The organism is Pseudomonas sediminis, assembly GCF_002741105.1.
In the GTDB taxonomy this organism is placed as follows: domain Bacteria; phylum Pseudomonadota; class Gammaproteobacteria; order Pseudomonadales; family Pseudomonadaceae; genus Aquipseudomonas; species Aquipseudomonas sediminis.
The window spans coordinates 394,098-451,192 of sequence record NZ_NIQU01000004.1 but is presented as its reverse complement, the minus strand read 5'-3'; the positions used below and the strand labels follow the sequence as shown (position 1 = coordinate 451,192).

At 61.2% G+C, this 57,095-nt stretch carries 54 protein-coding genes, 1 pseudogene and 1 riboswitch (2 of these 56 cut by a window edge); of the genes and pseudogenes, 17 read left to right on the top strand and 38 right to left on the bottom strand.

Annotated elements, in window-relative coordinates; translation table 11 throughout:
- Nucleotides 1-170 carry the 5' portion of an SDR family oxidoreductase gene (locus CDO35_RS12720; protein ID WP_099525087.1) on the bottom strand. 574 nt of this gene lie to the left of the window's left edge, so only the first 170 of its 744 coding nucleotides appear in the window; its start codon is at nt 168-170; the stop codon falls past the left edge of the window.
- A 140-nt stretch (nt 171-310) separates the two neighbouring features.
- Between CDO35_RS12720 and CDO35_RS12715 the strand changes: the two genes are divergently transcribed.
- Nucleotides 311-1,222 (top strand): LysR family transcriptional regulator, encoded by a 912-nt coding sequence (locus tag CDO35_RS12715; protein ID WP_099525086.1) that lies wholly within the window; start codon nt 311-313, stop codon nt 1,220-1,222.
- Nucleotides 1,223-1,323: 101 nt separating this feature from the next.
- Nucleotides 1,324-2,628, top strand: a complete 1,305-nt coding sequence (locus tag CDO35_RS12710; protein WP_099525085.1) for an MFS transporter — start codon at nt 1,324-1,326, stop codon at nt 2,626-2,628.
- Nucleotides 2,629-2,632: 4 nt separating this feature from the next.
- Here CDO35_RS12710 and CDO35_RS12705 read toward each other — a convergent pair whose 3' ends face one another.
- The 3 genes from CDO35_RS12705 to CDO35_RS12695 are packed head-to-tail and all read right to left on the bottom strand — an operon-like array spanning nt 2,633 to nt 6,519.
- Nucleotides 2,633-4,894, bottom strand: a complete 2,262-nt coding sequence (locus CDO35_RS12705; RefSeq protein WP_166432403.1) for a TonB-dependent receptor — start codon at nt 4,892-4,894, stop codon at nt 2,633-2,635.
- A 22-nt stretch (nt 4,895-4,916) separates the two neighbouring features.
- Entirely contained in the window at nt 4,917-6,146 is a 1,230-nt protein-coding gene (locus CDO35_RS12700) for an MFS transporter (protein ID WP_099525083.1), read from the bottom strand.
- On the bottom strand, nt 6,130-6,519 hold the full coding sequence (locus CDO35_RS12695) for a hypothetical protein (RefSeq protein WP_099525082.1): 390 nt from the start codon (nt 6,517-6,519) through the stop codon (nt 6,130-6,132). The genes CDO35_RS12700 and CDO35_RS12695 overlap by 17 nt, the downstream gene beginning before the upstream one ends.
- Before the next feature lie 146 nt (nt 6,520-6,665).
- On the opposite strand from CDO35_RS12695, the gene CDO35_RS12690 reads away from it, so the two are divergent.
- The 4 genes from CDO35_RS12690 (at nt 6,666) to CDO35_RS12675 (ending at nt 11,058) form a co-directional block, all read left to right on the top strand.
- Complete coding sequence (locus CDO35_RS12690; protein ID WP_099525081.1) at nt 6,666-7,619, top strand: helix-turn-helix transcriptional regulator; 954 nt, start codon at nt 6,666-6,668, stop codon at nt 7,617-7,619.
- Between the two features lie 118 nt (nt 7,620-7,737).
- Nucleotides 7,738-8,226: a carboxymuconolactone decarboxylase family protein gene (locus CDO35_RS12685; protein ID WP_099525080.1), complete on the top strand. Its 489-nt coding sequence runs from the start codon at nt 7,738-7,740 to the stop codon at nt 8,224-8,226.
- 178 nt (nt 8,227-8,404) lie between these two features.
- Nucleotides 8,405-10,546 (top strand): TonB-dependent receptor family protein, encoded by a 2,142-nt coding sequence (locus tag CDO35_RS12680; RefSeq protein ID WP_099525079.1) that lies wholly within the window; start codon nt 8,405-8,407, stop codon nt 10,544-10,546.
- Nucleotides 10,546-11,058, top strand: coding sequence for a GNAT family N-acetyltransferase (locus tag CDO35_RS12675; protein ID WP_099525078.1), 513 nt, complete (start codon nt 10,546-10,548; stop codon nt 11,056-11,058). The genes CDO35_RS12680 and CDO35_RS12675 overlap by 1 nt, the downstream gene beginning before the upstream one ends.
- 92 nt (nt 11,059-11,150) lie before the next feature.
- Here the strand turns inward: CDO35_RS12675 and cobF are convergent, their stop codons facing one another.
- The 5 genes from cobF to cobW all read right to left on the bottom strand — a co-directional run bounded on the left by cobF (nt 11,151) and on the right by cobW (nt 18,817).
- Complete coding sequence (gene cobF, locus CDO35_RS12670; RefSeq protein WP_099525077.1) at nt 11,151-11,918, bottom strand: precorrin-6A synthase (deacetylating); 768 nt, start codon at nt 11,916-11,918, stop codon at nt 11,151-11,153.
- Complete coding sequence (locus CDO35_RS12665; protein WP_243699084.1) at nt 11,915-12,625, bottom strand: vWA domain-containing protein; 711 nt, start codon at nt 12,623-12,625, stop codon at nt 11,915-11,917. The genes cobF and CDO35_RS12665 overlap by 4 nt, the downstream gene beginning before the upstream one ends.
- Nucleotides 12,607-13,608: a magnesium chelatase ATPase subunit I gene (locus CDO35_RS12660; protein ID WP_099525075.1), complete on the bottom strand. Its 1,002-nt coding sequence runs from the start codon at nt 13,606-13,608 to the stop codon at nt 12,607-12,609. Before CDO35_RS12660 ends, CDO35_RS12665 begins: the two co-directional genes overlap by 19 nt.
- A gap of 286 nt (nt 13,609-13,894) precedes the next feature.
- Nucleotides 13,895-17,641, bottom strand: coding sequence for a cobaltochelatase subunit CobN (cobN, locus tag CDO35_RS12655; protein WP_099525074.1), 3,747 nt, complete (start codon nt 17,639-17,641; stop codon nt 13,895-13,897).
- Nucleotides 17,642-17,767: 126 nt separating this feature from the next.
- Nucleotides 17,768-18,817 carry a cobalamin biosynthesis protein CobW gene (cobW, locus tag CDO35_RS12650; protein WP_099525073.1) on the bottom strand — a complete coding sequence of 350 codons (1,050 nt, stop codon included), beginning with the start codon at nt 18,815-18,817 and terminating at the stop codon, nt 17,768-17,770.
- Nucleotides 18,818-18,911: 94 nt separating this feature from the next.
- Nucleotides 18,912-19,108, bottom strand: a riboswitch (cobalamin riboswitch).
- An 86-nt stretch (nt 19,109-19,194) separates the two neighbouring features.
- Here cobW and CDO35_RS12645 point away from each other — a divergent pair.
- Nucleotides 19,195-19,626, top strand: coding sequence for a cobalamin biosynthesis protein (locus CDO35_RS12645; protein ID WP_099525072.1), 432 nt, complete (start codon nt 19,195-19,197; stop codon nt 19,624-19,626).
- On the top strand, nt 19,623-20,369 hold the full coding sequence (gene cobM / locus CDO35_RS12640) for a precorrin-4 C(11)-methyltransferase (protein WP_099525071.1): 747 nt from the start codon (nt 19,623-19,625) through the stop codon (nt 20,367-20,369). Before CDO35_RS12645 ends, cobM begins: the two co-directional genes overlap by 4 nt.
- Nucleotides 20,370-20,420: 51 nt before the next feature.
- On the opposite strand, the gene CDO35_RS22810 is transcribed toward cobM, so the two are convergent.
- From CDO35_RS22810 to rpmH, 25 genes are all read right to left on the bottom strand, one after another.
- Nucleotides 20,421-20,996, bottom strand: a complete 576-nt coding sequence (locus CDO35_RS22810; RefSeq protein ID WP_143507332.1) for a hypothetical protein — start codon at nt 20,994-20,996, stop codon at nt 20,421-20,423.
- Nucleotides 20,989-22,284, bottom strand: coding sequence for a hypothetical protein (locus tag CDO35_RS12635; RefSeq protein ID WP_143507330.1), 1,296 nt, complete (start codon nt 22,282-22,284; stop codon nt 20,989-20,991). Before CDO35_RS12635 ends, CDO35_RS22810 begins: the two co-directional genes overlap by 8 nt.
- A gap of 480 nt (nt 22,285-22,764) precedes the next feature.
- Nucleotides 22,765-22,995, bottom strand: a complete 231-nt coding sequence (locus CDO35_RS12630) for a hypothetical protein (protein ID WP_099525069.1) — start codon at nt 22,993-22,995, stop codon at nt 22,765-22,767.
- A complete protein-coding gene (glmS, locus tag CDO35_RS12625; protein WP_099525068.1) occupies nt 22,992-24,842 on the bottom strand; it encodes a glutamine--fructose-6-phosphate transaminase (isomerizing) in 1,851 nt (616 codons plus the stop codon). Before glmS ends, CDO35_RS12630 begins: the two co-directional genes overlap by 4 nt.
- A gap of 10 nt (nt 24,843-24,852) precedes the next feature.
- Complete coding sequence (locus CDO35_RS12620; protein ID WP_099525067.1) at nt 24,853-25,623, bottom strand: DeoR/GlpR family DNA-binding transcription regulator; 771 nt, start codon at nt 25,621-25,623, stop codon at nt 24,853-24,855.
- Nucleotides 25,624-25,696: 73 nt separating this feature from the next.
- Nucleotides 25,697-26,308: a LysE family transporter gene (locus tag CDO35_RS12615; protein WP_099525066.1), complete on the bottom strand. Its 612-nt coding sequence runs from the start codon at nt 26,306-26,308 to the stop codon at nt 25,697-25,699.
- A 51-nt stretch (nt 26,309-26,359) separates the two neighbouring features.
- Nucleotides 26,360-27,718: a bifunctional UDP-N-acetylglucosamine diphosphorylase/glucosamine-1-phosphate N-acetyltransferase GlmU gene (gene glmU, locus CDO35_RS12610; RefSeq protein WP_099525065.1), complete on the bottom strand. Its 1,359-nt coding sequence runs from the start codon at nt 27,716-27,718 to the stop codon at nt 26,360-26,362.
- A gap of 124 nt (nt 27,719-27,842) precedes the next feature.
- Complete coding sequence (locus CDO35_RS12605; RefSeq protein ID WP_099525064.1) at nt 27,843-28,277, bottom strand: F0F1 ATP synthase subunit epsilon; 435 nt, start codon at nt 28,275-28,277, stop codon at nt 27,843-27,845.
- Between the two features lie 79 nt (nt 28,278-28,356).
- Nucleotides 28,357-29,733 (bottom strand): F0F1 ATP synthase subunit beta, encoded by a 1,377-nt coding sequence (gene atpD / locus CDO35_RS12600; protein WP_099525063.1) that lies wholly within the window; start codon nt 29,731-29,733, stop codon nt 28,357-28,359.
- A gap of 30 nt (nt 29,734-29,763) precedes the next feature.
- Nucleotides 29,764-30,627, bottom strand: a complete 864-nt coding sequence (gene atpG, locus CDO35_RS12595) for a F0F1 ATP synthase subunit gamma (RefSeq protein WP_099525062.1) — start codon at nt 30,625-30,627, stop codon at nt 29,764-29,766.
- A 48-nt stretch (nt 30,628-30,675) separates the two neighbouring features.
- Nucleotides 30,676-32,220, bottom strand: coding sequence for a F0F1 ATP synthase subunit alpha (atpA, locus tag CDO35_RS12590; protein WP_072425163.1), 1,545 nt, complete (start codon nt 32,218-32,220; stop codon nt 30,676-30,678).
- A 15-nt stretch (nt 32,221-32,235) separates the two neighbouring features.
- Entirely contained in the window at nt 32,236-32,772 is a 537-nt protein-coding gene (locus CDO35_RS12585; RefSeq protein WP_099525061.1) for a F0F1 ATP synthase subunit delta, read from the bottom strand.
- A gap of 12 nt (nt 32,773-32,784) precedes the next feature.
- Nucleotides 32,785-33,255 carry a F0F1 ATP synthase subunit B gene (locus tag CDO35_RS12580; RefSeq protein ID WP_099525060.1) on the bottom strand — a complete coding sequence of 157 codons (471 nt, stop codon included), beginning with the start codon at nt 33,253-33,255 and terminating at the stop codon, nt 32,785-32,787.
- An 85-nt stretch (nt 33,256-33,340) separates the two neighbouring features.
- A complete protein-coding gene (atpE, locus tag CDO35_RS12575) occupies nt 33,341-33,568 on the bottom strand; it encodes a F0F1 ATP synthase subunit C (protein WP_003241387.1) in 228 nt (75 codons plus the stop codon).
- A gap of 66 nt (nt 33,569-33,634) precedes the next feature.
- Entirely contained in the window at nt 33,635-34,453 is an 819-nt protein-coding gene (gene atpB, locus CDO35_RS12570) for a F0F1 ATP synthase subunit A (protein WP_099525059.1), read from the bottom strand.
- 24 nt (nt 34,454-34,477) lie between these two features.
- Nucleotides 34,478-34,867, bottom strand: a complete 390-nt coding sequence (locus CDO35_RS12565) for a F0F1 ATP synthase subunit I (RefSeq protein ID WP_099525058.1) — start codon at nt 34,865-34,867, stop codon at nt 34,478-34,480.
- Between the two features lie 130 nt (nt 34,868-34,997).
- Nucleotides 34,998-35,867 carry a ParB/RepB/Spo0J family partition protein gene (locus tag CDO35_RS12560; protein WP_099525057.1) on the bottom strand — a complete coding sequence of 290 codons (870 nt, stop codon included), beginning with the start codon at nt 35,865-35,867 and terminating at the stop codon, nt 34,998-35,000.
- Nucleotides 35,868-35,878: 11 nt separating this feature from the next.
- Nucleotides 35,879-36,667, bottom strand: a complete 789-nt coding sequence (locus tag CDO35_RS12555; RefSeq protein ID WP_017676269.1) for a ParA family protein — start codon at nt 36,665-36,667, stop codon at nt 35,879-35,881.
- A gap of 11 nt (nt 36,668-36,678) precedes the next feature.
- Nucleotides 36,679-37,326, bottom strand: a complete 648-nt coding sequence (rsmG, locus tag CDO35_RS12550; RefSeq protein WP_166432406.1) for a 16S rRNA (guanine(527)-N(7))-methyltransferase RsmG — start codon at nt 37,324-37,326, stop codon at nt 36,679-36,681.
- On the bottom strand, nt 37,323-39,215 hold the full coding sequence (gene mnmG, locus CDO35_RS12545) for a tRNA uridine-5-carboxymethylaminomethyl(34) synthesis enzyme MnmG (RefSeq protein ID WP_099525055.1): 1,893 nt from the start codon (nt 39,213-39,215) through the stop codon (nt 37,323-37,325). Before mnmG ends, rsmG begins: the two co-directional genes overlap by 4 nt.
- A 787-nt stretch (nt 39,216-40,002) precedes the next feature.
- Complete coding sequence (gene mnmE / locus CDO35_RS12540) at nt 40,003-41,370, bottom strand: tRNA uridine-5-carboxymethylaminomethyl(34) synthesis GTPase MnmE (RefSeq protein ID WP_099525054.1); 1,368 nt, start codon at nt 41,368-41,370, stop codon at nt 40,003-40,005.
- 157 nt (nt 41,371-41,527) lie between these two features.
- Nucleotides 41,528-43,273: a membrane protein insertase YidC gene (yidC, locus tag CDO35_RS12535; RefSeq protein WP_099525053.1), complete on the bottom strand. Its 1,746-nt coding sequence runs from the start codon at nt 43,271-43,273 to the stop codon at nt 41,528-41,530.
- 2 nt (nt 43,274-43,275) lie between these two features.
- Nucleotides 43,276-43,521, bottom strand: coding sequence for a membrane protein insertion efficiency factor YidD (gene yidD / locus CDO35_RS12530; RefSeq protein WP_061238809.1), 246 nt, complete (start codon nt 43,519-43,521; stop codon nt 43,276-43,278).
- A complete protein-coding gene (rnpA, locus tag CDO35_RS12525; RefSeq protein WP_166432402.1) occupies nt 43,514-43,918 on the bottom strand; it encodes a ribonuclease P protein component in 405 nt (134 codons plus the stop codon). Before rnpA ends, yidD begins: the two co-directional genes overlap by 8 nt.
- 13 nt (nt 43,919-43,931) lie before the next feature.
- Entirely contained in the window at nt 43,932-44,066 is a 135-nt protein-coding gene (rpmH, locus tag CDO35_RS12520) for a 50S ribosomal protein L34 (RefSeq protein ID WP_002551315.1), read from the bottom strand.
- A 519-nt stretch (nt 44,067-44,585) separates the two neighbouring features.
- Between rpmH and dnaA the strand changes: the two genes are divergently transcribed.
- The 4 genes from dnaA to gyrB are packed head-to-tail and all read left to right on the top strand — an operon-like array spanning nt 44,586 to nt 50,746.
- Nucleotides 44,586-46,076: a chromosomal replication initiator protein DnaA gene (dnaA, locus tag CDO35_RS12515; protein ID WP_099525051.1), complete on the top strand. Its 1,491-nt coding sequence runs from the start codon at nt 44,586-44,588 to the stop codon at nt 46,074-46,076.
- 38 nt (nt 46,077-46,114) lie between these two features.
- A complete protein-coding gene (gene dnaN, locus CDO35_RS12510) occupies nt 46,115-47,218 on the top strand; it encodes a DNA polymerase III subunit beta (RefSeq protein WP_099525050.1) in 1,104 nt (367 codons plus the stop codon).
- The gene (gene recF, locus CDO35_RS12505; RefSeq protein ID WP_099525049.1) at nt 47,218-48,321 is read left to right on the top strand and encodes a DNA replication/repair protein RecF; all 1,104 of its coding nucleotides are present in this window, start codon (nt 47,218-47,220) and stop codon (nt 48,319-48,321) included. Before dnaN ends, recF begins: the two co-directional genes overlap by 1 nt.
- A 4-nt stretch (nt 48,322-48,325) precedes the next feature.
- Nucleotides 48,326-50,746 (top strand): DNA topoisomerase (ATP-hydrolyzing) subunit B, encoded by a 2,421-nt coding sequence (gene gyrB / locus CDO35_RS12500; RefSeq protein ID WP_099525048.1) that lies wholly within the window; start codon nt 48,326-48,328, stop codon nt 50,744-50,746.
- Between the two features lie 95 nt (nt 50,747-50,841).
- On the opposite strand, the gene CDO35_RS12495 is transcribed toward gyrB, so the two are convergent.
- A complete protein-coding gene (locus CDO35_RS12495) occupies nt 50,842-51,279 on the bottom strand; it encodes a hypothetical protein (protein ID WP_099525047.1) in 438 nt (145 codons plus the stop codon).
- A gap of 482 nt (nt 51,280-51,761) precedes the next feature.
- Between CDO35_RS12495 and CDO35_RS12490 the strand changes: the two genes are divergently transcribed.
- The 5 genes and pseudogenes from CDO35_RS12490 to CDO35_RS12470 all read left to right on the top strand — a co-directional run bounded on the left by CDO35_RS12490 (nt 51,762) and on the right by CDO35_RS12470 (nt 54,358).
- Nucleotides 51,762-52,214 (top strand): hypothetical protein, encoded by a 453-nt coding sequence (locus CDO35_RS12490; RefSeq protein ID WP_099525046.1) that lies wholly within the window; start codon nt 51,762-51,764, stop codon nt 52,212-52,214.
- 97 nt (nt 52,215-52,311) lie between these two features.
- Nucleotides 52,312-53,001: pseudogene (locus CDO35_RS22965) on the top strand (RHS repeat domain-containing protein); the annotation flags it as partial.
- A 9-nt stretch (nt 53,002-53,010) separates the two neighbouring features.
- Entirely contained in the window at nt 53,011-53,460 is a 450-nt protein-coding gene (locus tag CDO35_RS12480; RefSeq protein ID WP_099525045.1) for a hypothetical protein, read from the top strand.
- A 167-nt stretch (nt 53,461-53,627) separates the two neighbouring features.
- Nucleotides 53,628-53,909, top strand: a complete 282-nt coding sequence (locus tag CDO35_RS12475; RefSeq protein WP_099525044.1) for a hypothetical protein — start codon at nt 53,628-53,630, stop codon at nt 53,907-53,909.
- An 89-nt stretch (nt 53,910-53,998) separates the two neighbouring features.
- Nucleotides 53,999-54,358 (top strand): hypothetical protein, encoded by a 360-nt coding sequence (locus CDO35_RS12470; RefSeq protein ID WP_099525043.1) that lies wholly within the window; start codon nt 53,999-54,001, stop codon nt 54,356-54,358.
- 302 nt (nt 54,359-54,660) lie between these two features.
- Here CDO35_RS12470 and CDO35_RS12465 read toward each other — a convergent pair whose 3' ends face one another.
- The 3 genes from CDO35_RS12465 to CDO35_RS12455 all read right to left on the bottom strand — a co-directional run.
- A complete protein-coding gene (locus CDO35_RS12465) occupies nt 54,661-55,812 on the bottom strand; it encodes a GGDEF domain-containing protein (protein ID WP_099525042.1) in 1,152 nt (383 codons plus the stop codon).
- A 68-nt stretch (nt 55,813-55,880) separates the two neighbouring features.
- Entirely contained in the window at nt 55,881-56,813 is a 933-nt protein-coding gene (locus CDO35_RS12460; RefSeq protein ID WP_099525041.1) for a phosphatidate cytidylyltransferase, read from the bottom strand.
- Between the two features lies 1 nt (nt 56,814).
- Nucleotides 56,815-57,095: the 3' portion of a lysophospholipid acyltransferase family protein gene (locus CDO35_RS12455; RefSeq protein ID WP_074938679.1), read on the bottom strand. Its footprint extends 343 nt past the window's final position; 281 of the gene's 624 nt are visible here — the last part of the coding sequence; the start codon falls outside the window, past its right edge — the gene reads right to left on this strand; its stop codon occupies nt 56,815-56,817.

Here is a 57,095-nt window from a genome sequence, read left to right as displayed (position 1 = left end):
TCGCCACCTGCGGCGACCAGTTCGCTGACCAGTTGCTCGAGACGCTCCTTGCGCCGTGCGGCCAGCACTACCTTGGCGCCCAGTTGGCTCAGATGACGGGCGGTCGCTTCGCCCAGGCCGCTGCTGGCGCCGGTAATGACCACGACCTTGCCGGAAATGTTGTTGCTCATGAGTAAGCCCTCTCTGGATTCATGGGAGTGTCCGCGCCATACGCCGGACATAGGCTCACCTTAGAGACGATTTAAGTTTCAATGAATGGAAGAGTTTGGATTAGGCTATTCCAGTTTTTGGAATACAAAGGCGCCCCGACATGCTCAATCGCATGGAGATGATCCGCATCTTCTGCAGCGCAACCGACTGCAGCAATTTCCGCGAGGCGGCGACTCGCCTGGGGGTTTCCCCACAGGCGGTGACCCGTGCGATCAAGGCGCTGGAGGAGGAACTGGGCGAGATCCTGTTCCACCGCAACACCCGCCAGGTGCATATCACCGCCTTCGGCGAGGCCTATGCACTGCGCGCCCGGCAGATGCTGGAGGACTTCGATGCGCTGTTTCGCGGCCATCGCGCCGAAACCGAATCGGCCATCGCCGGGCGTATCGGCATCACCGCGCCGCAGGCCATCGGCAAGCGCTTTCTGGTGGGCTTCCTGCAGCCCTTGCTCAAGCAGCACCCGCAACTGGTGCTGAACCTGCGCCTGGAGGACGAGATCACCGACGCGGTGGAAGCGCAGATCGACATCGGCATCCGCGTCGGCTTTCTGCGTGACAGCCGCTACGTCGCGCGCGCCCTGGCGCCGGTGCCGTTGCAGGTGGTGGCCACGCCGCAACTGATCGCTGCCAGCGGCGTGCCGCGCAGCCTCGATGAGCTGCAGCAGCGGCCGCTGTCGGTGCTGATCGACCGCAAGAACGGCCGCCCCTGGCCGTGGACCTTCGCTCACGGCCCCAGCCTGCATCCGCCCGCGCCAGCGCTGGTGTGTGACGACCCCGAAGCCGAGCTGGAGGCCGTGCTCGCCGGCCTGGCCTACGGCCAGCTACCCGCCTACCTGGCGCAGCCCTACCTGGAGAGCGGCCGCCTACAGGCGGTGCTGACCGAGCAGGCACCCGATCCCTGGCAGCTGTTCATCTACCGCCCGCAGCAAGGCCCGGTGCCGCCAAGGGTGCGCCTGGTGTTCGATCACCTGCGCACCTGCTTCTCCGACCCGGCGCAATTTCCCCAAGGCTGAGGTCGCTCACGGCAACGCCGCTGTCGCCTGCGAAGCGCCCGCCCCGCCCATCGCTCCGTAACCTGCCTGAAGCCGTCTAAATCAGGGATCAGGAGCGTCGCATGAATGCTATACACACGGGCCAACAGGTCAGCCCGGCCACCTTGCACAAGGTGATCGCCGCCTCGGCCATCGGTAACTTCGTCGAGTGGTTCGACTTCGCCGTCTACGGTTTTCTCGCCGTGACCATCGCCTCGCTGTTCTTCCCACCGGGCAACCCGACCCTGGCGCTGCTGCAGACCTTCGCCGTGTTTGCCGTGTCGTTCGCCCTGCGCCCACTGGGCGGCATCGTCTTCGGCATTCTCGGCGACCGCATCGGACGTAAACGCGTACTGTCGATCACCGTACTGCTGATGGCCGGCGCCACCACACTGATCGGCCTGCTGCCGACCTACGCCAGCATCGGCCTGTTCGCCCCGCTGCTGCTGGCCGTGGCGCGTTGCCTGCAAGGTTTCTCCGCCGGTGGCGAGTATGCCGGCGCCTGCGCCTTCGTCATGGAGCATGCACCCACCGAGCAGAAAGCCCGTTATGGCAGCTTCGTGCCGGTCTCGACCTTCATGGCATTCGCCTGCGCCGCCGGCCTGGTATTCGGCATGGGCTTCTGGCTGGACGAAGCGCAGATGCAGGCCTGGGGCTGGCGCGTGCCCTTCCTGATCGCTGCGCCGCTGGGTCTGGTCGGCTTGTACATGCGCCTGCGTCTGGACGAATCACCGGCCTTCCAGGCCCTGGCTGCGCAACCTCATCCCGAACACTCACCACTGCGCGAAACCCTGCGCGAGCATGGCGGCACCGTGCTGTGCCTGTCGGCGTTCATCTCGGCGACGGCACTGTCGTTCTATATGTTCACCACTTACCTCACCACTTACATGCAAGTGGTCGGTGGCGCAGCACGGCCGACTGCCCTGCTCGCCAGCCTGATCGCGCTGTTCTTCGCCGCCCTGCTGTGTCCCTTCGTCGGGCGCTATTCGGATCGCGTCGGGCGCCGCCGCACCATCCTCACCGCCGGAGTGGCGCTGATCGTCGCGGTGTATCCGGCCTTCACCCTGGCAGCCTCGGGCACCCTGTTGGCTTCAGCCCTGGGCGCCATGCTGCTGGCCGTCGGTGCGGTGATCTGTGGCGTGGTGACGGCGGTGCTGCTCTCCGAGCAGTTCCCCACCCGGGTGCGTTACACCGCCTCGGCCTTCACCTACAACCTGGCCTACACCATCTTCGGCGGCACCGCGCCGCTGATCGCCACTTGGTTGATCGAGGCGACCGGCAACCGCATGTCGCCGGCCTACTACCTGATCGCCATCGCCCTGCTGGCCCTCGCCGGCGGCCTGGCGCTGCCGGAGTCCTCGAAGCGGCCGCTGAGCTACCAGCGCTGAGCGATCAGTACTGCACCGAGTAGCTGAGGCCAAAGGTGCGCCCGGCTGCCGGCAGGCTGGAGATGGCGCCGTAGGTGGCCTCGGCCTGCTGGCCGTAGACGGTCTTGTAGTCGCGGTTAGCCAGGTTGTAGACGCCGAAACCAACCTCGCCGCCCAGCCAGGGCGCGTGAGCGATCAGGTCGACCACGGTATAGCCCTGGATCTTGGTCGCCGGGGTGGCGCGGATGGTCGGGCTGATCGCGGCGGACTGAGCGTCGTCATAAGCGCGGTCACTGCCGCCCACGGTGAGTGCCTGCAGGCGCACGCCATAGCCATCGAGGAAGCGCCAGTCGCTGTAGACGGTGGCCTTCAGCGGCGAGACGCGGAAGGCATTCAGCTCGCGCCAGTTACCGGCAGCGTCCTTATACTGGCCACGGGTGTAGGCCAGGGTACCGCCTAGCGTCCAGCCCTCGACCACCGGCACCTGCAGGTTGCCTTCGGCGCCCCATACGCGCTCGTCGGTGTCGGCCACCGAGACACTGAAATCGCGGTTGAACTGCACCACCTTGTCGGAGGTGTTGTAGAAGGCGGTCACCCCGGCGTTCAGGCCGCTGGCATCGCCCAGGCGCCAGCCCAGTTCGTAGTTGTTGACCTTGATCGAATCGATGCTGCTGCTATCGATGACGAAGCTGGCCGGCACATCACGCAGCATGCGCTGGGTGTCGGGCAGGCTGAAGCCCTGAGAAAAGTTGGCAAACAGTTGCTGAGTGTCGGTCAGCGCATACACCGCCCCGAGGTTGAACAGGGTTTCGCTGTGGCGTACGTTGCCGCCTTCCAGGGTACGCGCCTGGTAACCGGCCACGGTGGCGGCGGTGACCGCCTCGCCATAGGGGATGGAGTCGTCCACTTCGTTGCGGATGGTTTCGCGGCGAACGCCGGCCTGCAGGCTGAGGCGCTCGGTAAGCTGGTAGTCGCCCTGCAGGAACGCGCCGGTCTTGCTCACCTTCACGTCCGGACCCATCGAGGAACTGTAGGTCTCGCGGTAGTTCAGGCCATTGCTGGTGAAGAAGCTGTTGAAGTCGTAGAACTGGCCGTCCTGACGATCCTGCTCGCGCTCGTAATCGAGGCCATAGCTCAGTTGCAGATCGCGGCCGGCCAGCTCGAAGCCCTTCTGCAAGGCGGTGCGCACGCCCCACACGTCAATATCGGTGCTCGACTGCAGCACCACGTTGGCCACCCCACCAGGCAACGCGGCATTGGCCGCACGACTGGCGAACGGGTACCAGCGCGATTTTTCCTTGCGGTAGTAGGCTTCGGCGGTCAATTGCTGACCACCCAGCAAATCGCGGTTGAGGTATTGCACATTGGCGCCGTAATGACGGGTGCGCGGCTGATCGTCGAGCTGCAAACCGTCCACCGCGTTGTGGCTGGGCTGGTAGTTCGAGACCAGCAACGCCGATAGGTTGGGGCCGTAGTCCGGGCCGTAGTCGCTGTCCTGCTCGTCGTTGTAATAGCGCACGCCGGCGCTCAGTTGCTGGTCATCGTCTAGGTGCCAGGTCAGGCGGCCGTTGAAGTCGAAGCTGGTGGTGTCCTGGCGGTCGGTCTGGGAGATTTCCGGGCCGATGCGATCACCGTCGGCATCGCGAATCTCGCCTTGCTTGGTGAAGCTCAGGCCGGCGAAACCGCTGACCGCGCCCTGGTGGAAAGCGGCGGTCTGCGAGGCCTCGTAGGCCATGGCGTCACGCGCCGCCTTGCCGGGGGTACGCAGGCCGATACGGCTGCTGAAGTCGCTGGTTTCGTCGTCGGCATTGCGCGTGATGATATTGATCAGACCGCCAGTGGCGCCGGCGCCGTAGATGCTGGTGGCACCGGAGATCACCTCGATGCGCTCGATCATCGCCGGGCTGATGCTGTTGAGCTGGCGCGAACCGTCACGCGAGCCGGTCAGCGGCACGCCGTCGATCATCACCTGCACGGTACGCCCGCGCATGGTCATGCCGTAGTTGCTGGTGGTGCCGCTGCTCGGCGCCAGCGAGGGCACCAGCTGGCCGAGGATATCGGCGGTGGAGCGGCCGGCAGCGGCCTGCTCGGAAACCTGCTCGCGATCGATGCTGTACACCGTGCCGGCGATCTCGGCGATGCTCTTGGCCGAACGGGAAGCGGTGACCACCATCGGGCCGAGTTCCTTGACCTGGCTGCTCGTGGTGTCGTCGGCCTGCGCGTGGAGCGCGCCGCTCACCGCCAGGCTGAGCAAGGTGACCTGCATGGATGCCGAAAGATGCCTCATGGTTTCCCCCAGAGAAAGCGCGTCAATGATTGCCGGAGCCGGCCTGGATCGACCGGACGATAGGTTTGCAGAGCAGGACGCTGAGCACTGAAAGCGCGCCCAGCAGCAGGTAATAGGTTTCGTAGCCCAGGCCCTTGGCGAGGAAGCCCGACAGCGAACCGCCGACGAAGAACACCAGCAGCTCGAAGCACACCAGCACGGTGAAATCGGTGCCGGCCTGCTGCCGCGAGCACAGCTGCATGAACAGGGCGTAGAGGCTGGTCATCGCCAGGTAGCGGATAGCCAGGAGCACCAGCACCATGGCGCCGAGCCACACGGGCGAGCCATCGGCCAGGCCGCTGAGCAGCAGCCCGGCGACCGCCAGGTAGGCCAGGCTGCGCAGCCAGCCGGCGCGTAGCAGCAGGGTCGCCGCGCGCTGGCGCTGCAACAGGCGTGCAGCCGCCACGGCGGCGAGCAGCCCGACGCTGGCGCCGGCCACCGACATCAGCAGGCCGATCTGCGTCAGCGACCACTGCCGATCCACCAGCATCGGCGTGAGCATGGCCATGGCCGGCGCCTCGACCAGGCGATAGACCAGGATCAGCAGCAGCGCCCAGCGGATCTCCGGGCGCCTGAAGGTGGCGATGAAGCCCGGCTTGGCCGCCTCGGCCTGCGCCGGCAGGCGATCATCGACCCGCGCCACTGCCAGCATGGTCAAGGCGCTGAGGCCGGCCAGGGTCAGCAACGCGCTCTGCCAGCCGACCACCTGATACAGCCACAGCACGCCGGCACCGCCGAACATACTGCCCAGGGCCACGCCGATGCTCTGCGCCATGCTGCCCAGGCGATGATCGTCGCTGGCCAGCGACTCCACGGTGTAACCGTCGATGGCGATGTCCTGGGTGGCGGCGAAGGTGGATATCCACAGGCTCACCAGCACGAACAGCAACAGGCCGTGCTCCAGGCCGGTCAGCGCCAGCACCAGGATTCCGGCCACCAGCGCCGCCTGAGTCAGCCACAGCCAGGTGCGGCGACGGCCGAGGCTGTGCAGGTAATGCCGGTCGACCAGCGGCGCCCAGAGAAACTTGAACGCCCAGGGGACGTACAGCAGCGAGAGCATGCCGATCCAGCGCAGGTCGACACCCTGGCTACGCAGGATGGCCGGCATCGCCACGTTGAAGAAGTACAGCGGCAGCGCGTGGGCCAGGTACAGCACCACGATCACCGCCAACGCCAGCCGGGTCACCGGCACCTGCTCAGACGGACGCTGCATGATCCACCATGCGCTCGGCGATCCAGCGATAGCCGTGCGTCCTGTCCAGGGTGACGAAGTAGGGCACGCCCCAGGCGGCATGCAGCGCCGGGGTGTCGAGCCGGGCCTGCTCCTCGGCGTCACAGGCAATGCGCACCAGCCCCTGGCACACCTCGCGGAACGCCGCCTTGTGCTGCTTGTACCAGACGCCCTGGATGGCCCGGTAACCCTCGGCGAAGGTGCTGCCCTCGCGGGTACTGGAAATGAAGAAGAACGGCTGACGGCCTTCGATCAGACGCTCGATGCCGTCCAGCCACTGGCTTATCTGCGCCGCGTCGACCTGGTCGTGAAAGACCGCCTCGACCACTGCCGTTTGCGTGAGGAGCAAACCCATCGCTGTGTGATTCCCATGATCGTTGGTGACGCAACCAAGACGATTGCGACCTCATTGCACATGAGAATAATTCTGAACAATGTTGCGCGCTTAGGGGAAAAGAAGGAAAAATTAGCCGCAACGAAACTTCCATCGGTCAAGCCAGCATGACGGTCTTCACCTGCGGTCAGCTCAGCGATGTCGTCCACACCCTGGGCGGCAACCTGCATTTCCAGCGCGAGCTACCGGGCGAACAGCCAGTGCTCGACGGCGAACAACAAGTGCAAGTGCTGAGCGAAGGCCTGGTGCTGTACTTCAGCCACAGCCGCGATCTGGTCGACGCCAGCAGCGACAACCGCCTGGCGCCGGGCATCACTGCCGCCTTCCTGCTACAAGGCGAAGCCGAAGTCAGCCTGCCGCGCCAGCGCCTGCACTTCGATGCCCGCCCTGGCGGTCAGCGCGCCATGCTGGTCAACCTGACCGATAGCGACCAGTTCCAGCGCCACTGGCGCAGCGGCCGCGAAGAAACCAAGGTATGCCTGAGCATCACCCCGGACTGGCTGCAGCAGTTCGCCCTCGACAGCCAGCTGCGCAGCGACGCCCTGATGCGCTTCAGCCGCAGCCACTGGCACAACCTGCCCTGGCAACCCTCGGTGGACATCCTCCAACGTGCCCACCAGTTGCTCGAACGTGACGCGAGCCTGCCGCCGTTGATGCAACGCCTGCAACGCGAGAGCTTCGCCCTGGATCTGGCCTGCGACATCCTGCGCGGCATCGACACGCCCCAGGAGAAACGCCTCGGCAGCCATCTCGAACGCTGCCTGGCGCGCCTCAAGGAATGGCTCGACAGCGGCGAGGCAGATGCCCTGAGCATCACCGACATGGCGCGCCAGCTCGGCACCAACCCGGTCGACCTGCAGAATGCCTTTCGCAGCCGCAACGGCACCACCATCGCCGCCTACCTGCGCCGCCAGCGCCTGGCCCGCGCTTATCAGGCCATGCGCCAGCAGGGACTGTCGGTGGAAGAAGCCGCCAGCCTGGCCGGCTACGAGCACCTCAGCAGCTTCAGCGCCGCCTTCAAGCGCGAGTACGGTTTTCCACCGTCGCAGGCTCGTCGCTGAGGGAAGTGGATCAATCCGAATCTGCACAATTGGATCTATGTGGCTGGGCCACTGCTGCGTAGATTCATCGCTACCGGGGCAGGCCGTCACGCCATCGCGCCCCTCAACGCGGATACGGATGATCACCATGAGCCAGCGCCTCGACTACTTCGCACTCTCCCCCAGGGCTTCCGGCAAATACGCCGAGTTCTCCATGCTGCTGACCCGCAGCCCGTTCCTCGCGCCGCTGGCCCACCTGGTCATGCTGCGTGCATCGCAGATCAACGGCTGCGCCTTCTGCGTCGACATGCACGTGAAGGAAGCGAAGATCCATGGCGACCGCGAACTGCGCATGCACCATATCGCCGTGTGGCGCGAATCGCCGCTGTTCTCCGCGCAGGAGCGCGCCGCGCTGGAGTGGACGGAAGCCCTGACCCAGCTGTCACCGCACGGCGTGTCCGACGCCATCTACGCCAGCGTGCGCGAGCAGTTCTCCGAGCAGGAACTGTCGGAGCTGACTTTCCTGGTGGTCGCCATCAACGGCTGGAACCGCCTCAACGTGGCCTTCCGCACCGTGCCCGGCTCCGCCGACAAGCAGTTCGGCCTGGACAAGGCCGGTCTGGCCTGAGGGTTATCCACAGGGGCGGTCGCCAGTCGCGCAGCCGCCCTGCGTCTCCCTGAGCGGCCCACTGCACAGCACGGGCAAAACCGGCATGATGTGCCCCCGCGCCAGCACCGCGCTGGCGTGACGAATCCTCGTCGGCCTCCATCAGACACACTCGCCGCCCGCTCAACGGAGCCCTTGCATGCTGCCCCTGCCGTTTTCCCGCCAACCTGCCCACCTCACCCTGCTCGCCCTCGCCTGCCTGAGCGGCCACAGCGCCTTCGCCGAAGAGCCCGTGCAACTCGATTCACTGCAGGTAACCGGCGAACAGGTAAGTGAAGTTGAGGCCGCGCGCGAGGAGCTCAAGCGCGTCCCTGGGGCCACCAATGTGGTGGATATGGCCAAGGTCGAACAAGGCCGCGTGGCTGGCGTCGCCGATGTGCTGGCCTACCAGCCAGGCGTCTACGCGCAGTCCCCCGGCAACGAAGGGGTGAAGATCAGCGTGCGCGGCTCGGGCATCAACCGCGGCACCGGCTCGCACGCCTCCGGCACCCATATCATGCTCGACGGCCTGCCACTGACCGGCCCTGGCGGCACGCCTTACGAACTGCTGGAACCGCTGTGGATAAGTCGCGCCGAAGTGCTGCGCGGCGCCAACGGCTTCGACCGTGGTTCGCTGGCCCTGGGCGGCGCCATCGACTACATCACCCACACCGGCTATACCGCGCCCAAGCTGCAACTGCGCTACGAAGCGGGCAGCCGTGGCTACCAGAAGCGCAGCATCGCCTCCGGCCAGGTGCTGGGCGATTTCGACTATTACCTCGCCCTCACCGACAGCGAAACCGACGGCTATCAGGATCACTCCTCGGGCAAAGGCAAAGGCATCGCCGGCAACTTCGGCTACCGGATCAACGAGAATCTGGAGACGCGCTTCTACCTGCGCTACCGCGAGACCGAGCATGATATTCCCGGCCGCCTGACCAAAGCGCAGATCGAGCATGACCCGCGCGCCGCAGCCGCCAACAACCTGCGCATCGACGCCTACCGCGACCAACCCGGCAGCACCTGGATCGCCAACAAGACCACCTGGCGCATCGACGACGACTCCACCCTGGTGGCCGGCCTGGCCTACCACCATTACCCGATGGACTTCGCCGAAACCGCCTACCGCGACAGCGCCTATCGCATCCGCGTGGACTACAGCGATGTCAGCGCGACACTGAACTACACGCGCCGGCACACCCTGTTCGGCCTGGATAGCACGACCACCATCGGCTTTCGCAATACCACCAGCCTGCCAAGCAGCAAGTCCAGGGAAAACGCTACCCTGCCGATGACCGTGGATGGCACCGTCTACCCCGCAGGCACCCTGATGCGGGCCTACGAGCACCTGGGCTCGGACAGCGTGCTGCATTTAAGCAACGAGCTGCAGCTGGCCCCCGATCTGTGGCTGACCAGTGGCCTGGCGTTGATCCATACCCGCCGTGAAGTACAGGTGACCTGGCCAGCCAATGACGACAAGCTAGACGAAAGCACCTGGGACTACGCGCCGCGCATCGGCCTGCGTTACCAGCTCAACCCCGAGGTGCAGCTGTACGGCAATATCAGCCGCTCGGTGGAACCGCCACATGCCTGGTCGATGATCTGGGGCTCACCACGACGCTTCAACGCACCGGGCCAGCCGTACAACGCGCGGCAACGGGCACCGGTCTCACTGGATAACCAGACCGCAACCACCTTCGAGGTCGGCGCCCGCGGTGACTCGGTCATTGGTGAATGGGATCTGGCCTACTACTACTCGCAGGTGCGCCACGAACTGCTGACCGTCGAGATCGAGAACAACGTCTTCGCCGAATCCAACGCCAGCCCCACAGTGCATCAGGGCATCGAAGCCGGCCTGACCAGCCCGCTGTGGCAAGGCGGCGCGGCCGGCGCCCTGAGCCTGCGCCAGGCTTACTCCTTCAGTGATTTCCACTACCGCGACGACGACGAATTCGGCGGCAACCGCCTGCCCGGCCTGCCGCGCCACTACTACCAGGCCGAGGTTCGCTACGACCACCCGAGCGGCTTCTACGCCGGCCTCAACACCCAGTACGCCTCCAAGGTCGCGGTGGACTACGCCAACTCTTATTACGCCGATGCCTACGCCACCTTCGGCGCCACCCTCGGCTACGCCTCCCCCAAAGACGATTGGCAGGCCTGGCTCGACCTGCGCAACCTGACCGACAAACGCTACGCCGCCACCGTGACGCCGGGCTATAACGACAACCGTGCGGATGTGGCGCGCTCCACGCCTGGTGAAGGGTTTGGGGTGTATACGGGAATTTCTTGGAGTTGGCTCTGATGGCGCAGACGTACACCACGTACTATCTGGAGATGACCTCGCCTGACCAGCTGAAGGCCAAGCCTCAGCGTAGCGACCTGCAAATCGTCGAGTGCGAAGAGCCACAACCGGCACTCAACCGTTTCCTCTATCAACTGGTCGGCTCGACTTGGGAATGGGGTGATCTGGATAGCTGGGACGATGCACAGTGGCAAGCCATGGTCGAAAATCCAGCGCACCGAACCTGGGTCGCCTATCACCGGGGCGCCATCGCTGGTTACTACGAGCTATTTCGTCCTGACGGTCACAATGCGGAGATCCGTTACTTCGGCCTGGCTCCACAGTTTCTCGACCGCGGCTTCGGCGGCCCATTGCTCAGCCATGCCGTTCAATCGGCCTGGCAGTGGCCAGGTACAGAGCGTGTTTGGGTGCACACCTGCACCTTCGATCACCCGGCTGCGCTAGCTAATTACCGGGCACGTGGGATGCGGGTTTATCAGGAAGAAATCTGCGAATTACCCAGCGGAAACTGATTTTTAACGATCTTCCGATACTGCTGCATCATCGGGGTGTGAACGATTGCAGGTAGGGTGGACAACGCTCTTCTTGTCCACCGCTTCTAACGTCACGCCCCCACTGCAGCCTCCTTTCTCAACAAATAACTATCCATGATCCACCCATTGCGCTCGCGCGCTTCCGCGCGGGTCGTGGCGATACGTTCGGCCACCTCGTCCAGCGGGCCGGCAATCAGGATTTCATCGGCGGTGCCAACGTACGCGCCCCAGTAGATATGCAGGCTCTGGCCGACGAAGCGGCGGTAGGTGTCCTTGGCATCGAGCATCACCGCCACGCTGTCCACGCCTTGCGGCCAGCCTTCGGCGAGCAGGCGGCCGGTGGTGATTTCCACGGCGCGACCGATGCTGTTGAGCGGGATACGGTGGCGCGCGGTCAGCGCCTGCAGGCTGGTGATGCCGGGAATCACGTCATAGACGAAGTCGCTGCGCCGAGCGGCGATGGCCTCGATGATGCGGATGCTGCTGTCGTACAGCGACGGGTCGCCCCAGACCATAAAGGCCGCCGTCTCGCCATCGGCCATCTGCTCGTCGATCAGTTGCTCGAACACCGCCTGCTTGTCGCGGTTGAGTTCGTCGACGCTGGCACGATAGTCCGCCGCCTCGCGTTCGCGCTCCGGCTGCTGGCCTTCGGCGAAGCGCGGCGTGTGGCCTTCGAGAAAGCGTGTGCAGATCTCGCGGCGCAAGGCGTTGAGCTTGTGCTTGGCCGCCCCCTTGTCCATCAGGAAGATCACGTCGCTGCGGCGCAGCGCCTTGATCGCCTGGTAGGTGATGTAGTCCGGGTCGCCGGCGCCGATGCCGACCAGCAGCAGGGTTTTCATGGGGTTCTCCAGGTGCGCCCCGGCACGCCGGGCGCCAGGTCGTCGATATGTTGATAATCGGCCTGCAGCGCCTGCGCCAGTTGGCGGGCGCGGCCCAGGCGGATGGGCGCGCGTTCGGTATCGAGCAGCAGGGTTGGGCACGGCAGCGGCGGCAGGTTTGGCAGGTCACGCAGGCGACCATCGGTGAGGATCAGCAGTCGCTGGCGTTCGCTCGGTTTCGCTCGTTGCCGACGCAACAGCCAGTCGCCCGCCTGATTCAGTGCATCGAGCAGCGGCGTACCGCCACCAGCACCCAGCTCGTGCAACCAGCGGTGCAGCTCGGCGCTGGCCTTGCGTCCCTGCCACAGCCATTGCGCCTCGCGGCCACCGGCCTGCAGAACGGCCAGGCGCGCGCGCTGACGATAGGCGCTGTCGAACAGCTCGGCGAGCACACCCTTGGCCAGGCTCAGCGCGCCGTGGCGACGGGTCGAGGCGGAGGCATCCACCAGCACCAGCCACAGCTCGCCGGCCTGCTGGCTGCGCGGGCGCAATACGAGCTGTTCGCGGCGTTGCGGTCGGCCCTGACGCAGGGTCGCCGGCCAGTCGATACGCCCGCCCGCGCCGCTGCGGACAGCGCCACGCAGGCCGCCGCCAAGTCGTCCCGGCCGGTTACGGGCATCCACGCCTGTGGCTGTGTGCGGGCGGATGCTCAGGGCTTTTTTGGCCAGCGCGGCGGTACGCGCCGCTCGCCCATAGCCTGCGGCTGCGCCGGCAGCTCGCCCCACTGGCCTTCACCCTGGCTCTGTTCCTGCGCCTGCTGCGGCGCCTGGCTCTGCTCGGGCGGCGTGGCGGCCGGTGGTTGCTGCTGACGACGGCGATGGCGCAGGACGAAGTCCGCCACCGCATCAATATCTGCAGGCCCGATGCCCGCCGCACCACGCCAGGCGGCATGAGCACGGGCGGCACGCAGCCAGACCAGATCGGCGCGCAGACCATCGACACCCGCAGCGAAGCAGCGCTGGCTGATCTCGCTCAGGGCGGCATCATCCAACGGGATATCGGCCAAGAGCTGGCGAGCATTGCGGCAGCGTTCAGCCAGGGCGGCCTGCTCGCCCTGCCAGCGTTGCAGGAAAGTTTCGGGGCCAGCATCGAAGGCTAAACGGCGGCGGACGATCTCGGCACGCTCGGCCGGTTGCGGCTGACCGTCCAGGGCCAGGTTGAGGCCGAAGCGGTCGAGCAGTTGCGGGCGCAGTTCACCTTCCTCGGCGTTCATGGTGCCGATCAGCACGAAGCGTGCGGCATGCCGATGGGAGATGCCGTCACGCTCGACATGGTTGACGCCGCTGGCGGCGGCATCGAGCAGCAGATCGACCAGATGATCCGGCAGCAGGTTGACCTCATCAACATAGAGCACGCCGCCATCGGCGCGGGCCAGCAGGCCGGGGGAAAACTGCGCGCGGCCTTCGCCCAGCGCCGCGTCCAGATCCAGCGTGCCAACGATGCGCTCCTCGCTGGCGCCCAGCGGCAGCGTGACGAAGCGCCCTCCATCCAGCAGGTCGGCCAGGCCACGGGCCAGGGTCGACTTGGCCATGCCGCGTGGGCCTTCGATCAGTACCCCGCCGATAGCCGGATCGATAGCCGCCAGGCACAGCGCCAGCTTCAGCGAGTCGGCACCGACCACGGCGGAGAGGGGGAAGTGATGTTCGGTCATGGCTGTGATCCGTGGAGGTAAAGGGTCGCACCAGGCTGTTGTGGGAGGGGCTTTAGCCGCGAGCTTGTCGCCGCTGAAGCGCCTCCCACGATGGGCATGCTGCACCCGTAGGGTGGGTTAGCGGCGCATAGCGCTGATAGTGCATCCGCACAGGGAATTAGCGCGCCGCGTAACCCGCCAGGCGACATATCGTGTGGCGCCAATGGTGGGTTACGCCGCACCCGCTTCTGCGAGTTGGCTGGCAACCGCGCCAGGCGGCTAGCCCACCCTACGGGAACGAGTCGCTTCATGATTCTTCGCTATCGAGCAACAGGTTTTCCAGCGCTTCGCGGTACTCGCCGGGATTCTCCCACAGGCCGCGCTGCTGGGCTTCCAGCAGGCGTTCGAGAATATCGTTGAGCGCCCCCGGGTTGTGCTGCTGGATAAAGTCGCGGGTGTCCTTGTCGAGCAGGTATGCATCGGTCAGCAGCGCGTACTGGTGGTCATCGACCAGCTCGCTGGTGGCATCGAAGGCGAATAGGTAGTCGATGGTCGCGGCCAGTTCGAAGGCGCCCTTGTAGCCGTGGCGCTTCATGCCCTCGATCCATTTGGGGTTGGCGGCGCGGGCACGCACCACGCGATTGAGTTCTTCCTTGAGGCTACGAATGCGCGGCGTGTCCGGCTGGCTGTTATCGCCGAAGTAGCTGGCCACCTTGAGCCCACGCAGGGTTTCCACCGCCGCCAGCATGCCGCCCTGGAACTGGTAGTAGTCGTTGGAATCGAGGATGTCGTGCTCACGGTTATCCTGGTTGTGCAGCACCGCCTGCATCTGTTCCAGACGCTCGACGAAGCGCTGCCGCGCAGGCAGCCCCTCGGCGCCGCTGCCGTAGGCGTACCCGCCCCAGTTGAGGTAGACCTCGGCGAGATCCGCGCGACTCTGCCACAGGCGCTCCTCGATGGCGTTTTGCACCCCGGCGCCATAGGCCCCCGGCTTGGCGCCGAACACCCGCCAGCCGGCCTGCCGACGTGCTTCGGCTTCATCCAGGCCGCCGTCCTTGAGCGCCAGCGATTCGCGCCAGACCCGCGCTGACAGCGGGTTCATGTCTTCCGGCTCGTCCAGCTCGATCACCGCCTGCACGGCCTCGTCGAACAGGCGGATCAGGTTGCTGAAGGCATCGCGAAAGAAGCCCGACACGCGCAGGGTCACGTCCACCCGGGGCCGACCGAGCTGTTCCAGCGGCAATACCTCGAAGCGCTCGACGCGCTGGCTGCCGGGCTGCCATACCGGGCGCACGCCCATCAACGCCAGGGCCTGGGCGATATCGTCACCGCCGGTGCGCATGGTCGCCGTGCCCCACATCGACAGGCCAAGATGGCGCAGGTGGTCGCCTTCGTCTTGCAGATGGCGCTCCAACAGGCGATCCGCCGCCTGCACGCCGAGGCGCCAGGCGGTCGGCGTGGGCAGGTGGCGCACATCGACGGTGAAGAAGTTGCGTCCGGTGGGCAGTACGTCAAGGCGGCCGCGACTGGGCGCGCCACTCGGCCCGGCGGGCACGAAACGCCCTTCCAGCGACGCCAGCAGGCCGCTCATCTCGGCGTCGCCACAGGCATCCAACAGCGGCGCGATATGCTCGGCCAAGCCGTCGAGAATCAGCGCCACCTCGGCACCAAAGGCTTCGCTGCGCTCTCCTGCCAAACGCTGTTCGATCAAGCTTAGCGCCAGCAGCTCAAGGCGCTCGCGGGTATCGCCGACGGTACGCCACAGGCTGTTATCCACAGCCTGCAACGCCCGTGGACGCAGCCCTTGCCAGAGCTGGCCCATATCGCAGTCCAGTGGATCGAGGCCCAGTTCCAGGCCTCGGGCCAGCGCGCGCAGCAGGCTGGCATTGGCGCCCTGGCCGTCGCCCCGGGGGATGCGCAGCAGCGCCAGCAGGGTGTCACGACGCAGTTGCCCGACGGGCGATTCGCCGAACACATGCAGGCCATCGCGGATCTGCGATTCCTTGAGGTCGCACAGGTAGGCGTCGAGCTGCGGTAGCCAGCTATCGCCGTCGTCGTTGAGTTGCAGGCCCAGCTCGCGGTCGAGGCTGGCCTCGCGCACCTTGGCCAGAATCTCACCACGCAGCTCCACGGCGCGGCGCTGGTCGAGCTGGCTGGCGTCGTAATACTCGTCGGCCAGACGCTCCAGATCGCGCAGCGGGCCGTAACTCTCGGCACGGGTCAGCGGCGGCATCAGGTGATCGATGATCACTGCCTGGGTGCGGCGCTTGGCCTGCGCGCCCTCGCCCGGATCGTTGACGATAAAGGGATAGACGTTGGGGAGCGGGCCGATCAGCGCCTGCGGCCAGCAGCCTTCGGAGAGGCCAACGCTCTTGCCCGGCAACCATTCCAGATTGCCGTGCTTACCGACGTGGATCAGCGCATCGGCGGCAAACGCCGTGCGCAGCCAGGCATAGAAGGCGATATAGCCGTGCGGCGGCACCAGGTCGGGGTCGTGGTAGACCGCCGCCGGGTCGAGCTGATAGCCACGTGCCGGCTGGATGCCGACGAAGGTCAAGCCGAAACGCAGACCGGCGACCATCATGCGCCCACTGCGGAACATCGGGTCGGCCTGCGGCTCGCCCCAGCGCTCGCGCACCGCCTGTTGGTTGGCCGCCGGCAGACTGTGGAAAAACGCCAGGTAGTCGTCCAGCGCCAGGCTCTGTGCGCAGGGCCGCGTATCCAAACCATCCAGATCGTTGGTAACGCCACCCAGCAGGTTGTGGACAAGTGCAGTCCCGCTATCGGGCAGGTTATCCACCGGATAACCCTGGGCCTGCAGGGCGCGGAGGATATTCAGCGCAGCAGCCGGTGTATCCAGGCCGACGCCGTTGCCGATGCGGCCATCGCGGGTCGGGTAGTTGGCCAGGATCAGACCGATTCGCTTCTGATCGTTGCTTTTAATCGCCAACTGACACCAGTTACGTGCTATTTCGGAGACGTAGGCCATACCTGACTCGTGCGCCTGGTAGCACACCACATCGCTCTGGCTACGCTCGCTGCGCCAGGCCAGGCCCTTGAAGCTGATGGCGGTGCCGATCAGCCGGCCATCCAGCTCGGGCAGCACCACATGCATGGCCAGGTCACGCGAGCCCAAGCCTTGGGCGCTGGCCTGCCACTGCGTGTGGTTATCCAGCGAACAGATGGCCTGCAGCACCGGGATATCCCGGCGAAACACCCGCGCCTGCGGCGCCTCGGGATTGGACAGGGCAAAGCCGGTGGTATTGATGATCAGCGCGGTGCTCGTCTCGTCCAACCAGGCCTGTACCTGATTCAGGCAGGCCGGCTCCTTGAGGCTGGCCACGGCAATCGGCAGCGGGTTGAGCCCCTGAGCGATAAGGTGCTGGCAGAAGGTATCGACGAAGGCGGTGTTCGCCGATTGCACATGGTTGCGGTAGAACAGCAGCGCCACTACGGGCGCATCCGGCTGCCACTGCGCCTGCCAGTCAGCCAGGGCTGCCGGGCTACGCTGCGGATGATAGAGGCCAACGCGAGGCAGCGGTTGCGGCTCCTGCCAGGCATCGTCGCGCCCCAGCCAGCGGCTACCGATGCAGTGGAACAACTGGCGGGCGTTGTCCAGCCCGCCCTGGCGCAGGTACTGCCAGAGGCGCTGGCTGTCTTCCTCGGCGACGTTGCCGAGGGCATTCAGCTCCGGGTCGGATTTGTCGTCGCCCGGCACCATGATCACCATGGCACCACGCGCGCCCAGTTCCACCAGGCGCTCCACGCCATAGCGCCAGTAGCTCACCCCGCCATGCACGGAGATCAGGATGACCTTGGCATGCTGCAGCACCTGCTCGACGTAATAATCCACCGAGGCGTTGTTGCTCAGTTGCGCCGGACTGGCCAGGCGCAGGCTGGGGTAGTCCTCCGGCAGTTGCCGGGCGGCCTCGGCCAGCAACGACAGGTGCGAATCCCCCGTGCACAGGATCACCAGCTCGGCAGGCGTCTGGCCAAGGTCGGCGATGCTGTCGGCCGGCAGTTGGGCGCCGGGCTGGGTGCGCAGAAGATGCATATTCGCTCTGTGGGAGGGGCTTTAGCCGCGATTGGTCTTAGCGCCGTAGGGTGGACTCAGTTATCCGGCGGACTGTTCGCTTCGCTCCTGAGTCCGCCCACGATCAAGTACGCCCTACGCTCTGTATCAAGCCAGCGCCGCTTTCAGCTCGGCCTCGATAGCCGCGCGGTCGAGCTGCTGGCCGATCACCACCAGGCGGCTCAGGCGCGGCTCGTCGGCCTGCCAGGCGCGGTCGAAGTGGCGGTCGAAGCGCTGGCCAACGCCCTGCACCAGCAAGCGCATGGGTTTGCCAGGAATCGCTGCGAAGCCCTTCACCCGCAGAATGCCGTACTTGGCCACAGCGTCCTTCAGCGCGGCCAGCAGGCGCGCCTCCTCTGTTTCCGGTAGTTCCACGTGGAACGAGTCGAACTCCTCGTGATCGTGATCCTCGTCTTCATCGTCATGATGGGTGCGACGACTGTCGATATGCAGCTCGGTTTCGCTGTTCAGACCCAGCAGCACGCCCAGCGGCAGTTCGCCGCCGTGCGCCTCAATCACCTTGACCGCTGGCGGCAATTCCTCGGCCACCTCGGCACGCACTGCAGCCAGCGCCTCGGCATCGAGCAGATCGGCCTTGTTGAGGATCACCAGGTCGGCACTGGCCAGTTGGTCGGCGAACAGCTCGTGCAGCGGCGATTCGTGGTCGAGGTTGGGGTCGAGCTTGCGCTGTTCGTCCACCTGATCAGGGAAGGCGGCGAAGGTGCCAGCGATCACTGCCGGGCTGTCGACCACAGTGATCACCGCGTCGACCGTACAGGCATTGCGGATTTCCGGCCAGTTGAAGGCCTGCACCAACGGCTTGGGCAGGGCCAGGCCGCTGGTTTCGATAAGGATATGGTCAAGATCGCCACGGCGCGCCACCAGCTCGCGCATCACCGGGAAGAACTCTTCCTGCACGGTGCAGCACAGGCAGCCGTTGGCCAGCTCGAAGACACGGCCATTGGCCTCCTCCTCGCTGCAGCCGATGGAGCACTGCTTGAGGATTTCACCGTCGATACCCAGCTCGCCGAACTCGTTGACGATCACCGCAATACGGCGGCCGCCGGCATTGGCCAGCAGGTGACGCAGCAAAGTGGTTTTGCCGGCACCGAGAAAACCGGTGACGATGGTGACAGGCAGTTTGGCGAGGGTTTTCATGGAGGGCCCCGTGGCGTCGTTAAGTTCGGCGGACGGGTACGCGCAGGCGGGCACGCAAGAGCGTGCTGGCCGCGTCGGATCACCCCGTCCGAGCATGTGGCTGTGTATCGAGGCAGGTCTCCTGGCTCACGGTTTGCGCTACGCGCATCCCTTCACCTTCCCGCTATAGAGCAGTGGTGCATTGAAGGGTTTAAGACCGTTTACAGTTGCGGGGGCAGCCAGGGCATCGACCCTGTTCCCTCTTAGCTCCCCGGCGGCTTGCCGGGAAGAACCTCGAAAGCGAGAAGGCTACGCAGGCCGCGGCGGCCGGTCAATCGCGGTTGACCGCTGGCAGGTGCCATGATGAGCTACGTCACCCCCCGACACGAATGCCGCTCATGACCGCCAGCCACCTCGATCTCCTCGCAGCCCCCTGGGTGGTTGCCGGCCTGGGCTGTCGACGTGGTTGTGCACAGGACGAACTACTCGACCTGCTGGCTCACAGCCTGGCGCAACATGGGCTGACTGTGGATAACCTCACCGGGTTGGCCAGCATTGCACATAAGCAACACGAGCCGGGGCTGCATGAGCTGGCCAAGCACCTGAATCTGGAACTGAGCTTCTTCACCCCCGACGACCTCATACCCTACCAGTCGACACACCCTGCCAACCGGCTCACGCAATCCACCACCGGCAGCCCCGCCGTGGCAGAACCCTGTGCCCTGGCACTGGCCACCCGCCTGGGCAGCAGCGCGCAGTTGCTCGGCGTGAAGAACCGCAGCGCAAGCGCCACCTGTGCGCTGGCCACATTCGACAGAGAATCCGCATGACCGTCTACTTTATCGGTGCCGGCCCCGGCGATCCCGAGCTGATCACCGTCAAGGGCCAACGCCTGATCCGCTCGTGCCCGGTCATTCTGTATGCCGGCTCGCTGGTGCCCGAGGCAGTGCTGCAGGGTCACAGCGCAAAGCAGGTGGTGAATACCGCCGAGCTGAATCTTGGTGAAATCATCAACCTGCTGCATCAGGCCCATGAGCGCGGTCAGGACGTCGCCCGTGTGCATTCCGGCGACCCTTCACTGTATGGCGCCATCGGCGAGCAGATTCGCGAGCTGCGGTCGCTCGGCATCCCCTTCGAGATAATCCCCGGAGTCACTGCCACCGCTGCCTGCGCGGCGTTATTGGAATCCGAGCTGACCTTGCCCGGCATCGCCCAGACGCTGATCCTCACTCGCTACGGCACCACCTCGCCGATGCCCGAGGGTGAGCAGTTGCATGACCTGGCCAGACACCGCGCGACTATGGCCATCCACCTCGGCGTACGCCAGCTACCGGCGATCGTGGCCGAATTGCTACCGCACTACAGCGCCGACTGCCCCATCGCGGTTATCCACAGAGCGAGCTGGCCGGACCAGGACTGGGTACTGGGCACCCTGGCCGATATCGAAGAAAAGGTCGCCGCCAAGGACTTTCGCCGCACGGCGTTGATCCTCGTCGGACGCGTGCTTGACCCCGGCGCGTTTGCCGAGTCGGCGCTGTACGACGCCCGGCACAAGCACCTGTACAGGCCGTAGCCATTAAGTTTTTACGAAACCGGACTCTCGGAGAACCGGGAACCTCGGCGCTCAACGCCAGAAATGAGAGCACCTATTGGGATCATTCTGCGAAGGCGAACACGGCAGCAGGCAGCCTGAGCCTGCCTTTTTGAGATTCACTTTAACCTGAAGCGCTTCCCTGCCCGGTGTATCGAGTGAGTACTCACTCAAGCAACTCTGCCCCTCAAGAAAGCGAAATAGGAATAGATCCCTATTGGCAAAATACAGGTTCAAATCCTGTGGGCCATTCCAACCCGATTTAGAGGGAATAAGAAATCGCCAATGCCCGTCACCCAACGCTTCCCCTGTCAATTTAACCGATGAATAGTCTTCATCGACCTTCAGCGTGGGATAGACCATACCAATAACATAAGTACCTACAAACCCCATATCCGTATCTATTACATTACGGCGAAAGGCGCTATCTAACGTAGGCGGATTATCTTTGGCATGTGCGTATCGCACTTCGATGCTGCCCAGGCTTTTACTTTCTTCAAACTCTGCGCTGGGTACGGTTGGTGTGTATTCATATGAACGACATCCCGCCATAACAAGTAACGACAGAACAACGAGCATCCAACAAGAAAGACCTTTTGATTCAGTCACCGTAGCACTCCACACAATCAGACGCTCCGTGATTGGCCAGATCTACAGCCAGGGTAGCGGGATCAGCAGTCCGATAGACCCTTACGAATAGCTTCACTGCCCCGCCTCTGATGACATGATGATCCTCATTGAGACGCTCCATACGCAGCCCATGCGAAGCGAAATGCTGAGTCATGGTCGACAATATCGTGTCCAGCTTCATGCGCGTGTAAAGACGTGGCCTGAGCCTCTCGCCTGACAGGCCGAAAGCGTCTACCTCAATACCAAATAAACCAAGAGGACGTTCCAGAGAAAAAGCCAATGGCAATTCATTGCCGTCGTAATAATTCACGCCACAATTGCAGGGCGGCATTAATCGAGCGTCATCGACAGGTAGTACTTTGATACCGGGGTGGCCTGCACGGAAGTTACGCCATGGTAATGGCTTTCCGGTTTTAACCAGACTTTGATAATAGCTTTGCAAGAATTTATAGAAATCCGTCGAAACTGGCTCTGGCTCCGTGGTTTTACCAAGGCCGCGAAGATGCCATTGCCCGCCGACGCGGTACCAGTCGAAGTTCCTATGCGTCCATTGATATTTTGCATAGGGCTCGAACAGACCAAACTGCGAACCATGGTCATATCTATCTGTAGCACTCAGGCGCCGTCCCTCGAGGCGGACTTCCTCACGGGCTTCTTCCAACGTCTTCTCGTCGGGCCAGATCATGCCGATCAGCCCGTTACCCGGCTCAATCAGAACAACGGGCCCATAAGGATTGCGCGAGACTGCACGACTGAGGTCTGGCGCAACCAACAGCAGGCCATCACCGCCATAGGGCGCAACCGAGTATTTACGCAGCTCACCTGTCGATGCGGACAGTGCCAAACCGAATTGGGGAAACACCCGCAAATCGGGATTGCTCTGCGGCCACCCAAGCATGGTGAACGTGCTGAGCGGAACTGCGACCGGGACGCCGGTCTCATGGATACGAATCAGTTGGGCGCCCGTCTTGAAGTGCTCAAATGACAGAACCTCCTTGCCCGTGCCTACTGCCAACAGTGTCCTGCCATCACCTAGCAGGTAATAGCGGCTGTTGCTCTGGTACCAGTCACCGACCGGCTGCAGTTGCTTCCCCTTGTAGGAAAAACGCTTGCCCTGGTCGAGAAATGCGTTGACCTCATTCATCGATATGGCGCGGCCAAAACCCGGAATCTCCAGACCATGTGCAGGTGTTGCCTGCAACGCAGGGCTTGAGAGCACAACGATAATGGTGCCAAGCCAGCGCAATGCCAGCGGTAGAAGTCTCATCCTTGATACACCTGTCCTTTAGCTCACTGACTCCAAGAGAGGCAAGCCTGTCTCGGATAGGGCTGAAAAGCTATCTGCCACCACTGCTCTGAAGGCGTGATAGCTATTCCCATATACGCGGTTCAAAGCATTCCCTGACATGCTACCCGCTCTTTCCCCTGCAAAATGCCCGCAAATTCACACAAGTGGTTAGAGAATAGCGTTGCGCATCAGCACCCGAACGGATGCTTATAACGGCCAGCGGGCTATTTCAATCTATCGAATAAAAATTGTACCGTGCTCTGGATATCAATAATTACGGGGCTTACGCAACCTTATCAACAGGATTGGAAAATACTTATCCAGATATCCTGTGGATATACATTACAGCGGGCTCATTTTTTGTACAAAACGCTGTATCCCGCAGCGGGCAATCGATACAGAAGAGCTTACCCAGGATATCCACAGGATAATCCACGTTAACTGTTGGCAACTCCCTCCTCAGAGCTGTACTTCCACCCGTTTGATGCCCAAGCCGCGTAGTTCGATCATCAACGCATCCAGACTGGTAAAAGTCTGCACCTGCTCAGCATCGTCCACCAGAAAGAAGCTGCGGCCCGCATCCTTGTTGAAGAACACGATCCATTCGCTGGTATTGGCCGGGTTGACCATGACCTGGGTGTGGAACACCACGCCATCGGCCAACCGCTTGATTACGTCCTCGCGCTTCATTCGACTGTCACACTCTTGGCCAGGTTACGCGGCTGGTCAACGTCGGTGCCCTTGAGTACGGCGACGTAATACGACAGCAACTGCAGCGGCACGGTGTAGAGAATCGGCGCGAGCAGGTCATGGATATGCGGCATGGCCACCACATGAGTACCCTCGCCGTTACTCATACCCGCCTGCTGGTCGGCGAAGACGATCAGCTCGCCGCCACGCGCACGGACTTCCTGCAGGTTGGACTTAAGCTTTTCCAGCAGCTCGTTGTTCGGCGCCACGGTAACCACCGGCATATCGGCGTCGACCAGGGCCAGCGGGCCGTGCTTGAGCTCACCAGCCGGATAGGCTTCGGCGTGGATGTAGGAGATTTCCTTGAGCTTGAGTGCCCCTTCCATGGCCACCGGATACTGCGCGCCACGGCCGAGGAACAGGCTGTGGTGCTTCTCGGCGAACAGTTCGGAGATTTTCTCCACGGTCTTGTCCATGGCCAGGGCTTCGCCCAGACGGGTCGGCAGGCGACGCAGCTCGTCGACCAGTTGCGCTTCCAGCGCCTTATCCAGGGTGCCGTGCACCTGGCCGAGGGACAGGGTCAGCAGCATCAGGCCGACCAGCTGGGTAGTGAAGGCCTTGGTCGAAGCCACGCCGATTTCCGGGCCGGCCTGGGTCAGCAGGCACAGGTCGGATTCGCGCACCAGCGAGCTGGTGCCGACGTTGCAGATCACCAGGCTGGCCAGGTAGCCGCCCTGCCCTGGTGCCTTCTCCTTGGCGTTGCGCAGTGCGGCCAGGGTGTCGGCGGTTTCGCCAGACTGCGAAACGCTGACGAACAGGGTGTCCGGCTGCACCACCACCTTGCGGTAGCGGAACTCGCTGGCCACTTCGACCTGACAGGGAATCCCGGCCAGTTCTTCCAGCCAGTAACGGGCGACCATGCCGGCGTGGTAGCTGGTGCCGCAGGCGACGATCTGTACGTTCTTCACCTTGGCAAACAGCTCGGCCGCCTGCGGGCCGAGGGCCTGCACCAGCACGTGGTCGCTGCCCAGTCGGCTCTCCAGGGTGCGTTGCACCACCTTGGGCTGCTCGTGGATTTCCTTGAGCATGAAGTGGCGGTACTCGCCCTTGTCGGCGGCCTCGGCACCTTCATGGTACTGCACGGCTTCGCGCTGCACCGGCTGACCGGCTGCGTCCCAGATCTGCACGCCGTCACGGCGGATTTCGGCGATATCGCCTTCTTCCAGATACATGAAGCGGTCGGTGACCTGGCGCAGGGCCAACTGGTCAGAAGCGAGGAAGTTTTCCCCAAGGCCGAGACCGATCACCAGCGGGCTGCCACTGCGCGCGGCGAGCAGGCGATCCGGCTGCTTGGCGCTGATCACGGCCAGGCCGTAAGCACCGTGCAGTTCCGGGATGGCGGCCTTGAGCGCGGCCGAGAGGTCGCCGAACTGCTGCAGCTTGTGATCGAGCAGGTGGACGATGGTTTCGGTGTCGGTGTCGGAGCTGAACACGTAGCCCATGCCCTTGAGACGCTCACGCAGCGCTTCGTGGTTCTCGATGATGCCGTTGTGCACCACGGCCAGATCCTGGCCGGAGAAGTGTGGGTGAGCATTGCGCTCGCTCGGCGCACCGTGAGTGGCCCAGCGCGTGTGGGCGATGCCCAGACGCCCGGCCAGCGGCTCGGCGTCCAGCGCGGCCTGCAGTTCGCTGACCTTGCCGACACGGCGACGGCGATCCAGTGCACCCTGCTCGGTCAGCAGCGCTACACCGGCGCTGTCGTAGCCGCGGTATTCCAGGCGCTTGAGGCCTTCGACCAGCACCGGGGTGATGTTGCGCTCAGCGATGGCGCCTACGATTCCACACATGGGGTTCTCCTTAGTTTTCCAGCGGCGCGAGGATCAGCTGGATACCGCGCGCGCGTATCTGTTCGGCGGCCTGGGTATCCAGGCGCTCATCGGTAATCAGGGTGTGGAAGCTGCTCCAGGGCAGTTCCAGATTGGGAATACGCCGGCCGATCTTGTCGCTCTCGACCATGACGATGACCTCGCGAGCCACCTCGGCCATCACTCGCGACAGACCGAGCAGCTCGTTGAAGGTGGTGGTACCACGCTCCAGGTCGATGCCATCGGCGCCGATGAACAACTGGTCGAAGTCGTAGGAACGCAGCACCTGCTCGGCCACCTGGCCCTGGAAGGATTCCGAATGCGGGTCCCAGGTGCCGCCGGTCATCAACAACACCGGCTCGTGCTCGATATCGCGCAGCGCGTTGGCCACATTGAGCGAGTTGGTCATGACCACCAGGCCTGGTTTGTAACCAAGCTGCGGAATCATCGCCGCCGTGGTGGTGCCACTGTCGATGATGATCCGTGCATGCTCGCGGATACGCGCCACGCCAGCGCGCGCAATCGCCTGCTTGTGTGGGGAAATGAACTGCGTCGGCTCGCTGATCAATTCCTGCGGTACCGGCACCGCACCGCCATAGCGACGCAACAACAGACCGTTTGTTTCCAGGGCGGCGAGGTCTTTGCGAATGGTCACTTCGCTGGTGGCGAAGTGCTGAGCCAGGGCATCCACCGACACCTCGCCCTGCTCGGCGAGCAAGGCAAGGATGGTGTGACGACGCTGCGGCGTGTTGCGCTTCGACATGCTTAAGTTTCGATTCGAAAGATAATGGCGCGAATCAAAACATATGATCGAAAAGCCCGCAAGCGTCTACCGATCAGTTCAGCGTCAGCTTGACCCCGAAGCCGACCAGACACAGCCCCGCCAGTTTCTCCAAACCCCTTGCGATACGCGGGTTGGCGCGCATGCGCTCGGCGAGAAAGTGGGTCAGCAGCACGATCAGCAGGCCGTAGAGAAAGGTCAGCGCCATGATGGTCACGGCCATGAAACCGAAAGTAATCAGGCCCTGATGGCGCAGCGGATCGATGAACAGCGGGAAGAAGGCCATGTAGAAGATGATGGCCTTGGGGTTGAAGACGGTGATCACCAGGGTTTGCCACAGGTACTGGCGCGGCTTGATGTCCAGCATCGGCGCCGCACCGGGCTTGGCCAGGATCATGCGCAGGCCGAGGTAGACCAGGTAGGCGGCACCAAGCCACTGCACCACATGGAAGGCTGCCGGGTAAGCCTTGAGCAGCGCGGCGACCCCGGCGACTGCCAACCACAGCAGCACCTGGTCGCCGAAGATGATGCCAAAGGTCGATGCCAGCCCGCCTCGGATGCCGCCCTTGCCGGTGGACAGGATCAACGCCAGGTTACCCGGCCCGGGAATGGCCAGCAGGATGATGAAGGCCACCACGAAGGCGGCGTAATCCGTCACACCGAACATACAGAACTGCCTCCGGCAGGTTATCCACAGGCCTGGTCGGCCAGATCGGGTTCACTTCTTGGTCGGACGCTTCCAGCCTTCGATATTGCGCTGTTTGGCGCGACCGACGGCCAGGGTATCGGCCGGCACATCGCTGGTAACCACCGAACCGGCGCCAGTCGTCGCGCGGTCGCCCAGCGTGACCGGCGCCACCAGAGCGCTGTTGGAGCCGATGAATACGTCCTCGCCCATAACGGTGCGGAATTTATTGGCACCGTCGTAATTGCAGGTGATGGTGCCGGCACCGATGTTGGTTCGCGCGCCGATCTCGGCATCGCCCAGGTAGCTCAGGTGGCCTGCTTTGGCGCCTTCGCCCAGCACCGCATTCTTCAGTTCGACGAAGTTACCCACATGGGCCTTGGCGCCCAGTTTGGTGCCTGGACGCAAGCGAGCGAACGGGCCGCAATCGGCGCCCTCGCCCATCTCGGCGCCGTCCAGGTGGCTGTTAGCCTTGACGATGGCACCCTTGCGCAGCACCGAGTCCTTGATCACGCAGTTCGGGCCGATCTGCACATCGTCTTCGATGACCACTTTGCCTTCGAGGATGACGTTGATATCGATGGTCACGTCGCGGCCAACGCTGACGTCACCACGCACGTCGAAGCGATGCGGGTCGCGCAGGGTGACGCCCTGGGCCATCAGACGACGGGCCATGCGCTGCTGGTAATGGCATTCAAGCTGCGACAACTGGATACGGTCGTTGGCGCCGAGCACTTCCATCTCGTCGGCAGCGCGCTCGGTGGCCACGGTCAGGCCATCGGCAACAGCCATGGCGATCACGTCGGTCAGGTAGTACTCACCCTGGGCGTTGCTGTTGGACAGGCGCCCCAGCCAGTCAGCCAGGCGCTTGCCTGGGACGGCGAGAATGCCGGTGTTGCCTTCGCGGATCTGCCGTTGTGCTTCGCTGGCATCCTTGTGCTCGACGATCGCCTGCGCCACGCCAGCGGCGTCGCGCACGATGCGGCCATAGCCAGTGGGGTCAGCCAGCTCGACGGTGAGCAGACCAAGCTGATCGTCGCTGACCAGAGCCATCAGCCGCTGCAGGGTAGCCGTTTCGATCAGCGGCACGTCGCCGTAGAGGATCAGCACGGTATCAGCGCTGAGTTGCGGCAGGGCCTGGGCCACGGCGTGACCGGTACCGAGTTGTTCGGCCTGGATGACGAAATTCAGGTCGTCGGCGGCCAGGCGCTCGCGCACCTTGTCAGCGCCATGACCGATCACCACCTGGATGCTCTGCGGCTGCAGGCTGCGCGCGGTGTCGATGACATGCCCCAGCATGGGTTTGTCGGCGACCGGGTGCAGCACCTTGGGCAGCGCCGAACGCATGCGCGTGCCCTGACCGGCGGCAAGAATGACGATATCCAGACTCATAGAAAGCTCCTTGCTGGGCAGGATTTGACCGCGGCCAGAGGGAGCCGCATGAAAGAACGCTAGTTTGCCAGAAACGCAAAGGGGCGACCTAAGTCGCCCCTTTGCGTGATACCGCGATACGCGATCAGCGGCTGCGGCCGCCGAACTTCCTGCGCATCTCTTCGATGGTGCGCAGCTGGGCAGCAGCCTCGGCCAGGCGTGCCGAAGCACTGCCGTAGTCGAACTCGGTGCCCTTTTCGCTCAGCGCCTTCTCGGCAGCCTTGCGTGCCTCGATGGCAGCGGCTTCATCCAGGTCGCCAGCGCGAACAGCGGTGTCGGCAAGAACCTTCACCATGCTCGGCTGAACTTCCAGGAAGCCACCGGAGATGTAGAACACCTCCTCGGTGCCACCCTGCTTGATCACTCGCACCGGACCCGGCTTGAGATCGGTCAGCAGCGGGGTGTGGCCCGGCAGGATACCCAGGTCACCCAGGTGACCGTGGGCGATGACCATTTCCACCAGCCCCGAGAACAGCTCTTCTTCCGCACTGACGATATCGCAGTGGACTGACATAGCCATAACAATGCCTCGGTTGAGAGGCCGGATTGGGCTACTGCCCGCTCCGGCCCGGACGCCCCCTAGAGGGCGCACCCGTTACTTACAGTTTCTTGGCTTTCTCGATGGCTTCGTCGATGCCGCCTACCATGTAGAACGCTTGTTCCGGCAGGTGGTCGTAGTCGCCTTTGAGAATGCCGCTGAAGCCGGCAATGGTGTCCTTCAGGGACACGTACTTGCCCGGGGCACCGGTGAAGACTTCAGCCACGAAGAACGGCTGGGACAGAAAGCGCTGGATCTTACGAGCGCGCGATACCAGCTGTTTGTCGTCTTCGGACAGCTCGTCCATACCCAGGATCGCAATGATGTCCTTCAGCTCTTTGTAGCGCTGCAGAACATACTGAACGCCACGAGCGGTCTCGTAGTGTTCCTGGCCGATCACGTTCGGGTCCAGCTGACGGCTGGTGGAGTCCAGCGGGTCAACGGCCGGGTAGATACCCAGGGAAGCGATGTCACGGGACAGAACGACGGTGGCGTCCAAGTGGGCGAAGGTGGTCGCCGGGCTCGGGTCAGTCAGGTCGTCCGCAGGTACGTATACAGCCTGGATCGAGGTGATCGAGCCTTTCTTGGTGGAGGTAATACGCTCCTGCAGAACGCCCATCTCCTCGGCCAGAGTCGGCTGGTAACCTACTGCCGACGGCATACGGCCGAGCAGTGCGGATACTTCGGTACCGGCGAGGGTGTAACGGTAGATGTTGTCGACGAACAGCAGAACGTCACGACCTTCGTCACGGAACTTCTCGGCCATGGTCAGGCCGGTCAGTGCTACGCGCAGACGGTTGCCTGGTGGCTCGTTCATCTGACCGTAAACCAGGGCTACCTTGTCGAGAACGTTGGAGTCCTTCATCTCGTGGTAGAAGTCGTTACCCTCACGAGTACGCTCACCCACACCGGCGAACACGGAATAACCGCTGTGCTCGATGGCGATGTTACGGATCAGTTCCATCATGTTCACGGTCTTGCCGACACCGGCACCACCGAACAGACCGACTTTACCGCCCTTGGCGAACGGGCAGACCAGGTCGATAACCTTGATGCCGGTTTCCAGCAGCTCGTTGGAGCCAGCTTGTTCGGCATAGCTCGGCGCAGGGCGGTGGATTTCCCACTGCTCTTCTTCACCGATCGGGCCAGCTTCGTCGATCGGGTTGCCCAGCACGTCCATGATCCGGCCCAGGGTCGCTTTACCGACCGGTACGGAGATGGCCTTGCCAGTGCTGTTGACGTCCAGGCCACGCTTGAGGCCTTCGGTCGAACCCATCGCAATGGTACGTACCACACCGTCGCCCAGCTGCTGCTGAACTTCCAGGGTGGTTTCGGCGCCAACTACTTTCAGCGCTTCATAAACACTCGGCACCTTGTCACGCGGAAATTCCACGTCGATGACGGCGCCGATGATTTGAACGATACGTCCGCTACTCATCTTTGGTTCCTCTGAATATTTGAACCGTTCTTAAACCGCGGCAGCGCCGCCGACGATTTCCGAAATTTCCTGGGTGATCGCTGCCTGACGTGCCTTGTTGTAAACCAGCTGCAGGTCTTTGATGAGATCACCGGCGTTGTCGGTTGCGTTCTTCATCGCGATCATCCGCGCAGCCTGTTCGCACGCGCTGTTCTCGACCACGGACTGATAGACCTGCGACTCGACGTAGCGTACCAGCAGCGCATCCAGCAATTGCTGGGCGTCCGGCTCGTACACGTAGTCCCACAGACCTTTCTGCACGCCTTGCGCATCGCTCGCGGCCAGCGGCAGCAGCTGCTGCACTTCCGGCTTCTGCGTCATGGTGTTGACGAACTTGTTCGACACCAGATACAGACGGTCGATACGGCCCTCGGCGTAGGCATCCAGCACAACCTTGACGCTACCGATCAGGTCGTTGATGGACGGCTCTTCACCCAGCTTGCTGATGGCGGCAACCACGTTGCCCCCGTTGCTGCGGAAGAAGCTCGCGCCCTTGCTGCCCACCACGCAGAAATCAGCCTCGACCTTCTGGTCGCGCCATTCCTTCAGGCTTCTGAGCAGCGCCTTGAACAGGTTGATGTTCAAGCCACCACACAGACCACGGTCCGAGGTCACCACGATATAACCGACGCGCTTTACATCACGCTCCACCATGAACGAGTGGCGGTATTCCGGGTTCGCCTTGGCCAGGTGACCAATCACCTGACGAATACGCTCAGCATAGGGACGACCGGCAGCCATGCGCTGTTGAGCCTTGCGCATTTTGCTGACCGCCACTTTTTCCATGGCGCTGGTGATCTTTTGCGTGCTTTTGATGCTCGCAATCTTGCTGCGAATCTCTTTTGCGCCTGCCATTTCACACCTTTTGGTTCAAGCAGGCGGGGGCCAAAGCCCCCGCTGCGGTTACCAGGTTTGGGTGGCCTTGAACTTCTCGATACCGGCTTTCAGGCCAGCGTCGATTTCGTCGTTGAAGTCACCCTTCTCGTTGATCTTCGCCATCAGGTCGGCGTGATCACGCTTGAAGAAGGCGATCAGGGCCTGCTCGAAGCTGATGATCTTGGCGACTTCGACGTCCTGCAGGAAGCCACGCTCGGCTGCGTACAGGGACACCGACATTTCGGCAATGGACATCGGCGCATACTGCTTCTGCTTCATCAGCTCGGTTACGCGCTGACCATGCTCGAGCTGCTTGCGGGTGGCTTCGTCCAGGTCAGATGCGAACTGGGCGAATGCCGCCAGTTCACGGTACTGAGCCAGAGCGGTACGGATACCACCGGAGAGCTTCTTGATGATCTTGGTCTGAGCCGCGCCACCGACACGGGATACCGAGATACCGGCGTTGACGGCCGGACGGATACCCGAGTTGAACATGGCCGATTCCAGGAAGATCTGACCGTCGGTGATCGAAATCACGTTGGTCGGAACGAACGCAGAAACGTCACCCGCCTGGGTTTCGATGATCGGCAGAGCGGTCAGGGAACCGGTCTTGCCAGTCACGGCGCCATTGGTGAACTTCTCGACGTACTCTTCGGAAACGCGCGAAGCACGCTCCAGCAGACGGCTGTGGAGATAGAACACGTCGCCTGGGTAGGCTTCACGGCCTGGCGGACGGCGCAGCAGCAGGGAGATCTGACGGTAGGCAACGGCCTGCTTGGACAGGTCGTCGTACACGATCAGGGCATCTTCACCGCGGTCGCGGAAGTATTCACCCATGGTGCAACCGGAGTACGGCGCGAGGAACTGCAGGGCAGCCGATTCGGAAGCCGAAGCTGCAACCACGATGGTGTTGGCCAGAGCGCCAGCTTCTTCCAGCTTGCGTACCACGTTGGCGATGGTCGATTGCTTCTGACCAATGGCGACGTAGACGCAACGGATGCCGCTGTCTTTCTGGTTGATGATGGCGTCGACGGCCAGAGCAGTCTTACCGATCTGACGGTCACCGATGATCAGCTCACGCTGGCCACGGCCTACCGGGATCATGGCATCGACCGACTTGTAACCGGTCTGCACCGGCTGGTCGACCGACTTACGCCAGATCACGCCCGGCGCAACCTTTTCAACGGCGTCAGTAGCGGCGGCGTTGATCGGGCCTTTGCCATCGATCGGGTTGCCCAGTGCGTCAACGACGCGACCCAGCAGCTCCGGACCAACCGGAACTTCCAGGATGCGACCGGTGCACTTGGCGCTCATGCCTTCGGCGAGGGTCAGGTAACCACCCAGTACTACGGCACCTACGGAGTCTTGCTCCAGGTTCAGGGCCATGCCGTACACGCCACCAGGGAATTCGATCATCTCACCGTACATGACGTCGGCGAGGCCGTAGATGCGCACGATACCGTCGGAGACGCTGACGATGGTGCCTTCATTACGGGCTTGAGCGGATACATCAAGCGACTCAATGCGCTGCTTGATGATTTCGCTAATTTCGGAAGGATTCAATTGCTGCATGCCAGTTCCCTCAAATCAGGATTTCAACGCTTCGGCCAGCTTGTTCAGCTTGCCGCGGACCGAACCGTCGATGACCAGGTCACCTGCACGAATGACAACGCCGCCGATCAGGGCGGGATTGACCACGGGCGTGGGCTGGACGGTGCGATCGAGCCGCTTGGAAAGGGCGGCAGCCAGAGTTTGCAATTGCTCAGCACTGAGCTCGAACGCCGACTCGACTTCGACATCGAGGGCGCGTTCGGCTTCAGCCTTCAGCACAGCGAATTGTTCGAGTACTACCGGCAGCAGCGACAGTCGGTCGTTGCTACCCAGCGAGTGCAGGAAGTTGCTGAACGAAGCGTCGATGTGACCGGCACAGAGCTGCGCCAGCACATTGACTTTCTGCTCATCGGTCAACGCCGGGTTGACCAACTGCTGAGCCATGGCCGGCGCTTGAACCGCAGCAGCGGACAGCGACAGCATGTTCAGCCAGGCATCGGCCTGCTGTGCAGCACTGGCAAACTCAAACGCAGCTTTCGCGTAGGGCCGAGCGAGCGTGTTGGTATTGATCATCGCGAGCCTCGCTTAGAGTTGAGAGGCCAGTTTTGCGACCAGATCGTTGTGCGCAGCGCCGTCCACGGAGGACTGCAGGATCTGCTCAGCGCCGGTGACAGCCAGAGCTGCTACCTGTGCACGCAGTTGATCCTTGGCACGGTTCACTTCCAGATCGATTTCGGCTTTGGCGCCAAGAATCAGCTTTTCACCTTCAGAGCGGGCCTGGGCCTTGGCTTCTTCGACGATTGCGTTGGCGGTCTTGTTCGCCCGGTCGAGAATCTCGGCAGCTTGCTCTTTGGTTTCACGAAGCATCTGGGCAGCGCGTTCCTGGGCCAACTGCAGATCGCGCTCAGCGCGCCCGGCAGCATCCAGACCTTCTGCGATTTTCTTCTGGCGTTCCTGCATGGCCAGCGTCAGCGGCGGCCATACGAACTTCATGCAGAACCAGACGAAAATAGCGAAGGCAATCGTTTGACCGAACAGGGTCAGGTTAATGTTCACAGCGATTTACCTCGTGCTATCTCGTGTTCAGGGAAGAAAAGCCTGAAGAGGCAGCACTCATCATGCTGCCTCGACTCAGGAACTCTTAACCCGCGACAACGAAGATCAGGTACATCGCGATACCAACACCGATCATCGGAACGGCGTCGAGCAGACCGGCCATCAGGAAGGTCTTGGTTTGCAGCTGCGGGCCCAGCTCAGGCTGGCGAGCGGTGGATTCCAGCAGCTTGCCGCCCAGCAGGGCGAAGCCGATACCGGTACCCAGGGCACCCAGACCGATCATGATGGCAGCGGCGATGTAGACGAGTTCCATAGTTAGCTCCAGAGTTTTTAGAGGTTAAGGTTACGAGTTAGGGGTTTTCGGGTTTTTCGATGTCGATCAGTGGTGATCTTCGTGCGCAGCACTCAGATAAACCACGGTCAGCACCATGAAAATGAACGCCTGCAGCGGAATGACCAGGATGTGGAAGATAGCCCATGGCACGTTGAGACCCCACTGAACGTAGAAGGGCAGCAGCGCGATCAGGATAAACACCACTTCACCGGCATACATGTTGCCGAACAGACGTAGGGCCAGGCTCAGCGGCTTGGTCAGCAGGCCGATGATTTCCAGGAACAGGTTGAAAGGAATCAGCGCCCAGTGATTGAACGGGGTGAACGACAGTTCCTTGGTAAAGCCACCGATGCCCTTGACCTTGATGCTGTAGAAGATGATCAGCAGGAACACGCCCAGGGAGATACCGAAGGTACCGTTAGGGTCGGCGGTGGGGACGATCTTGAAGTACGGCAGGCCCATGGCATGCGCCAGGCCAGGAATGTAGTCGACCGGGATCCACTTCAGGCTGTTCATCAGGAACACCCAGACGAAGATGGTCAGGGCCAGCGGCGCAACCAGTGGGTTCTTGCCGTGGAAGGTGTCCTTGACGATGCCCTGGACGAACTCGATGCACATCTCGGCCACGTTCTGCAGGCCGGTCGGTACGCCGGTAACGGCGCGCTTGGCGGCAATGCGGAACAGGGTGATGAAAATCAGGCCCATGAACAGGGACCAGCCCAGAGTGTCCACATGGACAGCCCAGAAGCCCATCGCTTTCACCTCTTCCGGGGTCTGGGCAATGATCCAGCCCTTATCCGGGTGAGAGCCGTAGACCAGGTTCTGCAGGTGATGCTGGATATATTCTGCTGGGGTATCAGCCATAAACGCCTCAAACGGTCCAATGCTTCAGAAAACTTTCATGAGTAGGGGAGCACAAGCTGCAGCCAGAAGGCCTAGCAGATAACCGATGAACAACTGCATCGATGCAAGTGGTTCAACCCCTACGAACGCCAGTGCAAACAGCACTGCCGTGATAATCCATTTACCCATGGCCCCGGCCCAGATCGACTGGACGATGGCTCGGGCCGAACGCGCGCCAAAATAACGAAAGGCCTTGAATGCAAAATACGCGTTAGCCAGCAGGGCAATCAGCCCGCCCAGCAGTGCCGAATAGGCCGCAACCCATCCACCACTGACGGCAAAAATCACTGCAATTACAGCCGTCACGATGGCCTGAAGAATCAGGATCGGAAAACCTGGCTGACGATGAAACGGGACCTTACTGGGGATGCCCATCGACCTCTCCCTGCAAGGTGCCGAAACTCGGCCCATAGCCGACAAAATTGCGCGGGGAGTATATGGGCCAGCCTGCGCCCGATCAACCGTGCTGTAGTAGGAGCGAAGTAGGACTACAGACTGAATTGTTTCAACGAATGTGCGCCAGTACACCCTGCAATTCGTCGAGGGAGCTGTAGCGGATCACCAGCTGTCCTTTGCCCTTGCTACCGTGCTTGATCTGCACTGGCGAGCCCAGACGCTCTGCGAGCTTCTGTTCCAGGCGACTGATGTCCGGGTCGGCCTTGGCTTTGGCCGGGGCCGGTTTGGCACTCAACCATTGGCGCACCAGGGCCTCGGTCTGACGAACGGTCAGGCCACGTGCGACAACATGTCGCGCGGCTTCAACCTGCTGTTCGAGGGGTAAACCGAGCAGTGCACGGGCATGACCCATTTCCAGATCGCCGTGGGAAAGCAGGGTCTTGATCTCGTCCGGCAGGGCGATCAGGCGCAGCAGGTTGGTGATGGTCACGCGCGACTTGCCGACGGCATCGGCGACCTGCTGCTGGGTCAGCTCGAATTCCTGCTGCAGGCGCTGCAGGGCCACGGCTTCCTCGATCGGGTTGAGGTCTTCGCGCTGAATGTTCTCGATCAGCGCCATGGCGATGGCGGCTTCATCCGGCAACTCACGGACCATGGCCGGGATCCTGTCCTGGCCAGCCAACTGGCTAGCACGCCAGCGCCGTTCACCGGCGACGATCTCGAAACGTCCACCACCGATGGGGCGCAGAACGATGGGCTGCATCACGCCTTGGGCGCGGATGGAGGCGGCGAGTTCTTCCAGCGCGGTCTGGTCCATGTCACGACGCGGCTGGTACTTGCCGCGCTGGATCAGCTCCAGCGGCACGTATTGCAGCTCACGCGTGTCGACCTGGGCGGCCTCTTCCTGCAATGCATTGACGGTGTTGCCGCCGAGCAGTGCGTCCAGACCTCGACCCAGACCTCGTTTCTTCGCAGCCATGCGGATGTTCCTTAAGCGGTAGCGGTTTTCGCGGCGGCGCGCTGACGGCGCACCAGCTCGCCAGCCAAGGCCAGGTAGGCGATGGCTCCACGGGATTGTTTGTCGTAGACCAGCGCCGGCATACCGAAGCTCGGCGCCTCGGCCAGGCGCACGTTGCGCGGGATCACGGCGTCGTACAGCTTGTCGCCAAAGTGTTGCTTGAGCTGGGCGGTGACGTCATTGGTCAGGCTGATGCGCGGGTCGTACATGGTGCGCAGCAGACCTTCGATCTGCAGCTTGGGATTGAGCAATTGGGCGATGCGCTGGATGCTGTTGACCAGGTCGCTCAGCCCCTCAAGCGCGTAATACTCGCACTGCATGGGGATGATCACGCCGTCGGCGGCGACCAGGGCGTTGATGGTCAGCATGTTCAGCGATGGCGGGCAGTCGATGAGGATGTAGTCGTAATTCTCGCGGATCGGCGCCAAGGCATAACGCAGGCGGCTTTCCTTCATCTTCATTTCCAGCAGGGCAACTTCCGCGGCGGTCAGGTCGCGGTTGGCCGGCAGTAGCTGGTAGCCGCCGTGCTCGGAGAACTGCATGGCCTGGCTCAGGTCGCATTCGCCGATCAGCACGTCGTAGATCGAATGCTCGAGGCCGTGCTTGTCGACGCCACTGCCCATGGTCGCGTTGCCCTGGGGGTCGAGGTCGATCAACAGCACGCGGCGCTTGGTCGCCACCAGAGAAGCAGCCAGGTTGATGCACGTTGTGGTTTTGCCCACGCCGCCTTTCTGATTGGCGATCGCGAATACCTTGGCCATCTTCTTTCCCCTTAGACCGAGCGACGCAGTATCAACAGATGGCGCTGGCCTTGGCAACCGGGAACCCGCAACACATGCGTGGCACTGAGACGGAAGTCGGTCGGCAGGGCCTGCAATTCGTCATCCGGGTGTACGCCCTTCATCGCCAGCCACTGGGTGTCGACGCTGCCGAGGTGGCGCGTCCAGTTACTGAAGTCTTCCAGGCTGCTGAAAGCGCGCGAGCTGATGCCATCGAACGGCTGCTCAGGCCGATAAGCTTCGACCCGGCTGTGGACAACCTCGAGGTTGGCGAGTTTCAGCTCCAGCTTCACCTGGACCAGAAACCGGGTCTTCTTACCGTTGGAGTCGAGCAGGGTGAAGCGGCGCTCGGGGAACATGATCGCCAGCGGAACACCGGGCATGCCGCCTCCGCTGCCGACGTCGAGCCAGTTATCTCCAAGTTCGGCCACGAACGGGACTACCGACAGGCTGTCGAGCAGATGGCGCGAGACCATCTCGTCGGGATCGCGCACCGCGGTGAGGTTGTAGGCCTTGTTCCATTTGATCAGCAGGCCCAGGTAGGCGAGCAGTTGTTCCTGCTGCAACGCGCTGAGCTCGATGCCCAGTTCGCGGGCGCCCTGGATCAATTCTTCGGCATGACGCTGAGTGACCGACATCAGGCGCTCTGCTCCAGCTTCTGTCCGGCGCTGCGCTTCTTCAGGTGAATCAGCAGCAGGGAAATCGCCGCCGGCGTAACGCCGGGGATACGACCTGCCTGGCCGAGCGTGGCCGGACGCGTGTTGCCGAGCTTGAACTGGATCTCCTTGGACAGCCCGGAAATGGTGCTGTAGTCCAGATCTTCCGGCAGCTTGGTGTCTTCACTGGCGCGCAGCTTGGCGATCTCGTCCTGCTGACGGTCGATGTAACCGGCGTACTTGGTCTTGATCTCGACCTGCTCAGCCACCTGGTTATCCACAACCGGCGCGTCGGTCAGTTCGACCAGGGTGGCGTAGTCGATTTCCGGGCGAGCCAGCAGGTTGAGCAGGTTGTATTCGTGGGCCAGCAGCGTACCGAAGCGCGCGGCAATCGCATCACCCTGCGGCGTGCCCGGGCGCACCCAAGTGCTTTTCAGGCGCTGCTCTTCCTGCACGATACCTTCACGCTTGGCCTCGAAGGCTGCCCAGCGCTCGTCATCGATCAGGCCCAGCTCGCGGCCCTTCTCGGTCAGACGCAGGTCGGCATTGTCCTCACGCAGGATCAGCCGGTACTCGGCACGCGAGGTGAACATGCGGTACGGCTCCTGGGTGCCCAGGGTGATCAGGTCGTCGACCAGTACGCCGATGTAAGCCTCATCCCGACGTGGGCACCAGGCCTCTTTGCCTTGCGCACGCAGTGCGGCGTTGCAGCCCGCCAGCAGGCCCTGCGCACCGGCCTCTTCGTAGCCGGTGGTGCCGTTGATCTGCCCGGCGAAGAAAAGCCCGCCGATGACCTTGGTTTCCAGGCTGTACTTCAGGTCGCGCGGATCGAAGTAGTCGTATTCGATGGCGTAGCCGGGGCGCACGATGTGGGCGTTTTCCATGCCACGGATGCTGCGCACGATCTCCAACTGCACGTCGAACGGTAGCGAGGTGGAGATGCCGTTGGGATACAGCTCGTGGGTGGTCAGGCCTTCCGGCTCGATGAACACCTGGTGGCTGTCCTTGTCGGCGAAGCGGTGGATCTTGTCCTCGATCGACGGGCAGTAGCGCGGGCCAACACCTTCGATTACACCGGAGTACATCGGCGAACGGTCGAGGTTGGCGGCAATGATCTCGTGGGTACGGGCGTTGGTATGGGTGATCCAGCAACTGATCTGCTTGGGCTGGTGCTCACGCTTACCAAGGAAAGACATCAGCGGCGTGGGTGTATCGCCCGGCTGTTCAGTCATGACCGAAAAATCCACCGAACGACCATCGATGCGCGGGGGTGTACCGGTTTTCAGGCGGCCGACGCGCAGCGGCAGCTCGCGCAGACGGTGGGCTAGGGCGATGGAGGGCGGATCTCCAGCACGGCCACCGGAGTAGTTCTGCAGGCCTATGTGGATAAGTCCACCGAGGAATGTGCCTGTGGTCAACACCACGGAGTCCGCATGAAACCTGAGCCCCATCTGGGTGACAACGCCTTTTACCTCGGCGTTTTCCACAATCAGATCATCGGCTGCCTGTTGAAAAATCCACAGGTTGGCCTGGTTTTCCAGAATCTCGCGCACCGCTGCCTTGTACAGCACGCGGTCTGCCTGCGCGCGTGTGGCACGAACGGCTGGGCCTTTGCGGCTGTTGAGAATACGGAACTGGATGCCGCCCTTGTCGGTAGCGGTGGCCATGGCCCCGCCGAGGGCATCGATTTCCTTGACCAGGTGACTCTTGCCGATCCCGCCGATAGCCGGGTTGCAGCTCATCTGGCCGAGGGTCTCGACATTGTGGGTGAGCAGCAGGGTCTTCACGCCCATGCGTGCTGCAGCCAAGGCTGCTTCGGTACCGGCATGACCGCCGCCGATCACGATCACGTCAAAACGGGAAGGGAAATCCACCACGCACCTCGTGCCTGTTGAGAAAGGGGTCTGAAAGAAAGGCGGCAAGTATAGGGACTTAAGCCTGCTGAATGAAGCCTTCTGCACAAAAAATAGCCAACTGGTTGGCCATGGTCGCTCGCACGATTTCCATTACCCGATCACCCTTGCCCTGTGAAAAACGCGCTGAGGCTTATAAAGAATAGAAAGAGAGAATTCTTATAAAGCTTGTTCTTTATGTTTATGTATAGAGCAAGGCTTTTCTGTGGATAACCTTCTACAGGCCAGGATATCCGTGATGTACAGAGAATGATAAGCCTGTGTCGTTCCTGCTGGATTCCACTGAGAAAGCTGCTGAACCTTTGTGGATGGAAGCGCCAGTTACCCACAGGGGTGGTTACGCCCAGCTTTGTCATAGGGTTATGGGCAGGGTTTATGGGCGGTTTTCCACAGGGTTTATTTCGTCCTGAATAACTCAAAGAATGCGGAAAATAGCGCTCGCCTGGGTCAGTGCAGCGTTGCTGTAGAAGCGGCTTCAGCCGCGATGCGGGCCTGGAACAGTTTGAGGGTTTCGCCGTATGCGAAAAGAGCTCGCCGCTAAAGCGCCTCCCACTGCCATCTGTGCAAGTTCGTAGCCCGGATGCAATCCGGGACCAAGTAGCACCGTGCCCTTGCGTGGGAACCGCTGGGAGCCATCGCGCGTGTATTCGTGGCTATAAGGTAACGCGCTGTGGATAAGCACAGGGCGCGACCGGCATCGTTGCGATGCCGGACTACAGGAACGCAGCGTGTGGACTCAGTGAGTGGATCACTTGCCGATGCAGAAGCTGGAGAAGATCCGTCCCAGCAGGTCGTCGCTACTGAAGGCACCGGTGATCTCACCGAGGGCCTGTTGCGCCATGCGCAGGTCCTCGGCCAGCAGCTCGCCGGCGCCCATCAGGGTGAGCTGGTTGCGGCCATGTTCGAGGTATTGCTCGGCCTGGTGCAGAGCTTCGAGATGGCGGCGGCGAGCGCTGAAGCCGCTTTCTGCAGTCTGTTGATAACCCATACAGGCTTTCAGGTGCTCGCGCAGCAGTTCGAGGCCTTCGGCGGATTTGGCGGACAGGCTCAGCGTGACGTGGCCATCGGCGCTGGTTTCCAGCGCTACCGCTTCGCCGGAAAGGTCGGCCTTGTTGCGGATCAGGGTGACCCGTGCCGGATCCGGGCGCTGCTCCAGAAACTCTGGCCACAGGGCGAAGGGATCGTCCGCCTCCGGTGCAGTGGAGTCCACAACCAGCAACACACGGTCAGCTTCACCTATGGCCTTGAGTGCACGCTCTACACCGATGCGCTCGACCTGATCCTCGGTATCACGCAGGCCGGCGGTGTCGACCACGTGCAGGGGCATGCCGTCGATGTGGATATGTTCGCGCAACACGTCGCGTGTGGTGCCGGCGATATCGGTGACGATGGCGGCTTCACGCCCAGCCAGGGCATTGAGCAGGCTGGACTTGCCGGCATTGGGCCGGCCGGCGATGACCACGGTCATGCCGTCACGCAGCAAAGCACCCTGGCCCGCTTCGCGCAGCACTGTGGATAAGTCGGCGCGCACGCCATCGAGCTGGTTCAGTACATGGCCATCGGCGAGAAAGTCGATCTCCTCCTCGGGGAAGTCGATGGCGGCTTCGACGTAGATGCGCAGCTGGATCAGCGATTCGGTCAGTGCATGCACACGCTTGGAGAACTCGCCCTGCAGCGAACGCAGCGCATTGCGAGCGGCCTGCTCGGAGCTGGCCTCGATCAGGTCGGCAATGGCTTCGGCCTGTGCCAGGTCGAGCTTGTCATTGAGGAAGGCGCGTTCGCTGAACTCACCAGGACGCGCCAGGCGCGCCCCCAATGCCATGCAGCGGCGCAGCAGTAGATCGAGCACCACCGGTCCGCCGTGGCCCTGAAGCTCCAGTACGTCTTCACCAGTGAAGGAGTTGGGGCCGGGAAAATAGATGGCCAGACCTTCATCCAGCGCCAGCTCGCTCTCGCCATAGAACGGACCGTGATGAGCGAAGCGCGGCTTCAACTCGCGACGGCAGATGGCCTGAGCCAGTTGACCGGCCAGTGGACCGGATACCCGCACGATGCCTACGCCACCACGACCCTGGGCGGTAGCGACGGCAGCGATGGTGTCTCGGGCATGGTTCATGGCGATTTACTCGATGTCTATGGGGCTAGTAGGAACGCTGAAGAAGAGCTGTGGATAACAGCGATTCGCGAGCAGAGCTCGCTCCTACGATAAATGCTCGGATAGCAAAACGCCCCAATCATGGGGCGTTTGCTTGATGCTTGGAAGCCTTGGCGAATCAGGCGTTGGCCGCTTTCGTTGCTGCTTCGATCCGGCGGGTAATGTACCACTGCTGGGCGATGGACAGGCAGTTGTTGACCACCCAGTACAGCACCAGACCAGCCGGGAACCACAGGAAGAAGAAGGTGAAGATGATCGGCATCAGCTTCAGCACGCGGGCCTGCATGGGGTCCGGCGGCGTTGGGTTGAGCTGCTGCTGGATGAACATGGTTGCGCCCATGATGATCGGCAGGATGAAGAACGGATCCTTGATCGACAGGTCGGTGATCCAGAACATCCACGGGGCCTGACGCATTTCGACCGATTCCAGCAGTACCCAGTACAGGGCGAGGAATACCGGCATCTGCACCAGGATCGGCAGACAGCCGCCCAGCGGGTTGATCTTCTCTTTCTTGTACAGCTCCATCATCGCCTGGGACATCTTCTGGCGATCGTCACCGTGCTGCTCTTTCAACGCCTGCAGTTTCGGCGATACGGCACGCATGCGCGCCATCGAGCGGTAGCTGGCAGCAGACAGCGGGAAGAAGATCAGCTTGATGATGATGGTCAGGACGATGATCGACCAGCCCCAGTTACCGAGTACGCCGTGGATCACTTCCAGCAGCCAGAAGATCGGCTGGGCGAGGAACCACAGGAAGCCGTAGTCGACGGTCAGCTCCAGGCCTGGCGACAGGGTGCCGAGGTGTTCCTGCAGCTTGGGACCAGCGTAGAGGATCGCACCAGTCTCGCCTTGGGCGCCGGCAGCAACCTGCACGGACGGGCCGGTGAAGCCGACGATGTAGTTACCCTGGCTGTCCTTGCGGGTCTGAATCAGGTTGGTGCTGTCCTTGTTCGGTACCCAGGCGGTGACGAAGTAATGCTGCAGCCAGGCAACCCAGCCACCCTGTACGGTTTCCTTGAAGAACTGCTTGTCGATGTCCTTCATCGACACCTTTTTGTACGGCTCGTCGGTGGTCCACAGAGCGGCGCCAAGGTAGGTCGCGGTGCCGGTAGCGGTGGTCGAGGACGGGTCGCCGCTGTTGTCGCGCTTGAGCTGGGCAAACAGGTTGCCGCTCCAGGCTTGCTCGCTCTGGTTGTCGATCAGGTAACGCACGTCGACCTGATAGGCGGACGGATCGATGCAGCCAGGCTTCTTCAGTTCCTGCTCACGCGCGGAGCATTGCGGGTTGAGACCACGCTTGAAGCTGTAGCGCTTGATGTAGTTGACGCCGTTCTCGCTGAACGTGAGGTCGACCACCAGGCTGTCCTGGCCTTCGGCCAGCTCGTAGTTCTGCTTCTCGCTGCTCCACAGGGAACGACCGCTGGATTTGTCCGGAGCGTTCTGGCCGATCAGGCCGCTCTGCGCGAGATAGGTGCGCTCGTTGCCGTTGTCGAATAGCTGGAACGGAACGTCCGGGCGGTCCTGACGGCGCGGATACTGCGGCAAACGCAGTTGCACGACATCACCACCACGCGGGTCGATGGCCAGGTCCAGGACATCGGTCTTGACGCGAATCAGCTCGTCGCTGGTAGCGGCAGTAGGCGCGACAGCAGCTGCAGTCGGTTCGGCCACGGCAGTTGGAATGTCGTCGCCGCCGGTGTTGGCGGTTACAGCAGGTGTGTCGGGCAGGGCAGGCGTCGCCGCGGTCGAGGTACTAACCTCGGCTGGCATAGCAGCCTGGCCATAGTCCTCGTTCCATTGCAGGACCATGAGGTAGGACACGACTGCCAGGGCGACGATCAGGATCGAACGTTGGATATCCATGATTATTCGGCCATCGAAGGGGAACGGGATGTTTTAACGGGTGGAACCGGATCGAAACCGCCGGCATTCCATGGGTGACAGCGACCGAGACGGCGCGCCGTCAGCCAGCCACCACGCAGGAAGCCATGTTGTTCGATGGCTTCGTAGGCATAGCAGGAGCAGCTGGGGTAGAAACGACAATGACTGGCCATCAGCGGGCTGATGGCGTAGCGATAAACCTGGATACAGGCTAGAGCCGCTTTACGCATGGGGATTGTCGCTTGTCCCGGGGGATAAGTCTGCGTCGCGACTGGGCCGGCTTCGGGCCAAGCGTTTCCAGAGTTTGCCGAACTGCTGGGCAAGTTCGCCATTCTCCAGATCACCTAGCCCTTTGCGGGCGACCACCACGATGTCCCAGCCTGTCAGGTTGACCTGATTGAGGCGAAAGGACTCGCGGATTTGACGCTTGATGCGGTTGCGCTCGACGGCGAGCTTGACGCTCTTCTTGCCGATCACCAGACCTAGGCGGGGATGATCAAGCTGGTTATCGCGCGCTAGCAACAGGACACTTTTGCCCGGAGCTTTACCGCTTGGGGAGTCGAAGACTGCCTTGAATTGCCGGGGAGTCAGCAGTCGCTTTTCCCGGCCGAAGCCTCGACTCACCACCTGTCTGGATTAATTAGACAGCAAGACGCTTGCGGCCCTTGGCGCGACGACGCGACAGGACGGCACGGCCGTTCTTGGTGGCCATGCGGGCACGGAAACCGTGGGTGCGAGCGCGCTTGATGGTGCTGGGTTGGAAAGTGCGTTTCATGGTGCGTTACCTGGGTGATCGACTAGGGTCGGTATGACCCCGGTTTTAAGAGACCGGCAATTCTAGAGAAAGCCGCGCGGTAGGTCAATTTCCAACCAACCTTATTCGCTAGATAGAAATAGAAAGAAGGAAAAGGGTTTAAAGCTCTTTTTCTATGTTTATGTTGAATGGTGCTGCCCATACCTGTGGAAAACCCGCTGGCAGCCCCTTGCCGGCTGCTCATGCGGCGATGATAAGTCTGTCCAAAAGGCGTGGTTGGTCTGTGCGTGTCCTGCATACAGCCTGAGGATAGAAAGCAGGGTTACCCACAATGCAGTTATCCGCCCGTTTGTCCCCAGGGTTTTACAGAAGGTTATAGGGTGCTTATCCACAAGGCTCATGGGCTGCTGATAAGTCTGATGAATGTAAGTAAGGCTTTGATTTTACTTGGCCATCTAATCCCTGCTGTGTGGATAACTCGGTCGTTGGCCGTTACAATGGCGGCTGTTTTTGCATCGCCGCCTGGATAGGGGATAGTCAGTGTCAGTGGAACTATGGCAGCAATGCGTCGAGCTTTTGCGCGACGAGTTGCCGGCCCAGCAATTCAACACCTGGATACGTCCTCTGCAGGTCGAAGCCGAAGGCGACGAGCTGCGTGTATATGCGCCGAATCGTTTCGTACTCGATTGGGTCAACGAGAAGTACCTGAGCCGTTTGCTCGAGCTTCTGGGTGAGCGCGCCGGCGGTCTGGTCCCTGCGCTTTCCTTATTAATAGGCAGCAAGCGTGCAGCGACTGCCCGCGTCGCGCCAACGGCCCCTTTGCCTGCTGCCGCACGTGCTGCTCAGGTTCAGGCCGCCGCAGCCGTCAGCAAGCCGGTTCCGCCGCCTGCACAGCAAGAGCCGTCGCGTGCCAGCTTCGACTCCATGGGGGGCTCCGCGCCGCAACCGCCGACTCCCGCCGTGGCGCCACGCACCGAACGTACCATACAGGTCGAAGGTGGCCTCAAGCACACCAGCTACCTCAATCGCACCTTTACCTTCGATAACTTCGTCGAGGGCAAGTCCAACCAGTTGGCGCGCGCTGCTGCCTGGCAGGTGGCGGACAACCCAAAGCATGGTTACAACCCGCTGTTCCTGTATGGCGGCGTCGGCTTGGGCAAGACTCACCTGATGCATGCTGTGGGTAATCACCTGCTGGCGAAGAACCCCAACGCCAAGGTGGTCTACCTGCACTCCGAGCGCTTCGTCGCTGACATGGTCAAGGCGTTGCAGCTCAATGCCATCAACGAATTCAAACGTTTCTACCGTTCGGTGGATGCGTTGCTGATCGATGACATCCAGTTCTTCGCCAAGAAGGAGCGCTCCCAGGAGGAGTTCTTCCACACCTTCAACGCGCTGCTTGAAGGGGGTCAGCAGGTGATTCTCACCAGCGACCGCTACCCGAAAGAAATCGAAGGCCTTGAAGAACGCCTGAAATCCCGCTTCGGCTGGGGGCTGACCGTGGCAGTCGAGCCGCCAGAACTGGAAACCCGCGTGGCGATCCTGATGAAGAAGGCCGACCAGGCCAAGGTCGATCTGCCGCACGATGCTGCGTTCTTCATCGCTCAGCGCATTCGCTCCAACGTTCGTGAACTGGAAGGCGCGTTGAAGCGGGTGATCGCCCATTCGCACTTCATGGGCCGTGATATCACCATCGAGTTGATTCGTGAGTCGCTCAAGGATCTGCTGGCCCTGCAGGACAAGCTGGTCAGCATCGACAATATTCAGCGCACCACCGCTGAGTACTACAAGATCAAGATCACCGATCTGCTATCCAAGCGCCGTTCACGTTCGATCGCCCGGCCACGTCAGGTGGCCATGGCATTGTCGAAGGAACTGACCAATCACAGCCTGCCGGAAATCGGTGTGGCCTTCGGCGGTCGTGATCACACCACGGTGTTGCACGCATGTCGTAAGATTGCTGAACTTAGGGGATCCGACGCGGACATCCGCGAGGACTATAAGAACCTGCTGCGTACCCTGACTACCTGATCAAATCAATGCAGCTCCACGAGGCAAGGGACTAGACCATGCATTTCACTATTCAACGCGAAGCCCTGTTGAAACCCCTGCAACTGGTCGCCGGTGTCGTGGAACGACGCCAGACGCTGCCGGTTCTGTCCAACGTCCTGCTGGTGGTCGAAGGCCAGCAGTTGTCGCTCACCGGTACCGACCTCGAGGTCGAACTGGTTGGCCGCGTCACGCTGGAAGACGCGGCCGAGCCGGGTGAAATCACCGTGCCGGCGCGCAAGCTGATGGACATCTGCAAGAGCCTGCCAAGCGACGCGATGATCGACATTCGTGTCGATGACCAGAAGTTGCTGGTCAAGGCCGGTCGCAGTCGCTTCACCCTGTCGACACTGCCAGCCAACGACTTCCCCACCGTTGAGGAAGGTCCAGGTTCGCTGACCTTCAACTTGCCGCAAGCCAAGCTGCGTCGCCTGGTCGAACGGACCAGCTTCGCCATGGCCCAGCAGGATGTGCGCTACTACCTCAACGGCATGCTTCTGGAAGTGCAGAGCGGCCTGCTGCGTGCAGTCGCTACCGACGGCCACCGTCTGGCCATGTGCTCTATGGAGGCTGCCATCCAGCAGGAAGGCAAGCACCAAGTCATCGTGCCGCGTAAAGGTATTCTCGAGCTGGCTCGCCTGCTGACCGAGCAAGACGCCGAAGTCGCCATCGTTCTTGGGCAGCACCACATCCGTGCCAACACCGGTGAGTTCACTTTCACTTCGAAGCTGGTGGACGGCAAATTCCCGGATTACGAGCGCGTGCTGCCGCGCGGTGGCGACAAGCTGGTGCTGGCGGATCGTCAGGGCCTGCGCGAAGCCTTCAGCCGCACCGCGATTCTGTCCAACGAGAAGTACCGCGGCATTCGCCTGACCCTGGCTTCTGGTCTGCTGAAAATTCAGGCCAACAACCCGGAGCAGGAAGAGGCCGAGGAAGAGATCGTTATCGACTATTCGGGCAGCGGTCTGGAGATTGGTTTCAACGTCAGCTATCTGCTGGATGTGTTGGGCGTGATGGGCACCGAGCAGGTCCGCCTGATTCTCTCCGACTCCAACAGCAGTGCCCTGCTGCAGGAAGCCGATAACGACGACTCTGCCTACGTTGTCATGCCGATGCGTCTTTAATGTCCCTGAGCCGTATCACGGTCACCGCGGTGCGCAACCTGCACCCGGTGACCCTCTCTCCCTCCTCCCGCATCAATATCCTTCACGGCGCCAACGGCAGCGGCAAGACCAGCCTGCTTGAGGCGATCCATCTGCTTGGCCTCGCCCGCTCCTTCCGCAGCACACGACTGCAGCCGGTCATTCATTACGAACAACCTGCCTGTACCATTTTCGGTCAGGTGCAGTTGGCCGAAGGCGGCTCCAGTAATCTGGGCATCTCTCGCGACCGTCAGGGCGAGCTGCAGATTCGTATCGATGGGCAGAACGCTCGCAGTGCTGCGCAGCTGGCTGAGCTACTACCACTGCAGGTGATCAACCCCGATAGTTTTCGCCTGCTTGAAGGCGCACCGAAGATTCGCCGGCAGTTTCTCGACTGGGGTGTGTTCCACGTGGAACATCGCTTTCTCGGTGCCTGGCAACGCCTGCAGAAAGCCCTGCGGCAGCGGAACTCGTGGCTGCGCCATGGTACACTTGACGGTGCTTCGCAGGCCGCGTGGGACCGCGAGCTATGCAGCGCCAGTGAGGAAATCGACACCTATCGACGTGCTTACATTCAGGCCTTGAAGCCAGTGTTCGAACAGACACTGGCCGAGCTGCTGGAGCTGGAAGGGCTGACCCTGAGTTACTACCGCGGGTGGGACAAGGATCGTGAGCTGAGCGAGGTGCTCGCTACCTCCCTCCTCCGCGACCAGCAACTCGGGCATACCCAGGCTGGGCCGCAGAGAGCTGATTTGCGTCTTCGGCTTGCGGGGCACAACGCGGCAGAAATCCTGTCGCGAGGACAACAGAAACTGGTCGTTTGCGCGTTACGCATCGCCCAGGGTCACTTGGTCAATGAAGCCAAGCGTGGCCAATGTATCTATCTGGTGGACGACCTACCGTCGGAACTGGATGAGCAGCATCGCCAGGCATTGTGCCGGTTGCTGGAAGATTTGCGCTGCCAGGTGTTCATCACCTGTGTAGATCATGAATTGTTGAGGGAAGGCTGGCAGACGGATACGCCGGTTGCCATGTTCCACGTGGAACATGGCCGTATCACCCAGACCCAAGACCATCGGGAGTGAAGGCATGAGCGAGAACCAAACGTACGACTCCTCCAGCATCAAGGTGCTGAAAGGACTGGACGCCGTACGCAAACGTCCCGGGATGTACATCGGTGACACTGACGATGGTAGTGGTCTGCACCACATGGTGTTCGAGGTGGTCGATAACTCGATCGACGAAGCGCTGGCAGGCTATTGCAGCGAAATCACCATCACCATCCACCCGGATGAGTCGATCAGCGTGCGTGACAACGGCCGTGGTATCCCGGTCGACATGCACAAGGAAGAAGGCGTCTCGGCGGCCGAGGTCATCATGACCGTGCTGCACGCCGGCGGTAAATTCGACGACAACAGCTACAAGGTATCCGGCGGCCTGCATGGCGTGGGTGTCTCGGTGGTCAATGCCCTCTCCAAGGAGCTGGTGCTGACCATCCGTCGTAGCGGCAAGATCTGGGAACAGACCTATGTGCATGGCGTACCACAAGCGCCTCTCGCCGCTGTTGGTGATACCGACGGTACCGGCACGCAGATCCACTTCAAGCCGTCCGAAGAGACCTTCGCCAACATTCACTTCAGCTGGGACATTCTGGCCAAGCGTCTGCGTGAGCTGTCCTTCCTCAACTCCGGCGTAGGCATCCTGCTGCGTGACGAGCGCACCGGCAAGGAAGAGCTGTTCAAGTACGAGGGTGGTCTGAAAGCCTTCGTCGAGTACCTAAACACCAACAAGACCGTAGTCAACCAGGTGTTCCACTTCAACATCCAGCGCGAAGAAGACGGCGTGGGTGTCGAAGTAGCCCTGCAGTGGAACGACAGCTTCAACGAGAACCTGCTCTGTTTCACCAACAACATTCCACAGCGCGACGGTGGTACTCACCTTGCCGGCTTCCGCTCCGCCCTCACCCGCCACCTGAACAACTACATCGAGGCCGAAGGCCTGGCGAAGAAGTTCAAGGTTTCCACCACTGGTGACGATGCCCGTGAAGGCCTGACTGCGATCATCTCGGTCAAGGTGCCGGACCCGAAATTCAGCTCGCAGACCAAAGACAAACTGGTATCGAGTGAGGTGAAAACCGCAGTCGAGCAGGAGATGGGCAAGTACTTCTCCGACTTCCTGCTGGAGAACCCCAACGAAGCCAAGGCCGTGGTCGGCAAGATGATCGATGCTGCACGTGCCCGCGAAGCGGCTCGTAAAGCCCGTGAAATGACTCGCCGTAAAGGTGCGCTGGACATCGCCGGCCTGCCCGGCAAGCTGGCCGACTGCCAGGAAAAAGACCCGGCGCTGTCCGAACTCTACATCGTGGAGGGTGACTCCGCGGGCGGTTCTGCCAAGCAGGGCCGTAACCGCAAGACCCAGGCTATCCTGCCGCTCAAGGGCAAGATCCTCAACGTCGAACGTGCACGCTTCGATCGCATGATTTCCTCGCAGGAAGTCGGCACGCTGATCACTGCACTCGGCTGCGGTATCGGTCGTGAGGAGTACAACATCGACAAGCTGCGTTACCACAACATCATCATCATGACCGATGCTGACGTCGACGGTTCGCACATCCGTACCCTGCTGCTGACCTTCTTCTTCCGTCAGCTGCCGGAGCTGGTCGAGCGTGGCTACATCTATATCGCTCAGCCGCCGCTGTACAAGGTGAAGAAAGGCAAGCAGGAGCAGTACATCAAGGACGACGAGGCCATGGATGAATACATGACTCAGTCGGCCCTGGAAGACGCCAGCCTGCACGTCAACGAGAACGCTCCAGGTCTTTCTGGCAGTGCGTTGGAGAAACTGGTCGGCGACTACCGTGGCGTGATGAAGACCCTTGATCGCCTGTCGCGCGTCTACTCCAAGGACATCACAGAGCACTTCGTCTATCTGCCGCGTATTTCGGTGGAGCAGCTCGCGGACCAGGCGTTCATGAAGAACTGGCTGGAAGGCTTTGCGGCACGTCTGAAGACTACCGAGAAGTCTGGCCAGACCTACAGTGCCAGCCTGCGTGAAGACCACGAACGCCACCTGTGGCTGCCGGAAGTGGAAGTCAGATCGCACGGTCTTTCCAGCTACACCACCTTCAACCGCGACTTCTTCGCCAGCAACGATTACAAAACTGTCACCAGCCTGGGTGATCAGCTGAACAACCTGCTGGAAGAAGGCGCCTACGTGCAGCGTGGCGAGCGCAAGAAGCCGGTCAACACCTTCAAGGAAGCGCTGGACTGGCTTATGACCGAAAGCACCAAGCGCCACAGCATCCAGCGATACAAAGGTCTCGGTGAGATGAACCCGGATCAGCTGTGGGAAACCACCATGGACCCGGAAGTACGCCGCATGCTCAAGGTGACTATCGAGGACGCCATCGCTGCCGACCAGATCTTCAACACTCTGATGGGCGATGCTGTGGAGCCGCGCCGCGACTTCATCGAGTCCAACGCCCTGGCGGTATCGAACCTGGACTTCTAATGGCCTGCTAGCAGAGCTATTAGCTGGCGTTAAATGAAAAGCCCCTGTCGATGTGAGTCGACAGGGGCTTTTCAGTTTTTTGGGATAGCGCGTTCTTACTTGAAACGCTTACGCCACGCCGCGCGCTGCCCTCGTACTTCCACCATGGCTGCTAGCATTGCGCGATAGCGCTTGCTGTTGAGGGTCAGGAGGGTAGCCAACGACAGCAGCAGACCGATGGAGTACAGCAGATCAGGCGCTCGCCTGCCCCAGTGTCCGACGACCACCAATATGCACACCACCATGGCTGCGACGATCAACCAGACCGCCCAGGGACGGCCGCGGATCACCAGAAGGTTGGCGCCACACAGGTATAAGGATATCCCGCAGCTGCCCAGCATCATGTAGATGCCATAGTCATCCAGGCTGGGCGGATAGACCTCCAGCAGCAGAATCTGACTGACCGCCAGGGAAAACAGCGCCAGAAAGAACGCAGCGATGAAGACCGGGAAGTGCCGACGCAAAATTGTTAAGAAGTCTAAAGACTGGTTCACCTCTTTGTGAGCTCCATTCAAGAATAGTCTTAATGTCTATTGCATAGTTTACGCTTATTGATGTCCATTTATCGTGATGATGGACAGCCGTAGTAAATAGTAATGAACATAAAGATGGTCATCATTTCGGCTATTTTTGATTGGAGGTTCTCAGAATGGAATCTTTATGATCAAGAAATTTTCATCTTTGTCTGGGGCTAACATTCGACACCGGAAAATTGATGGCTAGTAATGAAAAACTCTGAGTTACCCAGGCTAGAGGGATTAGATATTTAAAATTCCTAATAAATAGGAAAAGATAGCTATATCGGCTTGAAGAACATAACTATTTTAAAGGCGACAAAAGCAAGAAATAGATGGGTAAATGTTTATTCTTTTATTTTTGATTAACGTGAAAAGGCAGACTTTCTTCTAGATCAATCGATTAATGCGTAGATTAAGTGCTGTTCGAGACAGATTTTCTACCAAGTCAAGGATCCGACATGAGCAAGCGCCTTCGTATACGTCTACTGATGCTCGGTATGCTGACCAGTCTTTGTGCATGCGCCGAATCGACACCACCGCTTGCCACAGATAGATCTAACTACCCGGAGCAAGTAGCTCTGGCAGGGCAGATTTATATACTGGAGGGTGCCAAGCGGGCCTGCATATTGCGCAAGCCAGACCAGAGCGTACTGGCCCTAGAAATTCCCTCGCCCTGTCATTTCAGTGTTGGCAAGGATGGCCAGGCCCATGTAGAAATTTTTCAGAATGTGCCGATCGTTATAGTGCTGCACGTAACCCCTGTGGCGGATAGCAAGCCGGAGTGTCGTTCGCAATACAAGGCCATTCGACTGATCGAGGGCCAGTTGGAGCCATCAGTGCTGGCTCAGAGCGCCAGTTGCCTGCGCGGTGTCGGCGATCAGAAGAACTACACCGCGATGTTCGACTGGTAAACCTGCGCATGGCTATCCCATAGCCTGGATCGGCCTGCGCCTGCTCAGCGAAACGGCCAACACGGCCTTTAGCTCTACGACGAAAGCAGCTACGACCCGCTTGCGCTACTACCACACGGATCCGAACGGTTTACCGCAGCAACTCACCGAAGATGACGGCCGCTGCATCTGGCAGGCCCGTTATCAGGTCTGGGGCAACACCCTGGCCGAACAGCAGGAAAGCTTCTTTGTCGAAGAACAGAACCTGCGCTTCCAGGGCCAGTACCTGGACCGCGAAACCGGGCTGCACTACAACACCTTCAGATTCTACGATCCGGATATCGGTAGGTTTATCAGCCCGGATCCGATTGGGTTGGCGGGTGGGATCAACCTGTTTCAGTACGCGCCGGAGCCGTATGGGTGGGTGGATCCGTGGGGGTGGAAGTGCTGGAGTTCCTCAAGGCGTAGTTATTGGAAAAACGCGGCTAAAAATTCTCCGCCTGGAAAATTCTCTCCTCGAAACCTAAGTAGAATGCGGAGGGGGCTCGCTCCACGGATGGTCGTAAAAGTAAGGTACAAAGATACGTTGACGAATAGAGTCAAAGGTCGAGTTGGCCAAGAAAGAAACATTACGGTTCCTATTGAGCTAAATCACCAATATATCCCGCAGCGCTCAGGGTCGAGCACAGTTGCACATGAGGGCTGGAACCTTCAGCCGGCTACTCCCTGGGGGCACGCATCAATGGACCCTTATCGAAACCTTGGATGGGATCTGATAAAAATAATTACCCCTGTAAATAAATTTTAGGAGAAGGTTATGGAAAGAGAAGAATTCGAAGATGTCTTGAATGGTTTTCTAAATAAAGAAAAGAAGGCTTGCATTTTTACAGTGGGTGCAGAGGTGTTTGTAGAAGGTCTTTACTTGGAGATATTGCAAGATAAGCCAAAGAATCCAAAAAAGTGGTTAGCTGAGAAGCTACAAAGCAAATTTCTCTGTTTGTCAGAACCTCCAATTTGGAGAGGTGAGCCGGATTGGCCTTTTTATAAAGGTGAGCCGATGATTTTCATGACGCAGACATCTACCTCGCTGGAGAAAAATAAAGAGCTTGCAGAGTACTTTCCGATAGGTGATACCGTTTATGTGTTTTCAAGTAAAAACCCTCCAAAACCCCAAGAAGGTGAGTCATGGAATACGGTTTATAAAATAGTTATTCAGGACAATGAAGGTGGTTATACAGAAGAGGCTAATTACTGCGAGGGGATGTAGGTAAAATTTGTCGCGGCAACGAATACTGGAGTAGACCACGATTAGCTCCATAAAATTTGGAAAAGGAAAAGTGGGGCAGGGTTATTGTCGGCCACTGGTGGTGCGGGCCAGTAAATAAATCCCTTTGTCCACCCTGGTACCAACCTCATTTCCTTCGGAGCCTTCTAATGGAGCTACTGGAGCACGATTATCCTGGCGACGAGACCTGGCACAACTATGTTGACCTCTACCGAGAGGATTACAACGATGCCAAGGCTAGCGTCCTAGCCCAGCGCCTTGATGGTCATGATGACATCGCGGTGGTCATCTATGGGAAAAGGGGCCTAGAAGAAGGGCTATGGTATGTCGAGCAGCAGGTGCCGGCGCTTGATGGCCTACGTCCTGACGCGTGTCTCACCGATCCGATCTTGCTGAAGCGTCTAAAGACCGCGCTAATGCGCATGCCCTAGCGAAGAGTAAAAATGGGAAAGGGGGCAGATTTAATTTCTTCACACCTGTTGTGGGTAAATAAATCTGTCTGCGTTTTTATTAAGGAATCATGAGTAATCCTGTTAAAAAACAACTATTCGATGGCGTTGAAAGCGATTTCTACGTGTTCAGTTCAATATTGGATACGCCAGATTTTGGACCAGTGCACTTCGACAATCGGCAGGTCCAGTATTTATGGGAACTGGGTGAACGGCAGGCCGATGCGCTGGTAGGTCTGATTCCTGGCGCAAGAAAGCATCTGGATTTTCTAGGCGAAACGCCCGCGTACAAGCAAGGAAACCTTGCGCTCTACGTGCAGCGCGTTACTGGTCGAGACGACAACCACTCGGTACTCATCGTCGTAGCTGCAGGCGAATCGCAACCTGCGCGCTTCGTGGTCGATCTGTGTGGCGTGTTTGTGGACGAGTAATAGCGTCAGGCTCAAGTCATGGTCTTTTGCGATTATCGCTATGGCAAAAGGCTTACACGCCGAAGCGCAACGGACTTCTCCCGTCGCTTCCGTGGGCTGGTTAATCTATACACACCTACCGGGAACTGGATGTCCCGAGTCATGGAAGACAGACCGCGCCAGGACGGCAAACGACAGGATGTCGGAAGGTCTTAAAAAACCCGCTTCGGCGGGTTTTTTGTTGCCTGCAGGAAAGTCAGGCGACGCTGAACGCTGGTAGCCAGGCATGACACAGGTCTGCCCGTAAATCCGAGCCCCTCCTGTCAGTCCGCCGTCGCCAGGACCTGTGTATTACGCCCAGCGTGCTTGGCGCGATAGAGCGCGGTGTCGGCCTTGAGTAGCATGCCGGTGATGTCCTCGGCGATGGAGTTGCTGCTGCCGTAAACACCGGCGCTAAAGCTCAGGGCAATGGTCTTGCTGTCAATCTGCGCCGGGTGCTGGGTCAGGGATTGGCGTAGCTGATCGACCAGCTCCAGCGCGCCATTGGCGTCGGTGCCGGGCAGGATCAGCAGGAATTCCTCACCACCATAGCGGCCGATGCTGTCGTTACGCCGCAGGCGCTGCTGAAGATGGTCCGCGCAATGCCTGAGCACGTCATCGCCGACCAGATGGCCGTGGCTGTCGTTGATCTGTTTGAAGTGATCCAGATCGAGCATGGCGATGGACAGCGGGGTGTGTTGGCGGCGGGCGCGCTCCAGCTCGTCGGTGAGTCGTTCGATTATCGCCAGGCGATTGGGCAGCCGGGTAAGCGTGTCGCGCAGAGCGGTCTGACGCAGCTCCGACTCGATGCGCTCGCGCGACAGCAGTACCAGGCCGAAGGAGAACATGATGATGGTGGCGGCGCCGAGGGCGACCGATACCGTCTGCTTCAGGTTGCTGACGTCGTAGTGCATCTCCGCCGGCGCACCGCTGAGGATGACCACCACACGAATGCCTAGGCCGAACAGGCTGATGCCTGCACCTATCATCAGGATGCGATGGGCGCGCCCACCCTGCACGGCATGGAGAAGGCTCAAACGTAGGATCACCAGGCATTGAGTGAACAGCAGCAGGCAGGCCACCAATTGGCGGGGTTCTTCGGTGTGGATCAGCAGGCTGAGCAAAGCGCCCAATAGCAGCGGGAAAGCGAAGGCCAGCCGCCATGGCGGGCGGCGGCCATGGATCAGCGGCAGGCTGACGGTGTAGAACGCCAGCGCGGTGGACAGCAAGGTGTTGGCCAGCACATAGGTCAGCCACATCGAGGCCAGCCCGAACAGGGTAAAGCCGATGTAGGCCAGCGCATGGGAGAGCATGCCCAGCCCAGTGGTGAGCATGCCGTCGCGATGACGCAATTGGCCAACCAGGATCAGACAGCTGCCCATGATCACGGCGACCAGCGCGACGGCTCCGAACAGTGTCTGGGTGTGGGCGACCATATCGGCCTTCTGGTTCTAGGGGGTTACTTAACTCTAGTGCAATCCCCTGTCACATTGCTCGTGTTCGATCAGGCCCACCAGTAGCGCACCATATGGAAGAACACCGGTGCGGCGAAACATACCGAGTCGAGGCGGTCGAGCATGCCGCCGTGGCCTTCGATCATGTGGCCCCAGTCTTTCACGCCGCGGTCGCGCTTGATCGCCGACATCACCAGACCGCCGGCGAAGCCGAGGATGCACACCAGCAGGGCGAACAGTGCGGCCTGCCAGAAGGCGAACGGCGTGATCCAGCACAGCATGGCGCCGATCAGCGTGGCCAGGGCTACGCCACCGATAAAGCCTTCCACGGTTTTCGACGGAGAGAGATTCGGCGCGATCTTGTGTTTGCCGGCCAGCTTGCCGCAGACGTACTGCAGCACATCGGAGAGCTGCACGACAATGATCAGCCAGGCGATCAGCAGCAGGTTGCGCCCCTCGTAGCCGGGGATGTCCAGGGTCAGCAGCGCTGGTACCGAAGAGATGCAGTACACGGCGATCATCAACCCCCACTGCACCTTGGCCGCGCGCTCCAGATAGCGCGTGGTGTCGCCGCCCAGCGAGGCGAGGATCGGCAGCAGCAGGAACAGGTAGACCGGGATGAAGATGGCAAACAGGCCGTACCAGCCCAGGGCGATCAGCAGGTATTGCATCGGCAGGGCGAAGTAGAAGGCGGCTACCAATGCCGGGTAGTCGCTGCGCCGGGTCGGCGTCAGCGTCATGAACTCGCGCAGCGCATAGAACGACACGAAGTAGAACAGCACGACGACGCCGACGTTGCCGAACAGGAAGGCGATGCCGATTACCAGCACCATCACCCACCAGGCGTTGATCCGCGCGTTGAGGTTGTCGATCACCGGGTTGGGCTGATCGCCACTGCGCCGCTTGAGGACGAAGCCGACCAGGCTGGCCAGCAACAGCAGGGCACCGATACCGGCGAACAGCAGCAAAGTGTTGTTATCCATCTCAGGCCTCCTCGGGTGCCAGTGCCAGCAGGGCGTTACGCGCGCGTTCCAGGAAGGCATCTTTGCCCTCCCCCTCGATGGGCTCCAGTGCCGCACCGAAGCTCAGGGTGCACAGCAGCGGCAGCGGTAGCGCCCTGCCCTTGGGCATCACTCGGTTGAGATTGGCGATCCACACCGGCACCAGCTCCACGTCCGGCCGCGCCTGAGCCAGGTGATAAAGGCCGCTCTTGAACGGCAGCAACGGCTCGTCGCCGAGGTTGCGCGTCCCCTCGGGGAAGATGA

Coding starts and splice junctions, on each gene's coding strand:
- CDO35_RS12680 (WP_099525079.1), top strand. CDS start 8,405: ATGCTGCCCCTGCCGTTTTCCCGCCAACCTGCCCACCTCACCCTGCTC.
- CDO35_RS12620 (WP_099525067.1), bottom strand. CDS start 25,623: ATGTCGAAGCGCAACACGCCGCAGCGTCGTCACACCATCCTTGCCTTG.
- CDO35_RS12675 (WP_099525078.1), top strand. CDS start 10,546: ATGGCGCAGACGTACACCACGTACTATCTGGAGATGACCTCGCCTGAC.
- CDO35_RS12645 (WP_099525072.1), top strand. CDS start 19,195: ATGACCGCCAGCCACCTCGATCTCCTCGCAGCCCCCTGGGTGGTTGCC.
- cobW (WP_099525073.1), bottom strand. CDS start 18,817: ATGAAAACCCTCGCCAAACTGCCTGTCACCATCGTCACCGGTTTTCTC.
- glmS (WP_099525068.1), bottom strand. CDS start 24,842: ATGTGTGGAATCGTAGGCGCCATCGCTGAGCGCAACATCACCCCGGTG.
- CDO35_RS12695 (WP_099525082.1), bottom strand. CDS start 6,519: ATGGGTTTGCTCCTCACGCAAACGGCAGTGGTCGAGGCGGTCTTTCAC.
- rpmH (WP_002551315.1), bottom strand. CDS start 44,066: ATGAAACGCACTTTCCAACCCAGCACCATCAAGCGCGCTCGCACCCAC.
- CDO35_RS12705 (WP_166432403.1), bottom strand. CDS start 4,894: ATGAGGCATCTTTCGGCATCCATGCAGGTCACCTTGCTCAGCCTGGCG.
- CDO35_RS12710 (WP_099525085.1), top strand. CDS start 1,324: ATGAATGCTATACACACGGGCCAACAGGTCAGCCCGGCCACCTTGCAC.
- CDO35_RS12470 (WP_099525043.1), top strand. CDS start 53,999: ATGAGTAATCCTGTTAAAAAACAACTATTCGATGGCGTTGAAAGCGAT.
- atpE (WP_003241387.1), bottom strand. CDS start 33,568: ATGGAACTCGTCTACATCGCCGCTGCCATCATGATCGGTCTGGGTGCC.
- CDO35_RS12700 (WP_099525083.1), bottom strand. CDS start 6,146: ATGCAGCGTCCGTCTGAGCAGGTGCCGGTGACCCGGCTGGCGTTGGCG.
- CDO35_RS12715 (WP_099525086.1), top strand. CDS start 311: ATGCTCAATCGCATGGAGATGATCCGCATCTTCTGCAGCGCAACCGAC.
- CDO35_RS12465 (WP_099525042.1), bottom strand. CDS start 55,812: ATGGTCGCCCACACCCAGACACTGTTCGGAGCCGTCGCGCTGGTCGCC.
- atpA (WP_072425163.1), bottom strand. CDS start 32,220: ATGCAGCAATTGAATCCTTCCGAAATTAGCGAAATCATCAAGCAGCGC.
- cobF (WP_099525077.1), bottom strand. CDS start 11,918: ATGAAAACCCTGCTGCTGGTCGGCATCGGCGCCGGCGACCCGGACTAC.
- CDO35_RS12615 (WP_099525066.1), bottom strand. CDS start 26,308: ATGTTCGGTGTGACGGATTACGCCGCCTTCGTGGTGGCCTTCATCATC.
- atpB (WP_099525059.1), bottom strand. CDS start 34,453: ATGGCTGATACCCCAGCAGAATATATCCAGCATCACCTGCAGAACCTG.
- mnmE (WP_099525054.1), bottom strand. CDS start 41,370: ATGAACCATGCCCGAGACACCATCGCTGCCGTCGCTACCGCCCAGGGT.
- atpD (WP_099525063.1), bottom strand. CDS start 29,733: ATGAGTAGCGGACGTATCGTTCAAATCATCGGCGCCGTCATCGACGTG.
- glmU (WP_099525065.1), bottom strand. CDS start 27,718: ATGAGTCTGGATATCGTCATTCTTGCCGCCGGTCAGGGCACGCGCATG.
- CDO35_RS12635 (WP_143507330.1), bottom strand. CDS start 22,284: ATGAGACTTCTACCGCTGGCATTGCGCTGGCTTGGCACCATTATCGTT.
- yidD (WP_061238809.1), bottom strand. CDS start 43,521: ATGCGTAAAGCGGCTCTAGCCTGTATCCAGGTTTATCGCTACGCCATC.
- recF (WP_099525049.1), top strand. CDS start 47,218: ATGTCCCTGAGCCGTATCACGGTCACCGCGGTGCGCAACCTGCACCCG.
- CDO35_RS12630 (WP_099525069.1), bottom strand. CDS start 22,995: ATGAAGCGCGAGGACGTAATCAAGCGGTTGGCCGATGGCGTGGTGTTC.
- CDO35_RS12460 (WP_099525041.1), bottom strand. CDS start 56,813: ATGGATAACAACACTTTGCTGCTGTTCGCCGGTATCGGTGCCCTGCTG.
- CDO35_RS12690 (WP_099525081.1), top strand. CDS start 6,666: ATGACGGTCTTCACCTGCGGTCAGCTCAGCGATGTCGTCCACACCCTG.
- CDO35_RS12555 (WP_017676269.1), bottom strand. CDS start 36,667: ATGGCCAAGGTATTCGCGATCGCCAATCAGAAAGGCGGCGTGGGCAAA.
- CDO35_RS12490 (WP_099525046.1), top strand. CDS start 51,762: ATGAGCAAGCGCCTTCGTATACGTCTACTGATGCTCGGTATGCTGACC.
- CDO35_RS12565 (WP_099525058.1), bottom strand. CDS start 34,867: ATGGGCATCCCCAGTAAGGTCCCGTTTCATCGTCAGCCAGGTTTTCCG.
- CDO35_RS12685 (WP_099525080.1), top strand. CDS start 7,738: ATGATCACCATGAGCCAGCGCCTCGACTACTTCGCACTCTCCCCCAGG.
- atpG (WP_099525062.1), bottom strand. CDS start 30,627: ATGGCAGGCGCAAAAGAGATTCGCAGCAAGATTGCGAGCATCAAAAGC.
- CDO35_RS12660 (WP_099525075.1), bottom strand. CDS start 13,608: ATGACCGAACATCACTTCCCCCTCTCCGCCGTGGTCGGTGCCGACTCG.
- CDO35_RS12585 (WP_099525061.1), bottom strand. CDS start 32,772: ATGATCAATACCAACACGCTCGCTCGGCCCTACGCGAAAGCTGCGTTT.
- CDO35_RS12560 (WP_099525057.1), bottom strand. CDS start 35,867: ATGGCTGCGAAGAAACGAGGTCTGGGTCGAGGTCTGGACGCACTGCTC.
- CDO35_RS12480 (WP_099525045.1), top strand. CDS start 53,011: ATGGAAAGAGAAGAATTCGAAGATGTCTTGAATGGTTTTCTAAATAAA.
- gyrB (WP_099525048.1), top strand. CDS start 48,326: ATGAGCGAGAACCAAACGTACGACTCCTCCAGCATCAAGGTGCTGAAA.
- CDO35_RS12475 (WP_099525044.1), top strand. CDS start 53,628: ATGGAGCTACTGGAGCACGATTATCCTGGCGACGAGACCTGGCACAAC.
- CDO35_RS12605 (WP_099525064.1), bottom strand. CDS start 28,277: ATGGCTATGTCAGTCCACTGCGATATCGTCAGTGCGGAAGAAGAGCTG.
- cobN (WP_099525074.1), bottom strand. CDS start 17,641: ATGCATCTTCTGCGCACCCAGCCCGGCGCCCAACTGCCGGCCGACAGC.
- yidC (WP_099525053.1), bottom strand. CDS start 43,273: ATGGATATCCAACGTTCGATCCTGATCGTCGCCCTGGCAGTCGTGTCC.
- dnaN (WP_099525050.1), top strand. CDS start 46,115: ATGCATTTCACTATTCAACGCGAAGCCCTGTTGAAACCCCTGCAACTG.
- cobM (WP_099525071.1), top strand. CDS start 19,623: ATGACCGTCTACTTTATCGGTGCCGGCCCCGGCGATCCCGAGCTGATC.